We start from the raw sequence: 57,671 nt of genomic DNA on the forward strand, positions 1-57,671 counted from the left end.
TATATAAAAAGTAAATATTTGAGATATTTTTTAGTATAATAACCAAAAGAGGTAAAAGGCTAAAAATGGCTCATGCAATAGGTTATATTCGTGTCAGTACAGACAAGCAAGATTTCCAGAATCAACACCATGCTATTCTTGCGTATGTTAATCAAAAAGGCTTAGGCACAGTTTCATTTGTTGAAGTAAAAATGAGCAGCAAAAAGAGTGAAGAAGATCGAAAGATCGATGAACTATTATCAACCCTACAACCACATGATCATTTAATCGTCTCAGAGTTAAGTAGGATTGGTCGTAGCGTGGTCAATGTCGTCACGATTGTGAATCAGCTTATTGCAAAGAAAGTCAATATTCATATCATCAAAGAACATCTTATGATCGAACCGGATACCCAAAACCCATTTACCGACTTTCAAATCAATATCTTCTCCTCTTTTGCCCAACTAGAGAGAGATTTGATTAGCCAACGTACCAAAGAGGCATTGCAAGCTCGAAAAGCCAAAGGAATCAAACTGGGTAAGCCAAAAGGTACGATTCAAGAGAGTATCTACGATAAAGATCAATCCAAAATCAAAGAGCTTTATGACTTAGGCGTCAGTCTCACGAATATTTCAAAAAAACATTTGGGATATGGCACTATCAAGAGCTTGAGCGAATATGTTAAAAATAAGCTAAATAAAAAGGAGAACCATGCGTAATGATAAAGTCTTAACGGTTATGTCCGATGAATTTAGAGCCTCTTATGATTTTTATGAAGAATATGATGATATGGTTATTCACAAAATATCCAGACAAATTTTCAAACTCAATTTTGTTCACGGTATGGCACAACTTGTTCCCGTATCCAATGATGCTGCTATCACCAAAATAGAGTCTAGTATGCAATCGTTTGTTGACATGCTCAAGAAGCAAGGATTTTAGAGCAGAAGAAAAAATCGTTAAAATATGATCATATACTATGACTGAAAAACTCCTCGATGAGCTTTAATAACCATCGGACTCATAGTCCTTTCAAGCAAAATTAGGACAGTATCTGTTTGTTCAATTAATAGTTGACATTCACTTTCTGTAAAATCACTATCAATAAGTTCTGTAATATCTTGTTTAATTTTTTCTGTAAATGCTGGTTGATTTTTCCAAGAAAATGTTTTGAAATTCTGGATAGTCTCAATAATAAATTGTTTTGCATTTTGGATAGTAGTGTTAGGTTGATTTTTGGCAACTGATATTATTTGAAAAACATAATATAAAAAAAGAAATGGTCGCTGCCTTACATGACTACCTAAGGAAAAAGCATCTAATAGTTTGACAAAAGTACCTTCTTTAATAATACCTTTTACTCTTTTGAGAAGGGCTTCTATTAGAATTTCACGTAATTTTTGTGCTAATTCATCTTGAGAAAACAATGAAGATAAATCATTTAAAAGATAACCAGTTTCAATGGAAACCTGAGGAGTGGCAGATAATAAGTGAGGTTCTTGACCAAAAAAAAGAAAAGTTGGATTTGCGTTAAGCGTTTCACAATACTTTTTAATTACTGATGAAGATGGGGAAATGGACTGAGATTCGTATTTTGCCAATGTCGCTTGTTGAATTTCTAATTTTTCAAAAGCTTCTTTTTGTGAAATTCCAAGTTTATCTCTAAATTCTTTAAAAAACATATGGTAATTCCTTTAAATATGTTTTATGCAACATAATAAGTTAATTGTAACATATTTTAAGCAATATATAAAATTCAAGTTGTATAATATGTCATATATAACATATTATGTATGATTATGGAGTGCAATCACTGTGATGATGAAAAAATACTTTTGGTTAAAATTAAAAAATGATTTTTTTGATCGAGAAGAAATCAAGCTTATTGAAGCCATGCCAAATGGAAAAGACTACATAATTTTTTATATGAAACTTCTTTTAAAAAGTATAGAAAATAATGGAGAACTCTTTTTTAGAAATACTATACCATATAGTGCAGAGATGCTTGCAAATGTGACAAATACAAATATCGATACTGTCAAAGTATCTGTTGACATATTTTTGAAATTTGAATTGATGGAAAAATGGGATGATGGCACACTATTCATGGTAGAAACTCAAAATATGATAGGCAGTGAATCAAAGTGGGCTAGTTATAAGAGGATAGAGCGACAGAAAAAAACAGAAATTGGACATTGTCAAAAAATGTCAAAAAAAAATCCAATAGAGCTAGATATAGAATTAGAGAAAAATATAGAATCCTCTCTCTCCTTCTTCCCTGCAAATGAAATAGAGAGGATAGATTTTAAATCTTTCAAAAAAAAGTTACTCAATTCTTTTCCTAGTTATGAATTTAAATTAAAACAATTAGATGGTGAAAATTTTCTTTGTACTCATCAGGGCTTTTGTTTAAAAAATGGTTATATCTATAATCTTCAAACAAAGAGGCTTTGTGATTCAACTGAGAGTTTTAAAATTTGGGAATATTTATATAGCGTTAGAAGTGCTGTTTTTGAACAAGCATTTATTCAAAATAATCAAAAGAGTGTTTTATGAAAAATCAAATGGAAAAAGAATTTTTTCGCCCAAAAGAAGCAGCACAGTTTCTTTGTATTGGATTGTCAACTCTATGGCTCCATATAAAAAATAATAAAATCAAAACCTTGAAACCATCTCCAAAAACCACTATAATTAGCCGAGAAGAGTTATTGTCTTTTCTAAACAGTCATGTTTTGTAGTAGTAATTATAGTAGTAATTTAGAAGGAAGTAGTTTTATCAAATCCCTTAAATAAAGGGTTCTTATAGTGTTGTTTAAATCCAGCATTCGGAGCCACTCTTTTTATAAATCCCTTCAAAAAAATCATCAAAAATAAATTTTCAAGTCCTTGGATACATTATAATCAATCTAACAATCTTTTGTACTTTTTGGTTAAATTGGTACATCAATAGCTTAACATACAGTATACTATTGCCATTATTTAAGTAGAAATTTTTTAACTAAAAATTAATCATTAGTAAAAATATTAAATTACTTGACATTAAATACCATTTGCGTTACACTTCCATAAATTAATAACCATTATACAGTTCAAGGAGAAAAAATGGCATTGAAACAATGGAAATCCAAATTATCCATTTTGGTTATAGTACTGTTCATTTTTACGGCAAATGCATTTGCAGAGAATAAACATTTAATTATTGGTATATCACCAGGCCCTTACGGTGATCTTTTTAAACAAGCGATTGCACCTAGTCTTGCACAAAAAGGGTATACCATAGAGATTAAAGAATTCAGTGATTATGTACAACCCAATCTTGCCCTTGCCAATAAATCAATTGATGCGAATCTCTTTCAACACCCCATGTATTTGAAAAAGTTTGCAGCGGACAAAGGTCTTAAACTCTCCGCACTGATCAGCGTTCCAACGGCAGGCGTTGGTATTTACTCTAAAAAATATAAATCGATTGCGGAAATTAAAGAGGGCTCTTCCCTTACCCTTGCCAATGACCCCACAAATCTAGCAAGAGCACTTCGTTATTTACAATCAGTAGGCCTTATTAAAATTAAACCAGAGATTGATGCAACGAAAGCTTCAGAGAAAGACATTGTGGAAAATCCAAAAAAACTTAAAATTCATCCGCTTGAGGCAGCTCAAATTCCTCGCACACTGGACAGTGTAGACATTGCTGTTGCTTCTGGAAATTATGCGATTTCTTCAGGTATTTATCCAACTGCGATTGATCGAGAAATTATTCCTGAAGACTATATCAACATCATTGCGGTCAGAACCGATGATTTAGATGCACAATATGTGAAAGATATCAAAGAAGTGGTTGAATCAGAGGCCTTTGCAAATATTATGAGTGATCCTGCTAAAATCTTCAAAGATTTTCAAAAACCTGCGTGGTTAAAAGCAAAAACAAAATAGAGTGTGAAGTACGGTATGTTTGTTGCATACCGTATGGATAGATTATTGGAGATTAGGTCATTATGGTAAATATCGAAAATGTAACGGTTACGTTTCAAACTAAAGAAGCCTCTTTTAAAGCCGTTGATGCTATTAATTTGCAGATTCAAGAGGGTGAAATATTTGGTATTGTGGGCACGAGTGGTGCTGGTAAAAGTACCCTTATTCGTACTATTAACCTTCTTCAAAAACCAACCTCAGGAAAGATATGGATTGCGGGAGAAGATATTACAGAATATACAGGATTAAAACTTAGAACCATCCGTCATACTATTGGGATGATTTTTCAGCATTTTAATCTCATTCATACAAAAACTGTTTTTGACAATGTCGCTTTTCCTATGGTTATTGCAGGAGCTTCTAAAGAGGCGATTTTACAAAGGGTTCCTGCACTTTTAGAGCTTGTCGGGTTATCGGACAAAATGCATGTTTATCCTTCCACCCTTTCAGGCGGGCAAAAACAACGTGTTGGTATTGCTCGGTCTCTTGCAAATAACCCTAGAATTCTTTTATGTGATGAACCTACCTCTGCGCTTGATCTTGAGACAACCAATGCAATTTTAGATCTTCTTAAAGAGATCAACAAAAAATTAGGCATTACGACCATTCTGATTACTCATGAGATGGATGTGATTAAAAAAATTTGTAACAAAGTTGCCGTGATGGATAAAGGTGTCGTGGTTGAAACAGGTAGTGTTTACGATATTTTCTCTCTTCCAAAACACCCTTTTACACAAAAATTAGTCGCACATACGCTTAATCTTGAGTTACCCTCTCGTATTTTGCAAGATGTGCAAGGGCGTCTCATTAAAGTTGTTTATAATGGAGATAGAGCAGAAGAACCCATATTAAGTGACGCGATTCGTACTTTTGGAGTAGACATTAATGTATTACATGGAAAAATTGAGTATATTGATGAAAAACCTCTGGGTGTACTTCTTTTAAATATTAATGCAAGTAGTGCTCAGATTGAACAAATTATAAGTTATCTTAAAGAACGCACTGCATCAGTGGAGGTATTTCATGGATAGTTTTATTGAACTTTTGCCCGATCTTTTAAAAGCATTTTGGGAAACATTACAAATGGTGGGTATCTCTTTTTTCTTCTCCATTATTTTAGGTATTCCTCTGGGGCTTTTTCTTTTCATAACTGACAAAGGGCTTTTTTGGGAAAATAAATTTCTCAATCTATTCAGTGGTTTGCTCATCAATGTTGTGCGTTCAACTCCCTATGTTATATTGTTGGTTTTACTTCTTCCTTTGACACAAATGCTCATTGGCTCAACCATAGGCCCCATTGCTGCTTCTTTTTCACTTTCCGTTGCAGCGATTGCTTTTTATGCGAGATTGGTGCAAGTATCATTGTGTGAAGTTGATAAAGGCGTTATTGAGGCGGCTACTGCTTATGGTGCAACACCGTTCCAAATTATTAAAAATGTTTTGCTCCCTGAAGCACTTCCTGGGCTTATTAGGGGACTCACAGTCACAGGCATCAGCCTTGTAGGATACTCTGCCATGGCAGGTATTGTGGGTGGTGGAGGCGTGGGCGATCTTGCAATTCGTTTTGGATATTATCGTTATGAAACGAACGTAATGATTATTACCGTTGTCATTCTTATTATTTTAGTGCAAATTCTCCAAGTATTTGGAGATAGCATTGCTACGAAAGTCGATAAAAAATAATTGTAGGCTCTAATTGTAGAGCCTTGGAGTAATTTTAGAATACTAAATTAACCCCGAAATAGTGCAGCACTTAAAGAATCATCTTTCTATTAAAGCAAAAAAACCATATTGATTTGGTAAAGTAACATTACTAAAAATTAGGATGATAATCTATGTCTGTACTTTGGGACGCTTTAACAAATGTTGATAATCTTACAATTGCTTTACTTCTTTTATCGCTAGGAATTGCTCTCTTTTATGAAATGATTAATGGTTTTCACGATACTGCCAATGCCGTTGCGATGATTATTTATACGCATTCTATGAAGGCACGTGACTCGGTTATTATGTCAGGTGTCATGAATTTTTTAGGTGTTTTAATGGGTGGAATTGGCGTTGCCTATGCTATTGTTCATCTGCTTCCTGTGGATATTATGGTTGCAACCAACAAAAATGCTTCCCTAGCAATGGTCTACGCACTTCTTATTTCTGCGGTCATATGGAATTTAGGGACATGGTATTTTGCCCTTCCAGTTTCAAGCTCGCATTCACTCATTGGCTCTATCATTGGCGTCAGTGCAACGTTTGGCGTTTTGAATGGGTTTGATATTTCCCAAAGTGTTAACTGGAAAGTCGTTTATGGTGTGCTTGCAGGCTTAGCCATTTCTCCTGTCATCGGCTTTGGTGTTGCATTTTTTATGATGCGGTTAGCTCGAAAATATATCGATAGTCCCAAATTATTTAAATCACCGACACAAGAAGAAAAACGTAAACACCCTAATTTTTGGGCACGTATGGGTATTATTGCCACAGGTGCAGGGGTTAGTTTTGCGCATGGCTCGAATGATGGTCAAAAGGGCATTGGTCTTATTATGATTATTCTCATTGGTATCTTACCTAATTATTATGCCCTCAATATGAACTCACATCAGTATAAAATAACTCAAACAAAAGACGCCGCCAACAATTTAGCGAGGTTTTATGCCGATAATAACGAAACATTGGTTCAAATGGTAAGTGAAAAAAGGCTTACGAGTGCCCTTAAAACAAAAAATACCATTGCAGAGTGTAACGTTGATCAAGTCGGTACATCGGCATCTTTGGTTGCTCAAAAGCTCGATAATTTAAAATCCTACGAAGACCTTATAGCAGAAGATATCTGGAGTGTTCGTACTACGATTTTATGTTCCGATAATTTCTTTGCTCAAGCGGAGAAGATATACCTTATTGGGGACAAAGACAAGTCAGACTACATTGCTACGCAGAGAAAAGCACTTGTTTCTCCCATAGAGTATGCCCCTACGTGGGTCATTATGGCTGTTGCTCTTGCGATTGGTATTGGTACGATGATAGGATATAAAAGAATTGTTGAAACTATTGGTGAAAAAATTGGTGCTAAACCGATTAATTATATGCAGGGAACGATTTCTCAATTGACAACAATGATCACCATTTTATTGGCAAACTTTGTACATGCTCCTGTGAGCACCACACATATTCTCTCCAGTGCCGTAACGGGTTCAATGGTCGCAGAACCTGATGGTGGTATCCAAAGAAGCACGGTGAAAATGATTGTTCTTTCATGGATTTTTACGTTACCCGTTACAGCAGTTCTTGGCTCAGCGATCTATATGCTTTTGAATTTTTTTATGAAATAAAGGAATTTTGATTGCCAAAAGCTTGGATACGTTGAAATGCTTATTTTTTAACATAGCCACTTTTGTAAAGGATGTTATAATTTCGCATTATTTCAAAGGAAATGTATGCGTGTAGGAATTATCGGAGCGGGTGGTGTTGGTGTTGAATTGGTCAGCTATCTTTTGACGTTGGGCAATATGAGTGAGATCGTTTTAGTGAATCGCAATAAAGACAAAGCATGGGCAGAAATAGAAGATTTTTCCTATGTTGCATCTTTTACCTACGCACGAAATACCCACTTGCATCATGGCGATTACACCGATTGTACGGGATGTGATGTGATCGTCATTACCGCTGGAGCAACCCTCAAAGGCAATCAAACCAGAGATGAACTTCTAGACGAAAATGCCACATTGATCAAAACCATCGTTCATGAATTACATACCTATGCCCCCAATGCCATTTTACTTATGGTGACCAATCCCGTAGATATTCTTACTCACATCGCCTTTAAAGAGGGACTTTATCCACGGGAACGTCTTATCAGTGCAGGCACTTTGGTGGATACCGCGCGTTTTATGAAAATTGTCAGCCAGAAAGTAGGCATTGATCCTAAGAATATTAATGGCTATGTTTTGGGTGAACATGGCAAAGGAAGTACGCTTCCATGGAGTATTTGCAATATTTGTGGTCTGGATGTTGACACCTTTTGTGAACTCAATGGCTTGCCGTTGTTAGATAAAGCACAGATCTATCAAGATGTCATTCATGCAGGATTTGAAATTTTTTACAAAAAGGGCAATACGAATCATAGTATTGCGGCCAGTGTTTTTCGCATCATCCGTGCCATTGCGAATGATGAGCACTCTGTCCTCCCTCTAGGGGTTTATCTTGATGGCGAATATGGATTGAGCGATGTTGTTCTTAATGTCCCCGTCGTCGTTACCCGCGAAGGGGCAACTAAAATTCTTCATTACAAACTGCTTCCAGAAGAGCTTGAAGCGTTACATGTAAGCGCACGCGTGATGCAAAAAATGGCGCGTGAAGTGCTTTAGCGCTCCCTCGCCCACTTCCAGTTTAAAATCTCTGGCATATCTTGCCCATACAGCTCAATGTAGGTTTTATGCTCACACAGTTTAGCACGCATTTTTGTTTTAATTACCTCGGCAAAAGGCTTCATTTTAGGCACGCGATCCATCACATCCATGACTAAATGAAATCGGTCCATATCGTTTAAAACGACCATATCAAAGGGTGTGGTAGTCGTTCCTTCTTCTTTATACCCTCTTACATGTAAATGATCATGATTGGCTCTTCGATATGCCAAACGGTGAATTAACCATGGGTAGCCATGATAGGCAAAAATAACCGGTGTATCTTTTGGGAAGAGACAATTAAAGGCTTCATGACTTAAACCATGTTGATGCTCTTCGTGAGGTTCAAGTGTCATTAAATCAACAACGTTGATAAAACGAATTTTAAGTTTTGGTACGACATCATTGAGAATACTCACTGCCGCTAAGGACTCTAGCGTGGGAACATCACCACAACATGCCATCACCACATCAGGCTCGCATCCTTCATCATTACTTGCCCATTCCCAAATACCAATTCCTTTTTCGCAATGTTCGATTGCTGCTTCCATACCAAGCCACTGAAGTTCAGGCTGTTTGCCTGCAACGATGACATTAATGGCATTGAGACTTTTAAGGCAGTGCGCTCCAACCCACAAAAGGGTGTTAGCATCAGGGGGAAAATAGACATTGACAATATGAGCCTTTTTATTGACAACAACATCAATAAATCCGGGGTCTTGGTGCGAAAAACCGTTGTGGTCTTGTCTCCAAACATGTGAGGTTAAAAGATAGTTGAGTGATGCAATGGGTTTACGCCATGGTATTTCACGACTGGTGACCTTCAGCCATTTGGCATGTTGATTAAACATGGAGTCGATGATGTGGATAAAGGCTTCATAACAGGAGAAAAAGCCATGTCTTCCCGTTAGGAGATATCCCTCAAGCCAGCCTTGGCAAGTATGTTCAGAGAGTATTTCCATCACTCTACCATCTTGAGTGAGATGGTCATCGGTTTCGTAGTGCTCTGCCATCCAGACGCGATTCGTCACTTCAAAAAGAGCTCCTAGACGATTGGACGCCGTTTCATCAGGGCCAAATACACGAAAGTTGTGCATGTTCTGGCGCATGACATCTCGTAAAAAATTGCCTAAAATACGGGTAGATTCGGCACTCGTTTTTCCATGATGCTGAACGTCTACTGCATAAGTTTTAAAATCAGGTAAATGCAAAGGTTGAAGGAGCGCTCCACCGTTGGTGTGAGGGTTTGCTCCCATACGTTTCGTGCCTTTGGGTGCGAGCGAAGCGAGTTTAGGGATAAGTTTGCCCTTTTTATCAAAAAGCTCTTCGGGTTGATAGCTTTTCATCCAGTTTTCAAGAATGGTGATGTGTTCAGGTTTTTGATCAAGTGCTGAGAGCGGCACTTGGTGTGAACGCCATGAGCCTTCTGTTTTGAGCCCATCGACCTCTTTAGGACCGCTCCAGCCTTTGGGACTTCGTAGAATAATCATTGGCCAAGAAGGACGCTCTGTACTTCCGTTGACTCTGGATTCATGCCAAATCGTTTTAATTTTGGAGATGATGCTATCCATCGTTTCAGCCATTTTTTGATGCATTGCCATTGGCTCATCGCCTTCAACAAAATAAGGCTCATAACCATATCCGATGAAGAGTTTTTCAAGTTCATCGTGTGAAATACGCGCCAATACCGTTGGATTGGCGATTTTGTAGCCATTAAGATGCAAGATAGGAAGCACTACCCCATCACGTTTGGGGTTTAAAAATTTATTGGAATGCCATGCGGTAGCCAGTGGGCCTGTTTCGGCCTCACCATCGCCTACTACGCAACACGCAATCAAATCAGGATTATCAAAGACTGCACCATACGCATGGGAGAGGGCATAACCCAGTTCACCTCCTTCATGAATAGAACCCGGTGTTTCAGGTGCGGCGTGGCTAGGAATGCCGCCTGGAAAAGAGAACTGTTTAAAGAGCTTTTGAAGTCCCTTCTCATCTTGTGAAATATCAGGATAAATTTCGCTGTATGTTCCTTCTAAATATGTATTGGCAACGACAGCGGGTCCTCCATGTCCAGGTCCTGCGATAAAGAACATATTGAGATCATCTTGAATGATAACACGGTTCATGTGCGCATAGATAAAATTAAGCCCTGGTGTTGTACCCCAATGTCCTAAAAGGCGAGGTTTAATATGCTTTAAACTCAAAGGTTCTTTCAAAAGGGGGTTATCAAGCAAATAAATCTGCCCAACGGAAAGATAATTAGCGGCACGCCAATAAGCATGAATTTTTTGAAGTTCTTGGTGTGAAAGTGGTTGATGTTTCATAACAACTCCTTTAGGATGAGTCATGATTATGCTACTTCAATTTTACTTAAAACATACGTATTATATTTTACATGTAAACGTAAAAAAGCGTTTTATGTTTTGCAAACTATGCTACAATTTGCGCTTAATTTACATATAAAAAGGCTGAATATGGGAATTAGCATTAAAAAGCTTGAAGCATTGGTAGATGATGTTGTTTTACCCTTTGAACAATTTATTATGGAAGATACAAGATTGGCTCGCTATTTATCCAATCCAGATGTTGCAAAAGTACATAACTTAGCCGTTGCAAAACTCACGGTTTACATTTATTCTAATCTTAAACATGCGTATGGCTTAATCCAAGAAGGGGCACAAAAACATAAGCTCAAGGAAATTCCCCTTGAAAATCTTAGAGAGTTTTATTCGCTCTATTTTGTACTTTGCCGTGAATGGAATCAACAGCATTTTGAAGCCGAAGATCGTTTTGGAAAAAACTTGGAGATCATAGAGCAGTTTGTGTATGACTCTTTTGCGAAAGAAAATGAGAGCAAAGAAGAATTTTTTATCTATGATTCACCTGAAATTTCGCAAGATATAGCCAAAATGCACTATAAAGACGATGCTAAAATCAGTGCCGTGAATTTTTGTGCAGAAGGGAGCATTGACGAGCTCGATATTCAAGATATTTTAGAAAGTTGTGATGAGCTGGCTGAAGTGGTACAAGACTATAACATCGCGTATGATGAAGCCTATTTTTTAGGTGTTAAAGAGCGTCTAGATTCGTATGCAACCGTTTTGGAAAAGAATTTAGAATTTCGCGATTTAGGTTATAGCATCGCAAAGCTCTCTTTATCGCTGGAAGAACATCTTGATTTTTTACCCAATCATGCCAATAAAAAGAAAATTCTAGTCATTTTAAATGCTATTGTTGAAGATTTAATTGGTTGGACAAATGCTATTTTAAAAGAAAAAACAGCGATCGATATCCACTATTTAGATGCGTCACTTTTCTCAAGCATTATTCAGTTTGAAATGATGCTCGCACCCGTCGTTGAAGAGGAAGATTCATTAGAATTTTTCTAATTTTGTGTGTTGTATCATAAGGATTGAATATGCTTTTAGCCATTACCCATCTGCCTTCACCTAAACTTCAAAACTGTGAGCTTACCTTTTTGCAAAGCGAGCCCATTTCGATTGAAAAAGCCAACGAACAACATCAACAGTATTGCACCATGTTAGAGCGCTGTGGTGCGAAAGTGATTGTTTTAGAGAATAATGTCGCGTATCCCGATAGTGTTTTTGTGGAAGATCCGATCATTGTTTTTGATGAGGTAGCTGTGCTGACATCTATGGGCGTGGAATCACGCAGGGCTGAGAGTGCGTACATGGAAAAAATCTTTTTGAAGTACCGTAAAATTGAGCGCATAGCTTTACCTGCTAAAATTGAAGGCGGTGATGTTTTAAAAGTAGGCAAAAAAATATTTGTGGGTGAATCTGCTCGTACCAATATGGAGGGTATTCAAGCCCTTGAAGCCATCATAAAACCTTTTGGCTATGCGGTAATCTCAGTCAAAGTTACTGGATGTCTACATCTTAAAACGGGAGTGACTGCATTGGATGATCAGACAATTTTGATTAACGCAAACTGGGTCGATGCTGATGCCTTTGAGGGCTTTAGTAAAGTCGAAGTTCCCGATGATGAGCCGTTTGGTGCGAACGTTCTTCAAATTGGCGACATTGTGTGTATGAATGAAGCATTCCCTAAAACCATGATGCTTGTAAAATCTTTAGGTTATAAAGTGGATTCAGCAAATATCAGTGAGTTTGTCAAAGCCGAAGCAGGACTTACCTGCATGAGTGTGCCGTTTACATGTAAAGAGTAGATGCGGAAGAAAGAGGCAAATTTATCTCTTTACATGTAAAGTTAGAATGCGTTATTTTAAAGCCTTCACATAAACTAAAGGATCGTTTAAAAGAGGCAGATATTCGCCATCATACAACGCGTCTTTTTCATCGATTAATGTCTCAGTAATACCTGCACCTTCGGTTAAAATGGCCTCTTTTTCCACAGGGCGATCGGTGATGATTTCGCCTATCTGATAGGGTCTGCCATCAAGATGCGTGTAGGCTTCTTTGGCATTTCTAAAATAACGAAAGGTAAAAGGCGTTTTGGCAAACACATCTTTTCCTAAAGTAAAGCGTTGGGTCGCAACCACTTTTCGATACCCTATTGCGCCATTCAATGCCTCTCTTTCGGTGGGATAGAGCAAGCTTGGTTGAATAAATCCCTCTGGCGTGAGATACGCTTTGCGGTCCACACATTCGCCCATGAGCTTTACATGTAAACGTTGTTGTGACACTAAAGTCTCAGGGTGCTGTAAATCCAAAGCACGCCAATCATCGCTAAAACCGTGTGCTTTCGTGATCGTTTCCATCAAAAAGGCTTCCATGCTTGCAGGCATCACTCCGTACAAATTCGCCCCCACAACATGCTTTAAAAAATACCCAAATTCGCCTTGCTGTGTTTTGCGGTTGAGCGGATCGCCTCTGTTTGAAGTCGCTTTCCCCTCTTTAAGCGTGTAAGCGAGATAATCCATCTCCGCCCAGCCAAGCTTTTCAGGGAATTTACGTGGAAATGCCCACGTCGAATCAATCGTATTGCTACTGCCCGAAGTAAAGGCGGAAGGTTCAAAGCCGTAATTGTCGCTGTGGCAACCGATGCATTGCATCAACTCTTCGGCTTTTTGAGGGCGTAGATTTCCTTTGGCATCTTCGATAAATCCTGCCAAAAGCCAACCTGCACCGTTGTTGATCCAGCCTTGTTTTTCGTTGAGATAGATAGGCGCATCTTCATCTTTTTCGACCGCTTCTCCTGGGTAAAACATCTTGGTTTTCACCATGTAGCGTATCTCTTTCACGCGAGTTGCACGTGTTCCTTTCGCGCGCAAATCGACATAATGCAATGGGTGAGCAAACTCCGTGTAAAGCGGATAAATCCCACGATGCACTTCTACATCATGTGCTTTGCCATAGTACGTTTGAGGATCGTTCGCTTCAAGCCTGTCGGTAATCACACGCTCTAAAAGATCAAGATTTTGGGCATAAATGGCTTCACTCCATGCTCCTTTTTCATCTTGCATAAACGTTTTAGGCAAACGAATATAAATACCCGAAACACTGCCACTCATCGGTGTGAAAATACCATACGGCATAAAATTAATCGCACGCCAGCCTGTCATGTCACCAAAAATGGCACGTTCTTTACTTTGGGTACGCACAAAACCATCTTCTTTTGCAGGAAGATCGGAAGGCGAAAGGTCGGGGAAAAGCCTCCAAGGAGAGCTGTCTTGTCCATTGTCCCAACCCATTTTTCCACCACGCTTGGCATAAGCATCGCTCCAATTATCGTGTTTAAGATACTCAAGCATTGTGCTTTCATCAAAGCGGTTGGCACTTTTTTGATACGCTGCTTCGAGTCGCTCAGGATAGAGGGTATTTTCCCAAGGGTTGATTGTCGCCGCAATGGTTTGTTGGGTGACAGGAGCAAAGCTATAGGTGGTTTGAAGATTGCCCGTGACAGTAGAAAGTCCCGCTTGGGGGTTGTTGTTTCCCAAATGCGCTCGTGCAGGGGCGTTGGTATGGCAAAACATGCAGGCATTTTGAGTCCCGCCACCGGTTTCGATGTAACATTGTGCGGGAATATTGGCATAAGGATTGTGAAGTGTCGTACGGCTGATAAATTCACCCATCAATGTGCCGCCAAAGCCCACAATGGGGCTAAGGCAGAGCAGAGAGATGAGGCGATTAAAGCCCAGGGATGCCATAGATGTATCCAACTGGCGCTTGAAATTTATCGATCAGTGGTGTCAGTTTTTGTTGAAGCTCTTTACTCGTGGTTTTAGTAAAATCACCAAGATGTTGCGCGTTACTCATGATGTACGCGTAGCCGTTGAGGTTTTCAACGACTTGAAGCCCTGTGGACTCAGCTCCCGCAGGAATGGAGAGGATACGAGAAAGTTTTTTCGTGTCGATGTTATACGCCCATAGGTAGTTGTTGACGTGTGCGCCACTGTCTTCACCAATGAAAAGTGTGCGAGCGCGTGAAGAGTAAAAGAGGTTGTCGGTATTGGCGATTTTATCAACCACGCAGGTATTGCCATCTTTGTCCATTGCCATTTCTTCTCCTAAAAGCATGCTTGGTACATGCATGGAGATGGGAACAAAGTCGCTTGCGATCGGCTCATTGTTACTGTCTTTAATATTGCCTGAAAGGGCTAGCTCATACGTACCACCACAGCGATTTTTGGCGACTTTAATGTCATCGTTGGCAAAGGTACTGTCTTTAGCCATCCCTTTTTCGATGTAGGACATGGCGATGTAGAGTTTTTTATCTTCTGGGTTAAAGGCAACCCCTTCCATTTTGTTAAACTCGGTCGTCGCTCCAAGATACGCGGCGTAACGTCTCGTTTCTAAGAAAGCCGCCACTTTTTCCATGCCCGGTTTGAGTTTGAGGTATTCGATGTCTGAATGGCCTGCTTTGATCGCTTTAAACCCTTCGTGTTTGCTTGCATCAAAGCTTGCAGGTGCATACGCTTCAAAAATATCATTAAACGTATATTTCTCTTTCCACTCCATCACTTCTTTGGTAGAGGCATGCCCTAATTTGATCCATGAAAGCGTTGCTTGACCGCCATCTTTGGCACCGTCTTCACTGGTTTGATGCCATTTTGCCGCGTACATCGACCCATTGTCTAAATCACCTTTGGCGTCGCCTATGTACATGAACAGACCGACATTGGTGCCATCATCGCCGAAAAAAGCGGTTTTACCATCGCTCATAATTTTCGCCATCTCCCATGTGCCTCGACCCATCGCAAAATGTTTGGTGACATTGGTTTTGCCATTTTTATCGACAGCCACTTCGGTGATGTGACCGTAATCGTAAGGATTGGCCTCTTTTTTGCCCTCAAAGTAGAGCTCGCTCATCGCTTTTAAGCCTTTTTGCGCTTTTTTGAACTCTTTGCCACTGGAAGCGGTGAAGAAAAGATCATAATCTTCTTCGGTTCCTAGGTGGGTATTCCAAGGCGTTTGCGAGCCTGCACAGGGAATCCAAATGCCACCCACTTTGGAGAAGTCAATCGGGTATTGATCAACGGCTTTGAGTTTGCCATTTTTAGCATCTTGCTTGATGGAAGTCAGTGTCATACTCATCGGTGCTCGCTCGTGCCACACATCGGTTTTCTCTGCCGAAGAGCCATCGCTTAAAATCCAGTCGTACTCATAGTGTGTGACAAGATAGAGTGAACCGTCCACATTTAAAAGTGAGTTGCTATCAGGAGTTTCAGCAATGAGTGGTTTGCCAAAAGGGTCAAGCAAAGGCTTCATGGAAGCGGTGTAAAGTTGTCCTGCGGGGTTTTTATTGGTTCCGACTTTGTCTTTGACGCCAAAGAGTGTTTGGTACGAGAGATTGCGCTCAATCATTCCGCCACTTGCAGTGTGAATAATTACTTTGGCTTCCGAGTAAGCTTTTGCCATCTGCTCAGGAGTTTTGGGTGCATCCATTCCTATAAATTCGACTGAGCCTGCTGCACATAAGCTTGAAGCAACAAAAGAGAGCGATACACAGAGTGTTGTAAACGATTTCACGAAAGCCTCCAGATAAAAATTTTGATAGTATAATCGTAGGCAAGAAGAGTTACAAAGATGTTACAATCTTAAAAATAAGTGCTAATTTAGACAGCTATGTAGGAGTTGAAGTAAGCTGATTTAGAATAAAATGTCTTAAATTTATAAGGAGGAAAAATGAAAACATTTGTAGCATTTTTTATGCTTTTCATGTGTGCAACCCTCTCGTTCGCCAAAGAGGGATTTGTCACGTATGTTGTTGATGGTAAAACGTATGAAGGGTACTATACTACGCCTTCGGATGAAGCACCGTTAGTTTTTATCGTACACGATTGGGATGGACTGAATGAATACGAAATGACACGTGCGAAGATGCTTAATGCTCTTGGCTATGGTGCTTTTGCCATAGATCTTTTTGGACAGGGCGTGAAACCTGTTACGATTGAAGAAAAAAAAGCTTTAACCAATGCACTTTATAATGACCGTGCAAAAATGCGTAAACTTCTTGATGCAGGTTATCAAGCGGCTAAAAAAGAGGGTGCAAACGTCTCTAATGCCATAGGTATTGGTTACTGTTTTGGTGGTGCGGCGCTTTTGGAGATGGCACGTATGGGAACACCCCTTAAAGGTTTTGCGATTTTTCACGGTGGCTTAGCAACACCAGCAGGTGAAGACTATACACAAACAAAAGGGTTTATTTTGGTTTTACACGGTTCAGCCGATGAGAGTGTGAGTCTGGATGAATTTACAGGCCTTGCGAAAGAGCTTGAAAAAACAGGCATTAAGCATGAAATGATCACGTACAGTGGCGCTCCGCATGCGTTTAGCGTGTTTGGAACTGATCGTTACAGAGAAGATGCAGATAAAAAATCATGGCGAAGATTGGTCGAATTTTTAGGAGAGATGCTTTCAAAATAGAGGTATATTTTTTGCTTGTATCTTTACATGTAAAAGGAGTTAGCCATGGATAGCAGACTATTTCAAATTGATCCGTATGCAGGTATCAGTTATGGGCTTTACAATTCAATTAAAGGTGATAAAGGAAGCTTTGAAGATTTTTTGTTGCACTATGATTCTACAGGTGCTAACAATGAAGACAGTTCGTGGTTAACCAAACTTGTCAAAGACGATAACAACAAAGCACTAAGCTCTCCTGCTGTATGGGAAGCAATGAATACCCTTGGCGTTAATGGACTTGATCTTATGAGCTCAGTAAGTTCATCTGATTTTTTTGATACACAAGCAAGTGCACTCAAACTTCAACTGATGCAAGCGTTTAGCAAACGAGAAGATTATGCTCAGATGAAGCCGTTACTTGAACAACTGATGAGTTAACGGCACACATAGGAAACAATATCTGACTCAATGGTGCCAATTGCTGGTTGGTACCATTCTGTGAGATTATTCGCTGGAATATTCCGTGCAGACTTTGCGTTATAACCAATTTGTCTGAAGTATCGTGAAGGACAATTAATTTCTGCTTTAATATATAAAATCGTGTCAAAGCTTTGACGTCTCAAGACAACATAATTCACCGTTGCTTGTTTACCTACTTCCAGTAGATAGTATTTGTAGATGTCTTTATAGGCAGTCCGTGGAATTTCGATGTCTTGAGATTTTTGCGCACTATAGGCACTAAGAGCCATAATAAGGCTCAAAAATATTCGTATCATCATGTGTTCCTCCATTGTAAATCTTTCAATTTATTGTATCAAAAGCAGCCTCAAACAGATATGAGTAAGAACTTTTTAGATAGAAAAACTATAAAGCAATTTCATAATTTTGTCATCTTTTAGGTACAATAACTTTATAGCACTAGCACAAGTTTGACAAAAGGGCTTTGTATGAGAAATAGTGTGAACAACAATCAAGAACAACAAGATAAGATCAAATTTCTTACACAAGAACTCCTTCGCGTGCAGAAAAATCTTGTTGAACAGTTTTACACAGACTCTCTGACACGCCTTCCCAATCTCTATCAGCTCCGACACGACCTTGAAGAAGGGAGTGACTTTACGCTTATTATTGCAAACATCGACAATTTTAAATTACTGAATGATTTTTATGGCTTTGTTGTGGGTGATTTTATTTTAGAGTCCTTCGCAAAGAGTTTGAAAACAGAACTTGATGAAGTCTCTGTTTACCGCATTGCGGGTGATGAATTTGCTATATTAGTAGGTAAAAGGATGAGTTTTTATCTGCTCAAAAATTATCTGACGCATCTTTCCAAACAACTCACCCATCTCAAATATGCTTATGCGCAGACCGAAATTTATGTAGACTGCACGCTCTCTTCCAGTGCAAGTTTTACCAGTGATGACATCTTTTCTAAAGTCAATATGGCACTCAAATACGCCAAAAAAGAGCAGTTGAAATTTTGGATATACGAAGACACGATGAATTTTTCGCAAGAGTACGAGAGCAATCTCAAATATGCTACAAAAGTGCGTAAAGCCATTGTGGATTTTTCAGGTATTGTGCCTTATTTTCAACCTATTATTGACAACAAGACCAATGAAATTATTAAGTTTGAAGCACTTTCACGCCTGGTGGATGAGGACGGTGCAATTCATTCACCGCACAACTTCATTCCCGTTGCAAAGATGATTAAAGTGTATGATAAAATCACGATGGCTATCATCGATAAGAGCTTTCAGGTTTTTAAATCCCATGCGTTCGATTTTAGCATCAACCTCTCATTTGAGGATATCATTAACCAAGATATTTACGATTTCATTATCTCTAAATTACGTGATTCTAACATGGGACATAGAGTCACATTTGAGCTTTTAGAGTCAGAGAAAGTCAATGACTTTAACAAGGTGATCCATTTTTTTAATGAGATCAAACGCTATGGAGCCAAAGTGGCGATTGACGATTTTGGAAGCGGTTTTTCCAACTTCTCTTACATCACCAAACTTAGTCCTGATTTTATTAAAATAGATGGTAGTCTCATCAAAGACATCGACCAAGACAAAAATGCTCAGATTATTGTAGAGACGATCGTGGACTTTTCCAAAAAACTGGGCATAAAAACCGTTGCAGAGTTTGTTCACTCTAGCACGGTTCTCTCCACCGTTAAACAGCTGGGTATCGACTATTCTCAGGGCTATTTTCGATATGCCTTCTCCTCACATTCTCAAATAAACACTTTACATGTAAAGCTTACGCGACCTCGGTATCCCATAAAATTACTCACCCCGTATTCGGGATCGGGAATGACATATTTGAAATATTCACTCGTTCCTTTTCGCCCATGCAACCGCACCGCAATTTGCCCCTCTTTTAAAAGCTGTTTCATTTCATATTCGCTGAGGCTTCGCTTATTCCAGCGCAAAAAAGTATTCGAGTAAACCCGAAACCGACACGTTGCATCACTGCTAAACACATAATCATCGTTGATGTCCCGCTCTTTTTTCGCATGCTCGCAACTGTAAAGATTGACCTTTTGACCTTGAATGGTAAGCTTTTGCGAGATTACCGCACCTCCACAATACGGGCATTTGCCAAGAACCATCATGCACCTCAGTTTTGATTTATAAAGTTATGATAGCAAAGTGAGAGAAGAGGGGTTTAAAATATTTCAGAATGAAAGATTTTACTCTTTGAGCAAAATGCCACTTTCGACAAAATTACTGATTTTATTCACAACTTCTATATCGTTTTGTGAAAAGTATTTTTTGTGAAAGAAATATTTGTAAATTATAAATAGCATATTTTTGTTTTGTTCAATATATGCAAAATGATAATTTAAAGCTTCCGTTGGGATAGTTTTACTTTCACTGGAAGAGTATCTTTGTTCAACTCGCTTTTTTAGTTCATGTAAAAAAACTTCTATTATTGGTGGATTTTTAGTATCAATGACTTCCAAAGAGTATGAAACTTTTTCAGGAATATTTATATAGAAATCAGGGGATATTTCTTTTTTTGAATCAGAAGAATTTAGTCTTCTTGGAATGTTTACAGATAATCGGATAATGAGATTATATTTTGAAAAAATTACTGTTATTAGTGTCAAAAGATAAATAGCTCTTTCATTAGTATCTTTTATTTTTTCGACATATTCTAAACAATTATTGAGCACTTGAATATAAATACGCGCATTTTTTTCTTCACTGAGTTTAATAGCGTCTAAAATAGTTGTTTTATAAGATTGAAGAGGCGCGTATTTCTCATCTTGATAGATGACCTCGAAAAGCTCTTCAATCGTTGGATTATAGAGTATAAATTTATTTACACTTTTTTCTTTAACGGTATTGAAAACATTTGTATCATGGTCTTGAAAAAACTCTTGATTTAAAATGATGATGGTTTTGGTTTGGAAGTTTTCGGTGAGGTTTGTGATAAAACCAAAAAGATCGTTAAGGTCGATTTTGGAAGATTTTCGCTCAAAATCGTCAAAACAAATAACGCCTCCATTCAAAAGTGCATCGGTACCTTTTTTAAGTTTTTCATTGTTGTTTAATTCTTCGATTTGTTTGCTTGTATTGCTTGCATCAATTCCTACGCCAAATACAGTTATTTTAGGCATAAGACTTGTCATTTTTGTAAAAACAGAATAGGTTTGGCTAATGATATCCGTCTCTCTAGATTGGACGAAACTATATGATTTTTGCAAAATTTCATTTTGAAGTTCTTCGATAGAATCCTTGCCATAAAGACTCACGAAAATATAACTTTTCTTTTTGTCTTTTATTTTTGGAATTAAATCTGTTTCAATGATATTTTTCCAAAAGTGGGTTTTTCCTGAACCCCATACACCTGAGAGCATCAAAATAGTGCCATTATTATCATCGTTATCTAAATACGATTTATTACCTTCAATAAGGTATTTTTTGATGCTCTCAGAATTTGCCATAAATTACAAAAACCTCTCCACAAAACGATCCAAATCTTCATCGCTCAAAGCCCCTGAAACACGCTCTACTTCTTTCCCATTTTTGAAAACGATCAGCGTAGGAATAGAACGAATCTTAAAGCGTGAGGCTAAAAACTGCTCGGCTTCGGTGTCGACTTTGGCGAACAAAACACGCAAAGGGTACGCTCGCGCTGCTTGTTGGAAGGTGGGGGCGAAGCCTTTGCACGGACCACACCACGGCGCCCAAAAGTCTACAATGACGGGAACATCGGTACTCTCAATGACTGCTTCAAGGGTGTCGCTAGTGAGTGCGATGGGGTGTGGGTCGAGTAAGGAAGCTTTACATTTACCACAGTTGACTTTTTTGTAAACTTCCTGTTTAGGGACATTATTGGTTGCAAGGCAAGAGGGACAAATAACTTTCATGGGTTATCCTTTCGTTGCGTAGTCTTTAAGTGCTTGGAGAATCTCGGGCTCTATGGCCCACTCTTTACCATCAACGGACATGACGGACTCTCGTTTGATGCCATCCACTGAGCCTTTGGAAACGATAAAAGCAAGGTACTGCTCTAGCTCTTCAAAACTCGGTAGAACATTTACATGTAAAACTCTTTCAAGTTCGGCGATGAAGCCATACCCACCCCAATTTGAGACCGAAGCGATCATTGGGTAGTCGCAGGGGATGACACAGTAATCGTAAAAAAGTTCTTTATTTTTCAGCACAGCAGCGAAGCTTCCCATGCCGACTTCATTACCACCATCGCCGATACCAAAACTAGGAGCGGTTTGACTGCCCAGTTTGAAAAGCTCGTCCACAGGTGCGGTAAACTCTTTGATATCAACGCCACGTGAGTTGAGGTAAAGTCCTTCGTGATTTTGACCGCAACGCTCGATGGAAAGATGCGCTACGGGTTTGTACGTGTCTAAAAGTATCTTGTACCCTTGATTTTCTAATCCCTCAATCGGAATGTAGAGGGTTTTAATATCAAAAAAATAATCCTCGCAAAAACTATCGGTGATGATAACAGGAGTATAGCCAAGTTTTTCAAAAGCTTTTGCAAGAAAGTAAGCGCCCAAAGGGCCATCAGTCTCAGCGTAACCAGCGACGTAAAAACCTGTATAGATAAAAACAACACCTTTGTCGAGTTTTAAAAAAGCTTGAACGGCATTTTTAGTGTGTTCATTAGGAAAGTGGGCTTGAATTTTGTCCATATTGCGGGTGGAGTGTTGAAGAACGATCTCTTCAATTGTATGAAAATTGCGCATGAAAGCCTTTACATGTAAAAAATTTACTGAAAAAATTGTATCTAAAATTTGATACAATTTAACCAAAAAAAGGGATTAAAATGTATCCAAAAGAATTACGATCTAAAATAGCCAAAGGCGAATTTACTAGACCAACAGCAGGTGAATGTCCTGGGTATATTCAAATGAATATGGTAGCCCTTCCAAGAGAGTACGCCAAACGTTTTGAAGCGTTTGCAAAAGAAAATTCCAAAGCAATTCCTGTATTGGAAATTATTCAGGAAGGACATTTCTCCAAGGTTTTGGCTCCGGGAGCTGACATTTTAAACGAAATTCCAAAGTATAATATTTTAAAAGACGGTGTTGTCGTTGAAACCGTGACGGACATAACACCGTATTACAATCTTGATTTGGTCTTTTTCTTGATTGGGTGTAGTTTTTCGTTTGAAACGGCACTGATTGAAAATGGTATGCCACTGCGCCATGTCGATCAGCAAAAAAATGTTGCAATGTACCGCACGAACATTGCCCTCAAACCTGTTGAAGGTTTTGCGGGTGAGATGGTCGTCAGCATGCGCCCGATTAAAAAAGAGAAAGTGGCAGATGCGTGTGTTGTCACGAGTCATTTTCCACGTATGCACGGCTCACCGATACAAGTGGGTTACCCTGAAATGATCGGTATTCGTGATGTTTCAAAGCCTGATTATGGTGATGCGATTGAGATCAAAGCGGACGAAATTCCACTCTTTTGGCCATGTGGCGTAACACCTCAAAATGTCATAACCGCCATGAAACTTCCCTTTGCAATCACGCATGCGCCGGGGCATATGTTTGTAACCGATAAAAAAGACAGCGAATACTACGAATAAAAGTTACGGCACAAATGCTTCTTGAAGACTGTGGAACTGGTAAGTTTTAACCACTTCAGGAAGCTTCTTCTCTAACATCGTTATCCCTAGAGGCTCATTTTTATTGCCATGAATGAGAATGAAACTTCCTGTTTTAATGGGCTCATTTTTTGCAATCCATGCGTTAGCCGACAAAGGAATTAAAAAATAGGTTTCACGAAGCTCACGCATTAATTTTTCATCAGAGATGAGACCCGGAAATCGAAAAAAGACCGAGGGCGTAATGCCTTCTTCTAGGAGTTTTTTCTCAACACCAAGTATTTCTGTTTTGACATCGGTGTTTACATGTAACATAAAATTTTCACGCTCAGGAAGATGGGAATCGTAAAAATGGGTATGCGTATGGTTTACCCACGTTATCTGTAAAAGAGGATTGTTCACAAGGGCAGTAAACTCTTTTTCGTGGTGGTCTTTCCATGCGGAGCTTATGGCAATAGCAATCGGTGTTTTACCATTTTGCTTGGTTAACTGCTCAATAAAATCACTTTCATACCCTTTTTTAGTGGAAGGACAAAGATCCATCGTTAGATAGATAGCTTTATCCTTTTGCGTGGTCGCATGGGTTGCTCCCCCTTTTGCCGCTAAAGCAGTTGCGTTATTGAGTTGTTGTGCAAAGGGAGTTTTTGAAAAATTTTCATCTAACGGCGTTAATTTTGAAGTATCGAGTGGGAGGACTTTAGTTTGCAGGGTTTGCGTATTGGTAGTGAGGTAAAATGTCACGCCACTCAGTTCAAAACGCCGTGAAACAAGCAAGAGAGTGTCGTTTTCTTGGTATTGTTTGACAAATATTTCATAGTGCTTAATATACTCAATAGCAGACAATGGAAGCCAACACAGCATTAAAAATAAAATGAGTCGCATCATATACATTCCTTTTACGAGAATTTTAGCTCTTTTTTGAAAAAATATGATTATAATTTTGCTAATTATTGTCTAGGCGGTGTTTGAGTTTTCAAACGGATTATTGAGGGCTGTAAAGCCTAAGCGAAATAATGAGAATGAGAGAATGACGGTCAACGAAGCAGTTTTAGAGATGCGTTACAGTGGAATCCCTGAAGAAGATATTGAGGCGATTCTCGAGATTTGCAAGAAGAAGGGTTTAACCCCTCAAAATATCGATAAAGAGCTTGAAGCTAAAGGGTTAGATAAAGTTTTTGAGCTTGAATACGATGCAAGCGAGAGTTGGTTTGAGCGTGGAGCAACCAGTAGTGCTCCTTCCCATAAAGCGCCAGCAAAGCAGGGATTAGAAAAGGAAAAAAAGTAGATGTCAAAACAGATAAAACAGATCATTGAAGAGTATTACGATGTCCTGTGGAATGAGAAAAAGCTCGACCAAGCCAATCGTTTTTTAGACCCTTCCCTCAATTTTAGAGGTTCTTTGGGTATGAGAGTTGATAGCATCAATGGTTTTTGTGACTATGCAAAGATGCTTTTTAGTGCGTTTCCCAATCTTTACCATGTGATTGAAGATATTGTCATTGAAGGCGATAAAGCTGCCGTAAGACTTGTTTATACGGCAACACACTCTGGAAAACTCTTTGGATTTGAACCTACGGGAAATCGAATCCGTTACTCTGGAGCGTGTTTTTTTAAATTTGAAAATGAAAAAATTGTCGATGCATGGGTTTTGGGAGACTTAAACGCATTGTATGGGCAGCTTAATGCCATTGAACATCGTTAATTTTTGCCTCTTTATGGGCCATCATTGAGTGAACGATTAATGTCGTCACGATGATGGCCCCTCCCATCAATGTATTGATATGCGGTTTTTCATCCATTAAAATCCACACCCAAAAAGGTGCAAGAACGGGTTCAATAATCGTCAAAAGTGCCACTTCCACAGAGGGTAAAAATTTTGTTCCTATCCCAATAAATGCACGTGAAAGTGGTGTGAGCAACGCTCCCATAAAGACAATAATCCAAAGTGAATAACTATCAGGAACACTAATCGGTGCTGTAACAGCGGCTAAAAGTGAAGCAATGAGCGCTCCTGTTCCAAAACAGGCAAGTCGGTTAGCCTCTTTGTCTCGCTCTAAAACGGACAACATCGATACAAAGGCAAATACGCATCCAAAAGCGTAAAGATTTCCTTCCATATTTCCAAGTTCTAAGTCATTGAACAAAATAATAGAAAGCCCTATAAAAACAAAGAAGATTGCTCCAAAGGTACGGCGTGGTGTTTTTTGTTTAAACAAGATAAACGCAATCATCGCACTTACCAATGGTCCGGTACTTAAAATAAACACGGCACTGGCAACGCTAGTATGTTTGATGGCGAGAATAAATAAAAGATTGCTCAGTCCTATACAAAATCCACTCCATAAAATAGTAGAGAGATGATTTATATAGATGGAAACGATGTTGTTTTGATGCTTTGAGTACAAGGTGATATTCATCGTTAAAAACATACACAGACCAAAGTAAAAGGTAAAATTTTGAGCAGGCACATGCGTCATTTTAATCAGGGGTGATTCAAAGCTCATAAGAAGCATGCCAAGGGAAGTAATCCCAAAGGCTTTCGTGTAAGTCATAGGATTACTTCGTTTGATTTTTACGGAAATTGATGTAGAGTTTTTCGATTTTTTCGCGTGCCCAAGGGGTTTTGCGGAAAAATTTGAGACATGAGTTAATGCTTGGCTTTTCATGAAAACAGTTCATACGTAGCATTTCATCGAGTTTTTCCCAGCCATAATGTGCTTGGAGTTCCGTGACGAGCTTTTCGAGCGTGACACCATGAAGGGGATTGTTGTTGTGTTCGTTGTTATTCATGTATTCCTCAAAATTAAAAGCACCAAAGGTGCGCGGGCTTTGTGTCGAGCAAAACCCAGTGTTAACTACGTCCTTAGAGCTTTACTTTAAAGACGTAGTAAGAGTTTTGAAAAAACTCTATTTGCTTTTACATGTAAAAAGGTTTAGTTACGCTCTACACTAAGACCTGCATAGCTTTGAACGGTTGGCATAATCTCAATGCGATTGACGTTAATATGCGCTGGAAGTTCTGCCAGTGAGAAGATGGCATTGGCAATATCTTCTTTTGAAAGCGGTGTTGTATTTTGATACACAGAGTCTGCTTTGGCTTTATCTCCTTTAAAACGAACATCGGAAAATTCGGTCAGTGAAAAACCAGGTTCAATATTGGTCACACGAACGTGTGTGCCTTTAAGGTCGGTTCTAAGGTTAAGCGAGAACTGTTTGACAAAGGCTTTGGTCGCACCATACACATTGCCACCCTCATATGGCCAACTGCCTGCGGTTGAACCAATGTTGAAGATATAGCCCGTTTTGCGCTCAACCATAACAGGCAGAACGGCTTTCGTCATGTACAGCAGTCCTTTGATATTCGTGTCGATCATCTTCTCCCAATCATCCAAACTCGCTTCATTGGCATGTTCAAGTCCAAGAGCAAGACCCGCATTATTAACTAAAATATCAATAGATTTATACGCTTCAGGAAGGGAAGCAATCGCACCAAAGACCTCGTCTTTTTTGGTAATATCAAAACAAAGTGTTACTATATCACAGTGTGCTAGACGAGCTTTGAGTGCATCTAAACGCTCTTTTCGACGACCTGTTGCAATCACTTTATAGCCAGCATTTGCAAATTTTTCAGCGGTTGCTTCTCCAAAACCAGAAGTTGCACCTGTAATCAAGACAATTTTTGACATGACACATCCTTTGCATTTTTTGATTTAGAGTTCGATAAGAACTCTGAATACGCTTTTAAAGCAAAGCTTTAAAAACTACGTTAACACTGAGTTTACTTCGGCAGTAAGCCCGCGCACCTTTGGTGCTTTGACTACTTTGAACTTTTGTTATGAAAAAAGTCTATTATACAAGATGGAGGTATAATCATACCTTTTGTTGAAAATTGCATCATATTTTTTTCAACAATGTTGTCAAAATATATTAAGATACCTTGATGTACAAAAGTGTTTTTTTTAGTAATTTTAAATTTTAATAAGGCACAATGTGACACATAAAAAATTAAACAAAGGAGAAAGAGTGAAGAAAATGTTTTCAAAGTTAACGGTTTCTTTGGCAGCCTGCTCAATGCTAGTCAGTGCGAGTGTCGCGGCAACGAATGTGATTAAGATTGGTGTGCAAGCGCCTATTACAGGGCAATATGCTAATGAAGGCCAAAGCATCGATAACGGTGTGAAGCTGATTGTGGATCAGTACAATGCTAAAGGTGGCGTTTTAGGCAAAAAAATCGAAGTCGTCACCTGTGATGACCAAGGTACAGCACAACAAGCAGCCATTTGTGCTAAAAAACTGGTCAATGAAGGTGTCAAAGCGGTTATTGGCTCTTACACATCTGGTGCAACGGAAGCAGCCCAAACCACTTATAACAGAGCAGGGGTACTTCAAACCAGCGATGGCACAAGTGACTCATTGATCGCACATAAATATTGGACATTTTTCAGAAACTCTTTCCCCAACAGTGCTGAGGCAGATTACACAGCTAAATACTTTGTGGATGGCAAACAGTACAAAAAAATCGTTATTCTCTCAGACTACTCCAGCTACTCAACAGACCTAGCCGATGCGACGATCAAAGCACTCAAAGCTAAAAATGCCAATATCATTTATGAAGGCAAAATCAAATCAGGCTCTCAGAACTTCACAGCTACTTTGACAAAAATCAAAGCCATGGAACCCGATGTGATTTATTTTAGTGGCTACTATACCGATGGAGGACTTTTACGCGCACAACAAATGCAGTTAGGCATTAAAGCAGACTTTGTTGGAGGCGACTCTAATGACAATCCTGATTATATGAAACTAGCAGGGGAGAGCGCTCAAGGGACACTTTTGATTAATGTACCGACCCCAGATATTTTACCGTATGATATTGCTAAAACGTTTTTAGTGGATTATAAAGCAAAATTCAATGCGATGCCAGCATCTATTTGGTCATTGATGAACGTAGATGGTCTTCGTGTTATTTTACATGTAATGGAGCAAACCAAATCTGAAGACACCAAAGTGATTGCTGAAGAGATGCATAAACTCAAAGATTTCCCCGGTATTACAGGCCCTGTGACCTTTAGAGAAGATGGTGAACGAACCGGTGGTGGCTATATGACGTATGAAGTTCAAGCGGATAAAAGCTACAAAATCGTTTATCAATAAGCATTTTACTGGTACACTTTCAGCGCACATTGCCAAAGAGAGCTCTCTTTGGCAATCTCACTCTATTAGAATAAGGTTCTCTATGGATATTTTTTTACAACAAATGGTCAACGGCCTTACTATTGGAAGCCTTTATGCACTGGTTGCTTTAGGGTATACAATGGTGTATGGCGTTATGCGGCTTATCAATTTTGCGCATGGTGACCTCGTTGCTTTTTCTGCTTTTATAGGACTCAGTGTTTACGCACAAATTTTTGGGGAGAGTGCAACCTCTTTGGGTGTCATTATCACGGTGTTTGCATTGACAGCTCTGAGTGTTGCTTGTGTGGGTGTACTTCTTGAGCGCCTAGCGTATAGACCTTTACGAACTGCACCACGCCTCAGTGCCGTGGTATCTGCCCTTGGAGCAGGACTTGTCATTCAAAATTCTGTCATGCTGATTTGGGGACCCAATATGAAAATATTTCCCTCTAATCTTTTTCCTTCTACGATTTGGGCTGTTGGTGGCATTGTGATTACCTTTACGCAAGTGATGATCTTGGGCGTTTCATCGGTTTTGATGGTTGGTCTTTATTTTTTCATTCACCAGACCAAAATTGGTACAGCCATTCGCGCCGTTGCGATTGACCAAGATGCTGCAAAACTGATGGGCATTAATGTCAATCGTATTATTATGATTATCTTCATTATCGGCTCCGCACTGGGTGCTGTTGCAGGGCTTTTTATAGGCTCTTACTACCGTGGAATCACCTTTGATATGGGATGGATGTATGGGCTTAATGCCTTTGTCGCCGCCATCATGGGAGGCATCGGCAATATCCCCGGTGCAATGCTTGGAGGGCTTCTTTTAGGGCTTTTCAATGCAATGATTACAGGGTATATTTCAACGCAATGGGCAGAAACTTTTACCTTTGTGCTTTTAATTGCGATTTTAGTCTTGAGACCAACGGGAATTCTTGGCGAAACAGTGGCGGAGAAAGTATGATGAATAAAAGCACACTTATAACCCTTTGTTTACTCGTTTTCATGGGCTTTTTCCCTTTGTTTGTGGATTCGGCATGGTTGGCGATTGGAACAACCTTTTTGGTTTTCTCTGTGGTGGCACTCTCTCAAGACATTATCTTAGGACGAGCAGGTGTTTTTCACATGGGTCATGCGATGTTCTTTGGATTGGGTGCATACACCACTGCTATTCTCAATGTGAATTTTGGGCTTCCCATTCTTGCAACGCTTTTGCCAGCGGTGTTGATTCCAATGTTTTTTGCCTTTTTGTTGGTTGCACCTATTATTCATTTACGAGGGGATTATCTGTTGGTTGCAACGATTGGCTTTAATATCATTTTTATTCAAGTCCTTGAAAATGATGTTTTTGGCTTAACGGGAGGGCCTAATGGCCTTTTTGGCATTGATGTGGTGAAACTCTTTGGTTATGAACTCTCTTCTCAAACCCATATGTACTATATGGCGTTTCTATTATTAGGCATAACCCTTTTGATTATTCGCAATCTTGATCGCAGTAAATTTGGACGTGCGATGTTTTACATCCATAAAGATGAAATTGCCGCACAAAGTATGGGTATTAATATACGCTACTTTAAACTGTATGCTTTTATTTTAGGGGCAGGTATTGCAGGGGCTGCAGGAAGTATGTTTTCCATTCAATATTCTGCGGTGAGCCCAGAGGCGTTTAACGTAACACAGTCCATTATGTTTTTTACGATTGTTTTGGTGGGTGGTTCTGCTTCTTTGCCGGGTATTTTAATTGGAACATTCATTATGTTTGTGCTTCCTGAAATGTTTAGAGAGTTTGAAACGGCGCGTTATTTGGTTTTTGGAATTGCAATGATTTTGACGATGATTTTAAGACCGCGCGGTATTTGGCCTGTTCGTTTTGGTAACATTCCAAGCTTCCTTAAAAAGGAGGTCAAATGAGCGAATATATTTTAGAAATAAGCCATGTCAGCAAGTATTTTCAAGGACTTATTGCTATTAATGACCTCTCTATGAAAGTCAAAAAAGGACAAATCTACGGCATCATTGGACCCAATGGCGCAGGGAAAACAACCTTGTTTAACTGCATTACGGGGATTTATCGACCCGAAATCGGAAAGATTCTTTGGAAAGGTCGCGATATTAAAGGTGCAAGTCCCGATAAAATTGCGGCATTTGGTATTCTTCGAACCTTTCAGACCATTCGCCTCTTTTCAGAGATGAGTGTGGCGGAAAACATTATGTCAGGTCGCCACATTAAGTCTCAACAGCGTTGGTACAATGGCGTTATTCCAACACCTGCGTATTATAAAGATGAGCGAGCTAATTGGGAAAAAGTAGGTGAACTAATGTCGTTTTTCAACCTTTCAGAGTATTCGACAACACCAGCGGGCGATCTCTCTTACGGTATTCAAAGACGTATTGAGATGGCTCGTGCACTTGCCGCTGAGCCAGAGCTTCTCATTTTGGATGAGCCTGCTGCGGGATTAAATGAAAATGAGACGTTGGAATTAACACAAACTATTCGCAAAATTCAAGCGATGGGTGTTACGATTATGATGATTGAGCACGATATGGATATGGTGATGAGTCTTTGTGAATACATTACAGTGATTAATTTTGGGGCGAAAATTAGCGAAGGCATTCCGTCCTTTGTTCAAGATGATCCTATGGTTGTTGAGGCGTATATTGGAAGTGATGAGGATGATGACGATGAATGAGAAATTATTGGACATCAAAAATTTACATGTAAACTATGGCGCCGTTGAAGCGATCAAAGGGATTGATTTACATGTCAACCGAGGCGAAGTCGTTACCATCTTAGGTGCCAATGGCGCTGGTAAAACGACAACCCTTCAAACCATTAGTGGCCTTTTAAAATCCAATGCGGGAAGTATCATATTTGATAATAAGGATATTACTCAAACACCTGCCCATGAGATTGTGAGCCTTGGCATGAGTCATGCTCCTGAAGGGCGTCGTGTTTTTGGAACACTGAGTGTTGAGGAAAATTTGATGATGGGTGCTTACACTTTAAAAAAATACGATGCTTTGACATTGGATTGGATTTATGAGATATTGCCCCGTTTGTATGAGCGTAAACAACAACTTGCAGGTACATTGAGTGGTGGCGAACAGCAGATGCTAGCTATTGGACGAGCCATCATGAGTAAACCAAAATTACTTATTTTAGATGAGCCGAGCCTTGGACTTGCACCTGTTTTAGTCAAAGTGATTTTTAAAGCCATCAAAGAGATTAGCAAAAGTGGCGTTACAGTTCTTTTAGTTGAGCAAAATGCAAAAGCAGCCCTTAAACTAGCCAATCGTGGATATGTTTTAGAACTTGGTAAAATTACGTACTGTGGAAGTAGTGAGGAGTTATTAACTTCTGAAGTGATACAAGAGGCATATTTAGGTAGAAAAAAAGAGGTTTTATAAGAAGTAGCTAGAGGGCATTTAATGCCCCCTAGAATTATTTTAGTTTTTCAATAATCGTTTGATTAAGCTCAAGTTTTTCTTTATTCTTTGCTACACCTTCACTCGCTTTAGCAATTTTTTCACTATTTTTCGCGATGTCTTGTTTGTTCTTATCGATTTCATCACGATTAAGCTCAATAAGCCTTGTGAGTTCATCAACTTTTCGTTCATATTTATTGATAATATAATAGATTGTGTAAACAAGTACGCCAATGACGATCCATTGTAAAATACCCATAAGCTTTTCCTTGACATAAATTTTGATAACATTGTACCTTTTTACAGCAAATCAATCAATAATATCAAAGATGTATTCGCGTTTAAGTTTTTGCTCTTTGATTTCACGAATACGAAGTCCTTCAAAACAAATTTTTCCAAATTCTTTTTCATTAAAGGGTTGATGAATAGCAATTTCACGTAAAGCTTGTCCACGATAAGCTTTTGCAAAATGACTTACTACTTTATCGTTTTTCAAAAATTTCATAGTGATAAAAGGTCGTTTTAGCGTATAAAATTTTTCATAATATCCTGCACGGAGATCCAAAATAGTTTCATCGCCAATCCATGCATCCATTGCATCATTAAAATACTCTTTATAGAAAATTTCGGTTTTAAAACCATTCAGGCTTTCCCCTTGTTGAAGTTTATATTCTGGAATCAGATCTCCTGCTAGAAGAGGGCCAAAAAGATTCGAGAAAATCATGACATGGTTTTCAATATAGGTTTGCGCATTTTTATCTAACGTTTCAAATAGAAGATGATCGTAAGCAATACCACTGTAACGAAGAATGGCTTTACATGTAAATGAGTCAAAAATATTTTTGCTCGATAGAGCTAAAATTTTTTGAGTATCTTTAATACCAAAGAGATTTTGCAAGAGTGTGGTATCATGTGTTTCTAAAAGTGCTTGATACTGCTTTAAAACTTGATGACGTTTTTCATATAAAGAAGGAAAGACTAAACTCTCTTTTTTGAGCAAGCCATGAGTGGTTAATGCGCTTTTTGTCTCGCTGGGTGAGAATAAAATTTTCATCGTATACCTTTAATAGCAAACATAAGAGACTATTTTAGCTAAGAATCACGTAAAATATCTAAAAAGTATTGACTTTGAAAATCTTTTGAGATATAATTTCACCTCACAATCAAGGGTGCTGGTGTAGCTCAGTTGGTAGAGCAACTGCCTTGTAAGCAGTAGGTCGGCGGTTCGATTCCGTTCACCAGCTCCATTTTTGTTTGTGAAAGACAGTGTTTGACCAGCAATAAATATGGTAAAAATACGGTGAGATACTCAAGTGGCCAACGAGGGCAGACTGTAAATCTGCTGACTATGTCTTCGAAGGTTCGAATCCTTCTCTCACCACCATTGCGGGAGTAGCTCAGTTGGCTAGAGCATTAGCCTTCCAAGCTGGGGGTCGCGGGTTCGAGTCCCGTCTCCCGCTCCAAGATTTTATAAGCAAACTGGGAGCTGTTGAATTTCTTCTGCTTTAGGGCACTACAGAACAAGTTCAGTAGTCTTTCCTTTCTTTCCTTAATAAAATCTAATCATTATTGTTGTTGCGATACAATTTGGTCCACCCTTTTGTAGTCGGCTCATATGGCTCAGGGGTAGAGCACTTCCTTGGTAAGGAAGAGGTCGAGGGTTCAAGTCCCTCTATGAGCTCCATCACTCAAAAAGTTTTTAAAACTTTGAAAAATTGAAATGTACTAAAAATAAAACTCATTACGGAGGAAAAAATGGCAAAAGAAAAGTTCTCTAGAACAAAGCCACACGTTAACATTGGAACCATCGGTCACGTTGATCATGGTAAAACTACGCTTACAGCTGCTATCTCTGCAGTTCTAGCGACAAAAGGTCTTTGTGAATTTAAAGATTACGATGGTATTGATAACGCTCCTGAAGAGAGAGAGCGTGGTATTACTATTGCAACTTCTCACATTGAATATGAAACAGAAAATCGCCACTATGCACACGTAGACTGCCCAGGTCACGCGGATTACGTTAAAAACATGATCACAGGTGCTGCTCAAATGGATGGCGCTATTCTTGTTGTTTCTGCAGCAGATGGTCCTATGCCTCAAACGCGTGAACACATCCTTCTTTCTCGCCAAGTTGGTGTTCCTTATATCGTTGTTTTCATGAACAAAGCTGATATGGTTGATGATGAAGAACTTCTTGAACTTGTTGAAATGGAAATTAGAGAACTTCTTAGTTCATATGACTTCCCAGGTGATGATACTCCAATCGTTGCTGGTTCTGCACTTAAAGCACTTGAAGAAGCAAAAGCTGGTACTGTTGGCGCATGGGGTGAAAAAATCCTTGCTCTTATGGCTGCAGTTGACGCTTATATTCCAAATCCAGTTCGTGAAACTGACAAAGACTTCTTGATGCCAATCGAAGACGTCTTCTCAATTTCAGGTCGTGGTACTGTTGTTACAGGTAAAATCGATAGAGGCGCTGTTAAAATTGGTGAGACTATTGAAATCGTAGGTATCAAAGATACAAAAACTACAACGGTAACAGGCGTTGAAATGTTCCGTAAAGAGATGGAACGTGGTGAGGCTGGTGATAACTGTGGTATCTTGCTACGCGGTATTAAAAAAGAAGAAGTTGAGCGTGGTATGGTTCTTTGTAAACCAAAATCAATCACTCCACATACTGACTTTGAAGCTGAAATCTATGTTCTTTCAAAAGAAGAGGGTGGTCGTCATACTCCATTCTTTAACAACTATAGACCACAATTCTATGTTCGTACAACAGACGTAACAGGTTCTATCACATTACCAGAAGGTACTGAGATGGTTATGCCTGGTGATAACGTAAAAATCAAAGTTGCACTTATCGCACCTATCGCCCTTGAAGAGGGTACTCGTTTTGCAATCCGTGAGGGTGGTAGAACAGTTGGTGCGGGTGTTGTTGCTACAATCATCAAGTAATTTTAGCATGTAAGGGGAAACCCTTACATGTAATTAAGTCAAGGAAATCTAATGACCGTTAAAATCGGACTAAAGTGTTCTGAATGTGGTGACATTAATTACACAACAACCAAAAACAGCAAGACAGTTACTGAAAAAGTTGAACTTAGCAAGTATTGTCCAAGACTGAAAAAACACACTGTTCACAAAGAAGTGAAATTAAAAAGTTAAGTCCCTTAAAAGACTTAACTTACATGCAGGGTAGTAGCTCCAACGGTAGAGCGTCGGTCTCCAAAACCGCAGGTTGTGGGTTCGAGTCCCTCCTACCCTGCCACTAGTCGAGGTAATACAATGGAAAAATTAAGAGCTTATTATCATCATTCTAAAGCTGAATTGTCAAAAGTTATATTTCCAACAAAAGAACAGATACGAAATGCTTTCATTTCTGTTTTCGTTGTTGTAACTGTAATTTCGCTCTTCTTAGCGCTGATTGATGCTATTATGTCTTTTTCTTTATCTTCTTTAATTTAAGGAGAAAGAATGGCACATAGATGGTATGCAATTCAAACCTATGCAGGTAGTGAGCAAGCAGTTAAGAAAGGAATTATTACACTTGTCAATGATCATGGTATCGCTGATAAAGTGGAGCAAATTCTTGTTCCAACTGAAGATGTAATTGAAGTTAAGAATGGTAAAAAAAAGATTAGTGAGCGAAGTCTTTATCCTGGTTATGCATTTGCAAAACTGGATTTAGATACAGCACTCTGGCATCTTATCCAGTCATTGCCAAAAGTCGGAAGATTCATCGGTGAAGCAAAAAAACCTACACCTTTGAGTGAAAAAGATATTGCATTGATTTTGGAGAAAGCTGAGAAAAAAGGTGCGCCGAAACCAAAAATCTTCTTTGAAAATGGTGAGAGTGTTAGGATTACAGAAGGTCCTTTCGCAAACTTTACAGGTTCAGTTGAAGAGTATGATATGGTTCATGGCAAACTCACACTCAATGTTTCAATCTTTGGTAGAAGTACTCCAGTTGAGATTCTCTATTCTCAAGTTGAAAAAATAGTCTAAGCTTAAAGGAAAAGAAATGGCAAAAAAGGTCATTGGCGAAATTAAATTGCAAATTGAAGCTGCTAAAGCAAATCCATCACCTCCAGTAGGACCAGCTCTTGGTCAACGTGGTGTAAATATTATGGAATTTTGTAAAGCATTTAATGAAAGAACAAAAGAGTTGGCAGGTTTTAGAATTCCTGTTGTTATCACTGTTTATGCTGATAAAAGTTTTACATTTATCACCAAACAACCACCTGCAACTGATCTTATCAAAAAAGCAGTTGGTCTTAAAAGTGGTTCAAGCAACCCTTTGAAAAATAAAGTTGGTACCCTTAGCAAAGCTCAAATTCTTGAGATTGTTGAGAAAAAAATTGCTGATCTTAATACAACGGATCGTGAAGCAGCTGTGAAAATTATTTCAGGTTCTGCTAGAAGTATCGGTATTAACGTCGTCGATTAATCCTTACCCCTTTACCGTCAGGGTCATAAAGGCGGAAGCAAAATTATGCGGAGATAAAGAATGGCAAAGAAAGTAAATAAACGTTTTCAAGAACTTTTGAAAAAAGTTGATAAAGAAAAAAAGTATTCAGTAGCTGATGCACTTGGCAATATTAAAAACCTAGCGTCTGCAAAATTTGACGAAACAATCGAAATTGCACTTAAACTTAACGTTGACCCAAGACATGCTGACCAAATGGTTAGAGGTTCTGTTGTTCTTCCAGCGGGTACTGGTAAAACAGTTCGTGTTGCGGTTATTGCGAAAGACGAAAAAGCAGATGAAGCAAGAGCAGCGGGTGCTGATATTGTTGGTAGCGATGATTTAATTGAAGAGATTCAAGCAGGTCGCATTAACTTTGACGTTTTGATTGCAACACCAAATATGATGGGTTTAGTAGGTAAAGTTGGACGTATCCTTGGACCAAAAGGTATTATGCCAAACCCAAAAACGGGTACTGTAACAATGGATGTTGCAAAAGCAGTTGAGAATAACAAAGGTGGACAAGTAAACTTCCGTGTTGATAAACAAGGAAATATCCATGCGGGTATTGGTAAAATTAGCTTCTCATCTGAGCAAATTAGAGAGAATTTTGAAGCATTTATCAAAGCAATCAACAAGCATAAACCTGCTTCTTCTAAAGGTAAATATATTAAATGTGCTGCATTGTCACTTACTATGAGCCCATCTATGAATCTTGAAAATCAAGAATTAATCGACCTTAGATAAAATACTCATCTAAAGCTTTTGTCCATTAAATTTGGCTAGAAAGCTTTAGTGCCTTAGAAATTTTTGCCATAGAGAGTTACTTTATGGTGTACTGTATATTTATACTTAATCTTATGATTGGAGAGAGTAGAGGCGAAAGCTTAATTTGAGGTAACTCATCTCTACTTGAAATCACCAGTTGGAAAGGAGAAAAATTGACAAGAACAGAGAAAGCTGAATTTATTAGTTCTCTAACTGAAGAGTTTAAATCTTCCGACGGTTTAATTGTTTGTGACTACAAAGGTCTTAATGTTAAAGCGATCGAAGCATTAAGAAATGCTTCAAGACCAGAAGCTGTTAGTGTTAAAGTTATTAAAAATACTTTAGCATCAATTGCTATGACAAACGCTGGTATCGAAGGACTTGAACTAAAAGACACCAACATTTTTGTTTGGGGTGCTGATCAGTTAGCTGTTACTAAAGTTGTCGCTACATTCGCCAAAACAAACCCAAATTTTGTAATTAAATCTGGTTTTGCTGGTGGTATTGTTGTTGATGCTGCTAAAGTTGAAGCACTTTCTAAAATGCCATCACGTAATGAGCTTATTGGAATGCTTCTATCAACTTGGATGGCACCCATTACAAACTTTACCATTGGTCTTGATGCACTTCGTGCTAAAAAACAAGAGTCTGAATAGAGCGTATTTGTAAAGTTTTGCCTTTACATGTAAAGTCCAAGAGCAAGACTCTTGTAAAATCATTATAACTATAAAATAATCAGGAGATTTGAAATGGCAATTTCAAAACAAGACGTATTAGAGTATATTTCAGGTCTTAGTGTACTTGAATTGAGTGAACTTGTAAAAGATTTCGAAGAGAAATTTGGTGTATCTGCAGCTCCAGTTATGGTAGCAGGTGCTGGCGCAGCTGTTGCAACAGAGGCGGCTGAAGAGAAAACTGAGTTTGATGTTATTCTTAAAGATGGCGGCGAGAAAAAAATCAACGCAATTAAAGTTGTTAGAGAAATCACAGGTCTTGGTCTTAAAGAAGCAAAAGATGCTGTTGAAGGTGCTCCTACAACTGTTAAAGAGGGTGTCTCTAAACAAGTTGCTGAAGAAATCAAAAAGAAACTTGAAGAAGCTGGCGCTGTCGCTGAAATCAAGTAATTTTATTACTTTAAGAGAAGCTTTGCGCTTCTCTTTTAAAACTATATTCTTGGATATTAATTAGTCGTTACAACTTCTATCAAGCGATAGATGAACCTACTGCCCTTTTCAAACAACTACACGAGGTAGACTCATGTTAAATAGCCTAAAATCTGGAAATCGCTTACGAGTCGATTTTTCCAAAGTCCCAAAAAAAATTGATGTACCAAATCTACTCCAACTTCAACAAAAGAGTTACGAACAGTTTTTAGATGTTGAAAATTTCAAAGAAGAGAGTGGCGTAGAGAAGGTTTTTAAATCTATTTTTCCTATTCATGATCCCCAAAATAGACTTACTTTAGAATATGCTGGATCTGAGGTTGGAAAACCTAGATATACTGTCCGCGAATGTATGGAGCGTGGCCTTACTTATTCTGTTAGCTTAAAAATGAATATTCGTCTTATCCTCTGGGATAAAGATGAAAAATCCGGTGAAAAGACTGGTGTAAAAGATATTAAAGAACAAGCAATTTTTATTCGTGAAATTCCATTAATGACCGATAGAACTTCATTTGTTATCAATGGTGTTGAAAGAGTTGTTGTTAATCAGCTTCACAGAAGCCCTGGTGTTATCTTTAAAGAAGAAGAGAGCCCAACGGTTGCTAATAAGCTTATTTATAATGCTCAAATTATTCCAGATCGTGGTTCTTGGCTCTATTTTGAATACGATGCTAAAGATACCCTATTTGTTAGAATTAATAAACGCAGAAAAGTTCCTATTACGATTCTATTTCGTGCACTTGGATACAGCAAACAAGATATTTTAAAACTTTTTTACCCTGTGCTCAATATTATGATTCGTGAAAATAAATTCTTAATTGAGTTCTCAGCTGATAACTTCTTAGGTCGTGTTGATTTCGATCTTAAAGATGAACATGGAAACCTTCTTTTGGCTGCAGGAAAGCGTCTTGCACGTAAAAAAGCTGAAAAATTTATTGAAGATGGTATTAAGTTTATTGAATATCCTGTTGAAATTTTGGTTAATCGTTTTCTCTCTTCTCCAATTATTGATAAAGAGAGTGGTGAAGTCCTTTATGATACATTGGCACAACTTGACGAAGGTAAATTGGCTAAGATTATTGAACAAAAATGTGAAACGATTGAAATTGCCAATGATCTTGCAAGTGGTGTCGATGATGCTATTATTAACTCGTTTATTGCTGATAACGAAACACTGAAATTACTTCGTCAAACAGAGAGCATTGAAGATGAAAATGACTTAGCAGCGATTCGTATTTATAAAGTAATGAGACCAGGCGAGCCTGTTACCAAAGAAGCTGCAAAGACATTTGTCAAAGATCTTTTCTTTAACTCTGAAAGATACGATTTAACCAAAGTTGGTCGTATGAAAATGAATCATAAACTTGGACTTACAGTACCAGAGTATGTGACGATTATGACGAGCGAAGATATTATCAAAACAGCAAAATACTTGATTAAAGTTAAAAATGGTCAAGGGCATATCGACGATCGTGATCACTTGGGCAATAGAAGAATTAGAGCTATCGGTGAATTACTAGCGAACGAGCTTCATGCAGGTTTGATCAAAATGCAAAAAGCAATTCGTGATAAATTCACAGCACTTAGCGGTAGTGTTGAAAAGTTAATGCCTCATGATTTGATTAACTCTAAAATGATTACTTCTGCGATTGCAGAATTTTTCTCAAGTGGACAATTGTCACAATTTATGGATCAAACCAATCCGCTCAGTGAAATTACACATAAAAGAAGATTATCGGCTCTTGGTGAGGGTGGTTTAGTAAAAGAGCGTGCAGGCTTTGAAGTCCGTGACGTTCACCCAACACACTATGGTCGTATTTGTCCAGTAGAAACACCAGAGGGTCAAAATATTGGTTTGATCAATACCCTTTCAATGTATGCAAAAGTTAATGACCTTGGTTTTGTTGAAGCACCTTACCGTAAAGTTGAGAATGCAACCATTACAGATGAGATTATTTACATCACAGCAACACAAGAAGAGGGTTTAGTTATTGCTCCTGCAAGTACCAAGATTAATGAAAACAACGAGATTGTTGAAGATTTAATTGAGGTTAGAGTTGATGGTGAGACTGTACTAATTGAGAAAGAGAAAGTTGATTTGATCGATCTTTCGTCCATGATGATAGCCGGTGTTGCAGCTTCACTTATTCCATTCTTGGAACATGATGATTCGAACCGTGCATTGATGGGTTCAAACATGCAACGTCAAGCTGTACCTTTGGTCAAATCAGACGCACCTATTGTTGGAACAGGCGTTGAAAAAATTGCAGCTCGAGACTCTTGGGAAGCGATTAAAGTCAAACGTGCGGGTATGGTTGAAAAAGTTGATAATAAAAATGTTTATATTTTAGGTGAAGATGAAGGTGGCGCATTTATTGACCATTATGCGCTTCAAAAAAATCTTAGAACCAACCAAAATACAACTTTCACTCAAAAAGTCATTGTAAGAAAAGGTGATATGGTTGAAGCGGGTGGTGTTATCGCTGATGGTCCAAGTATGGATCAAGGTGAACTTGCTATCGGTAAAAACGCAATGGTTGCTTTTATGCCATGGAATGGTTATAACTACGAAGATGCGATTGTTATCTCTGAGCGTATGATTCGTGAAGATGCTTTTACCAGCGTTCATATCTATGAAAAAGAGGTTGAAGCACGTGAGCTTAAAGACGGCGTAGAAGAGATTACTAAAGACATTCCAAATGTCAAAGAAGAAGAGTTAGCCCATCTTGATGATAGTGGTATTGTCAAAGTTGGTACCTATGTCACTCCTGGCATGATTCTTGTTGGTAAAGTATCACCAAAAGGTGAAGTAAAACCAACGCCTGAAGAGCGACTTTTACGTGCTATTTTTGGTGAGAAAGCAGGACATGTTGTCAACAAATCACTTTATGCAACGCCATCATTAGAGGGTATTGTTGTTGATGTTAAAATCTTTACAAAAAAAGGTTATGACAAAGATCCACGTGCTGTCCAAGCATATGAGCAAGAAAAAGAGATTTTAGACCGTGAGCATCATGATAAACTCTTGATGTTAGATCGTGAAGAGATGTTGCGTATTAATGCATTGCTTTTGAAAAACCCACTACAAGAAGATCAAGAGATTAGCAAAACAAGCTATAAAAAAGGTGGCTTTATTAAAGCAGAAGATCTTCATAATGTTAACCGTTTTTCAATTAATTCGATTGTAAAAGCATTCTCAAATGAAGTTCAAGATGACTATAAAGATCTTAAAATGTACTTCCAAAATGAGAAGAAAAAGCTCAAAGAAGAACATGATGAAAAACTAAATATCATTGAAAAAGATGATATTTTACCAAGCGGGGTTGTTAAGCTTGTTAAAGTTTATGTGGCAACCAAACGTAAGCTTAAAGTCGGTGACAAAATGGCGGGACGTCACGGAAATAAAGGTATCGTTTCTAATATCGTTCGTGAAGTCGATATGCCTTACCTTAAAAATGGTGAAATTGTCGACATCGTTTTAAATCCACTGGGCGTTCCAAGTCGTATGAATATTGGACAAATTCTTGAGGTTCATTTAGGTCTTGTTGGTAAACGTTTAGGCGATCAAATTGAAGAGATATTTAAAGAGAAACAAGGTGATTGGATTAAAGCACTTCGTGAAAAAATGATTAGTATTGCTGATGTTGCCAAACTGATGGATGCTAGGAATTTTATTGATAAAGTAAATGATGAACAATTGTTGATTTTTGCTAGAGATTGGAGCAAGGGTGTTAAATTTGCAACTCCAATTTTTGAAGGTGTTAACGTTGAAGAGTTTGAAAAACTCTTTGAAATGGCAAAAATTGATACCGACGGTAAGACTGACTTATACGATGGTATGACAGGTCAAAAGATGCACGAAAGAGTCAATGTGGGTTACATGTACATGTTAAAACTTCACCACTTGGTTGACGAAAAAGTGCATGCAAGAAGTACAGGACCATACTCACTGGTTACGCAACAACCTGTTGGTGGTAAAGCCCTCTTTGGTGGTCAAAGATTCGGTGAGATGGAGGTATGGGCGCTTGAAGCATACGGTGCTGCTCATACACTAAGAGAAATGTTAACAGTCAAATCAGACGACGTTGAAGGACGTATTTTAGCTTATAAAGCACTTACTAGAGGTGAAAATGTCCCTCAAACAGGAATTCCTGAAACATTCTATGTTTTAACGAATGAGTTGAAGTCTTTGGCTTTAGATGTTGAGATTTATGACGAGGTGGAAGAAGATGAAACGACTAGAACCAATTGAGATTCACGAAGAGAGCCGTCCTAGGGACTTTAAAGCATTTCAATTAAGACTTGCAAGTCCTGAAAAGATTCGCTCATGGAGTTATGGAGAGGTTAAAAAACCAGAAACCATTAACTATCGTACGCTCAAACCAGAGCGTGATGGACTTTTCTGCGCGAAAATCTTTGGACCCGTCAGAGATTATGAATGTCTGTGCGGAAAATATAAAAAGATGCGTTACAAAGGCATCAAATGCGAGAAGTGTGGCGTTGAAGTAACGAGCACAAAAGTGAGACGTTCACGTATGGGGCACATTGAGTTAGTAACTCCTGTGGCTCATATATGGTATGTTAACTCACTTCCAAGTCGTGTGGGAACGCTACTTGGTGTTAAGATGAAAGATCTTGAGCGCGTACTTTACTATGAAGCTTACATTGTTGAGCAAGCAGGTGAAGCGTTTTACGATGCTGAAAATAAAAATAAAGTTGCAGTTTATGATGTTCTTAATGAAGAACAATATCAATCATTGCAACAACGTTTTGAAGATACTGGTTTTGTAGCAAAAATGGGTGGCGAGGTTATTCGTGATTTATTAGCGAATATTGATCTTGTCGAAGTTCTTGGTCAACTTAAAGAAGATATTAACCAAACCAGTTCTGAAGCAAAGAAAAAAACCATTGTTAAACGTCTCAAAGTTGTTGAAGCATTCCTCAACAGTGGCAATCGCCCTGAATGGATGATGATTACTATGTTGCCAGTTCTTCCGCCAGATCTTAGACCACTTGTAGCACTTGATGGTGGAAAGTTTGCGGTCAGTGACGTCAATGACTTGTATCGTCGTGTTATCAACAGAAATGCTCGTTTGAAGCGTTTGATGGAACTTGATGCACCAGAAATTATTATTCGTAACGAAAAACGAATGTTACAAGAAGCGGTTGATGCACTTTTTGATAATGGTCGTCGTGCCAATGCCGTAAAAGGCGCTAATAAGCGTCCTTTAAAATCGCTTTCAGAGATCATTAAAGGTAAACAAGGACGTTTCCGTCAAAACCTACTTGGTAAAAGGGTTGACTTTTCAGGTCGTTCTGTTATCGTTGTTGGACCAAACTTGAAAATGGATCAGTGCGGTCTTCCAAAACAGATGGCGTTGGAGCTTTTTAAACCACATTTGTTAGCACGCCTTGAAGAAAAAGGGTATGCAACAACGGTTAAGCAAGCGAAAAAAATGATCGATATGAAAACCAATGAAGTATGGGAATGTTTAGCGGAAGTGGTTAAAGGTCATCCGGTTATGCTTAACCGTGCACCAACACTTCACAAACTCTCAATTCAGGCATTTCATCCTGTTTTGATTGATGGAAAAGCGATTCGTTTGCACCCTCTTGTATGTTCTGCCTTCAACGCGGACTTCGATGGCGATCAAATGGCCGTTCACGTTCCATTATCACAAGAGGCCATTGCTGAATGTAAGATCTTGATGCTGAGTTCAATGAACATCTTGCTTCCAGCTTCAGGTAAAGCGGTAACCGTCCCAACACAAGATATGGTCTTGGGTCTTTACTACTTAACACTCGAAAAACCGCATGCAAAAGGTTCTAATAAGATTTTTGCAAATGTGGATGAAGTCCATATTGCCATTGATGCAGGATTTTTAGATATTCATGCAAAAATTAAAACACGTATCAATGATAGAGTTCTCTTTACAACAGCAGGTCGTTTGATTTTAAAATCAATCTTACCAGATTTTGTGCCTGAAGCACACTGGAACAGAGTATTGAAAAAGAAAAATATCGGTGCTTTAGTTGATTTTGTCTTTAAAGAAGGTGGTATTGGTATTACTGCAGGATTTTTGGATAATATTAAAAGACTCGGCTTTAAATACGCAACTGAATCAGGTATTTCGGTTTCAATTGATGATATCCGTGTTCCTGAAGCAAAAGTGAAAAAAATCAAAGAAGCGAAGAAAAAAGTACGTGAGATCCAAAAACAATTTAGTTCTGGTTTATTAACTGAGCAAGAACGTTACAACAAAATTATTGATATTTGGACGGATACGAACAATGAAGTGGCTTCTGAAATGATGAAGCTTACGGAGAGTCATAAAGGCGGCTTTAACTCTATTTATATGATGGCAGATTCTGGTGCGCGTGGTTCTGCTGCGCAAATTAGGCAGTTAGCAGGTATGAGGGGTCTTATGGCGAAACCAGATGGAAGTATTATTGAAACGCCAATTATTTCAAACTTTCGTGAAGGTCTAAACGTTCTTGAATACTTTATTTCAACGCATGGTGCTCGTAAAGGTCTTGCGGATACTGCTCTTAAAACAGCGAATGCAGGTTACTTGACCAGAAAACTGATCGACGTTGCTCAAAACGTTAAAGTTACGATGGATGATTGTGGTACACATGAAGGTGTTGAGATTACCGAAATCAGTGAGAGCGGTGAGCTTGTAGAGTCATTGTATGAGAGAGCAACAGGTCGTGTTCTTGCAGAAGATGTTATTGACACAATTACCAACGAAGTTCTCTTCACAGAGGGAACATTGATTGATGAGAAGAGCGCTCAAGCCCTTAAAGAGGCAAGCATTAAGTCGGTTGTTATTCGTACACCAATTACATGTAAAGCTAAAAAAGGCGTTTGTGCAAAATGTTATGGTACTAACCTTGCTGAAGGTACATTGGTTCGCCCAGGTGAAGCAGTTGGTATTATTTCAGCACAATCGATTGGTGAACCAGGTACGCAACTAACACTTCGTACATTCCACATCGGTGGTACAGCATCAACGGAATCTCAAGATCGCCAAGTTATTGCACAGAAAGAGGGTTTTATTCGTTATTACAATGTAAAAACGTATGTGACTAAAGAAGGCAAGAATATTGTTGCTAACCGCAGAAATGCAGCTGTTCTTCTTGTCGAGCCAAAAATAAAAGCACCATTTAAAGGTACGATTGAGATTGATACAGCACATGAAGAGACAGCGATTACAATTACCAGTGCTAGTGGTGAAAATATTCGTTATACCCTTCGTAAAAGTGACTTTGCTAAGCCAAATGAGCTAGCGGGTGTTAGTGGTAAAATTGAGGGTAAATTCTATATCCCATATCTTAGTGGCGATATGGTTGAAATCAACGAGAGTATCGTAGAGGTCATTAAAGAGGGTTGGAACGTTCCAAGTCGTATTCCTTATGCGAGTGAGCTTAAAGTAAAAAATGGTGATCCAATTATCCAAAAGATTCATGCTGATGCCAAAGGTGTTGTAAAATACTATAAGCTTCATGGAGACTATTTGGATCGTATCCATGATATTGAAAAAGGTCATGTGGTTAAAGAAAAAGGTATTTTTGCAGTGGTTGCAGACAATGATGATAGAGAAGCAATTCGTCACTATATTCCACGTGATTCCATCATTGATATTAATGATAATAGCATTGTAGAGGGGAAAACGCTCCTTGCATATCCTTCAACCAGTGAGCAAATTACCATTGCTGAGTGGGATCCATACTCTACGCCAATTATCGCAGAAGATGCAGGTATTGTTACATTTGAAGATATTGAACCAGGTATTAGTGCAACAGAGCAATTTGATGATATGACTGGTCAAAGCAGACTGGTCATCAATGAGTATCTACCAAGCGGCATGAAACCAACCATTATTATTGCAAATAAAAATGGTGAGATTGTTAAGTATCAATTAGAGCCAAAAACAGCAATCTTTGTTCAAAATGGTGTAACGGTTGGTCTAGCGGATTTGATTGGTAGAACGCCAAAAGCGATTGCAAAATCGAAAGATATTACCGGGGGTCTTCCACGTATTAGTGAGCTTTTTGAAGCACGTCGTCCTAAAAATGCCACTGTTATTGCGGAGATTGATGGAACGATTCGTTTTGGTAAACCACTACGTTCAAAAGAGCGTATTATCATTGAAGCAGCTGATGGTACAAGTGTCGAGTATTTAGTGGATCGTAATACACAAATTCACGTTCAACCAGGTGAATTTGTCCACGCAGGTGAGCGACTCACCGATGGTGTAATTTCAAGCCATGATATTTTACGTATTATGGGTGAAAAAGCACTTCACTATTATTTGATCAGTGAAATTCAACAAGTCTATCGTGGACAAGGTGTTGCGATTAACGATAAACACATTGAGGTTATCGTTTCTCAAATGCTTCGCCAAGTACGTATTGTTGACAGTGGCGATACAAAGTTTATCATGGGTGATTTGATTAGCCGTAGACGTTTCCGTGAAGAGAATGAAGCGGTTATGAAAATGGGTGGAGAGCCAGCGATTGCTGAGCCAACACTTTTAGGTGTTACCCGTGCAGCGATCGGTAGTGATAGTGTTATATCAGCGGCTTCATTCCAAGAGACAACCAAAGTTCTAACGGAAGCGAGTATCGCAGGTAAGATGGATATGCTCGAGGATCTTAAAGAAAATGTTATCTTAGGACGTATGATTCCAGTAGGAACCGGTCTTTATCAAAACAAACAATTTAATATTGAGTTGAACCCAAGTAGAGGTTAAGTTAAGGTTCCCTTAACTTAACCTTTTTTTAAGCTATTTTTAAATAAAATTAGCACCTATTTTTTACAAAATAAAGGAAATAATGTGCCAACCATTAACCAACTCGTCAGAAATGAGAGAAAAAAGGTGATTAAAAAATCAAAATCACCTGCACTTGATAAGTGCCCTCAAAGAAGAGGCGTTTGTACAAGAGTTTATACGACAACTCCTAAAAAACCAAACTCTGCTTTGAGAAAAGTTGCCAAAGTCAAATTGACCAGCGGTTTTGAAGTCATTAGCTACATCGGTGGCGAGGGACATAACCTACAAGAACACTCCATTGTATTGGTACGTGGCGGTAGGGTAAAAGATTTACCAGGTGTTAAGTACCATATTGTACGTGGTGCGCTTGATACTTCAGGTGTTGCAAAAAGAACGGTGTCTAGAAGTAAATACGGTACAAAAAGACCAAAAGCTAAATAAATTTAACAGCAGGTGATGTCCTTTGTTTTGACATCATTTGAGTAAAATTTTTAAAAAATTTGAAGGAAATAGTATGAGAAGAAGAAAAGCTCCTGTAAGAGAAGTATTACCAGATCCAATCTACAATAGCAAAATTATCACAAAGTTTATCAATGCGTTGATGCTCGATGGAAAAAAGAGTGTTGCTACTAAAGTATTTTATGGTTCATTAGAACTCGCTGAAAAAAGAAGCGGAACACTCAAAGGGATTGAAATTTTCAATACAGCTATCGATAACGTTAAGCCTGTTATGGAAGTAAAAAGCAGACGTGTCGGTGGAGCAACATATCAAGTTCCAGTCGAAGTTAGAACAACTCGTCAACAAGCATTGGCTCTTAGATGGTTAGTCTCTTACGCTCGTAAAAGAAGTGAGAGAACAATGGTCGAGAGGTTGGCCAATGAACTTTTAGATGCGGCTAATAGTAGAGGCGCTACCTTTAAGAAAAAAGAAGATACTTATAAAATGGCAGAAGCAAACAAAGCGTTTGCTCACTATCGCTGGTAAGATGACGCTGGGGATGTTTACATGTAAACATCCCTTTCTTCAGAACTACACTCCTAATATAACAAGGAAATTATAATGGCAAGAAATACCCCTATTGCAATGGTTAGAAACATCGGTATTGCTGCGCACATTGATGCAGGTAAAACCACAACAACTGAAAGAATCCTTTTTTACACCGGTATCTCTCATAAAATTGGTGAGGTACACGATGGTGCTGCGACAATGGACTGGATGGAGCAAGAGAAAGAGCGAGGTATTACCATTACTTCAGCGGCTACTACATGTACATGGAAAGATCATCAAATTAATATCATCGACACTCCAGGCCACGTTGACTTCACGATTGAAGTTGAACGTTCCATGCGTGTTCTCGATGGCGCTGTCGCTGTATTTTGTGCCGTTGGTGGTGTTCAACCACAATCTGAGACGGTTTGGAGACAAGCCAATCGTTATCAAGTTCCAAGAATGGTATTTGTTAACAAAATGGACCGTGTTGGTGCTGACTTTTATAATGTTGAAGCACAAATTAAAAATCGTTTAAAAGCAAACCCAGTACCTATTCAAATTCCTATTGGTGCAGAAGAAAACTTTAAAGGTGTTGTTGATCTCGTTGAGATGAAAGCACTGATTTGGGATGATGATGCTGCAATGGGTTCAAACTACCAAGTAGTTGAAATTCCAGCGGAACTTGCGGATAAAGCTAAAGAATACCATGAGAGAATGGTTGAAGCTGTTTCTGAGACCAGTGATGAGTTGATGGAAAAATACCTTGGTGGTGAAGTGCTTACAAAAGCTGAAATTAAAGCAGGTATCAAAGCAGGATGTCTTGCAATGACATTTATTCCTATGATTTGTGGAACAGCGTTTAAAAACAAAGGTATTCAACCGATGTTAGATGCTGTTATTGATTATATGCCAGCTCCTACTGAAGTACATGCGATTAAAGGTGAATACGAAGATGGACACGAGTGTGTCGTTGATTCAACTGATGATGGCGAATTTGCAGCACTTGCGTTTAAAATTATGACCGATCCATTTGTTGGTCAATTAACCTTCGTGCGTGTTTACCGTGGTTCATTGGAAAGCGGAAGTTATGCTTACAATACAACCAAAGATAAAAAAGAGAGAATTGGTCGACTTCTTAAAATGCATGCGAACAAAAGAGAAGAGATTAAAGTTCTTCATTCTGGTGAAATCGGCGCGGTTGTAGGTCTTAAAGATACACTAACAGGTGATACGCTTGCAAGTGAAAAAGATCCTGTAATTTTAGAGAGAATGGTATTCCCAGATCCTGTTATCTCTGTTGCTGTTGAGCCTAAAACGAAAGCAGATCAAGAGAAAATGGGTATTGCGCTTCAAAAATTGGCGCAAGAAGATCCAAGCTTTAGAGTTGAAACCGATGAAGAAAGTGGTCAAACGATCATTTCTGGTATGGGTGAGCTTCACTTAGAGATTCTTGTTGATCGTATGCTTAGAGAGTTTAAAGTAAGTGCTGAAGTTGGTCAACCTCAAGTTGCTTATCGTGAAACGATCCGTGCATCAGTTAATCAAGAGTACAAATACGCAAAACAATCGGGTGGTCGTGGTCAATACGGTCACGTATTCCTCAAAATCGAACCTCAAGATGCTGGGCAAGGTTATGAGTTTATCAACGACATCAAAGGTGGAGCAATTCCAAAAGAATTTATCCCTGCTGTTGATAAAGGTATTAAAGAAGCTTTGGGTGCTGGTGTACTTGCAGGTTATAAAGTGGAAGACGTTAAAGTTACCCTTTATGATGGAAGTTACCATGATGTTGACTCTTCTGAGATGGCGTTTAAATTGGCTGCTTCTATGGGCTTTAAAGAGGGTTGTAGAAAAGCAAAACCCGTTATTCTTGAGCCAATCATGAAAGTAGAAGTTGAAACTCCAGAAGACTTTATGGGTGATGTTATCGGCGATCTTAACCGTCGTCGTGGACAAATTAACTCTATGGATGATCGAAGTGGTAACAAAATTGTTAACGCATTCTGCCCATTGGCTGAAATGTTCGGTTACTCAACGGATCTTCGTTCTCAAACACAAGGTCGTGCTTCTTACTCAATGGAATTTGACCACTATGATGAAGTTCCTAGAAACGTTGCAGAAGAGATTATCAAAAAACGTAACGGTTAATACGCCATTTTTAGAAGCCGAATGTGTGAAAACGCATTCGGCTTTTTTTTTACTTCAATTTTTCCCTTGCGTCCCCATAGCTCAGCAGGATAGAGCATCAAATTCCTAATTTGAAGGCCGTGCGTTCGAATCGCGCTGGGGACACCATTCATCCTTTTATTTTCAAAAACTAAAAATTATTTTAATGAATCACCTCTATCAAATCTAAGGAAAAGAGAATGAATTTTTTACATGTAAAAGCAAATCTATCTGAAAAATCCAAAAGAACGATTGCCATTGTTATAGCCCTTTTGTCTGTTTATATTATATGGGGAAGCACTTACTTGGGCATTAAAATTGCCATTGAAACGTTTCCTCCTTTGCTTATGGCGGGAATACGTTTTATTCTAGCGGGAGCACTGCTATATAGTTTTGTAGCCTATAAAGAACGAAAGCATCCCAAGCTCATTGAGTGGAGAGACACTACCATCATTGGTACATTACTACTTTTGGGTGGTAATGGATTTGTAGTCATTGCAGAACAACATATTCCTTCTTCGATTGCTGCCATTATTATTTCAACAGTTCCTTTATGGATGATTGTGATTGGTTGGATGATGAAAATTCAAACGAAACCCAATAAAAGTACTCTGATTGGAACAGTGCTTGGTTTTGTAGGTGTTGCAATTTTGATGTACCCTTCTCATCAAGAGAATCTGCATTTTGATACGGGTGGGCTACTCTTTACGCTTTTAGCCGCTATATTATGGTCATTGGGGTCTATTTATTCTCAAAAAGCAATCTTACCTTCTTCCACAATGCTCTCAACTGCAATGCAAATGCTAACAGGAGGCGCTGTTTTAGTCATTGTGGGAACACTGACAGGAGAGTGGAATCACCTTAATCCAGCAGCATTCTCTTCTCGCTCTCTTATGGCGCTGTTGTATTTAATTTTTGTTGGTTCATTATTAGGCTTTAGTGCTTATGTGTGGCTTTTAAAAAATGTATCACCTTATTTAGCCTCAACGTATGCTTTTGTTAATCCTATTGTGGCGCTCTTTTTAGGTTACTTTTTTGCAGATGAAGTGATGAGTATTAAATCATTGATTGCAACCGTACTGATTATTAGCGCAGTGATTATGATCACACTCTTTAAGGCCAAAGGAAGATCAAAAAGATAATTATTGGAGGGTCTTTTAAGTTATTTTTAGCGATTACTGTATTGATATGGGAGTATAATTTCACTTATAAAATCTTTATAAGGAGAAAATGATGGCATGCAAAAAACCAGCAGCTAAAACAGTCAGTGATGATACGAAAGCCGAAAAACCTGCAACGACTAAAACGTGCGGTACAAAAAAACCATGCGCTAAAAAATAGCGTTTAAACCCTTCTTGATAGACGCTTAGAGTAAAGCGTCTATTCTCTCAACATCCTTTTCATCTAATGAGAATTCAAAAATACTTAAATCTTCTTTCATATGCAAAGCTGACGTTGTTCCATTGAGGGGGACGATTCCTTTTTGAATCACGTAACGGTAAAAAATTTGTTCAGCGCTTTTCCCGTAAATATTCACTATCTCCCGCATTGGTGGTGAATGTAAAATATGAGGATTGGCACTCAAAGTCCAAAAACTCTGATAGATAATGCCCTTTTCATTAGCCCATGAACGAAGTGTTTTATCGTAGTGAACATCTGCATAAAAACGATTTTGTACAAGAGATGGTTTAATACGAATATGCTCATAGAACGTTTGTAAAAGTGAGAGATCATAACAGTTACTAATACCTATTTGGCGTACTTCACCTTCTTCAAAGAGTGATTCAAACACATTCCATGCTTTAAGTAAGTTATTATAAGGGAAGAGTGGCGAATGGAGCAAGAGTGAGTCAAGATAGCTTGTTTGTAGATTTTGTTTGGACATTTCGCACGACGTGATGATTTGCTCTTCTAAAGAAGCGTGTGGATCATAAGGTATTTTGAGTGGGTCTTGTCCGTCGTATGGGGTGAATTTAGTTTGGAGATAAAGCTCTTCTCGTGTACCGCCTTTGGCGTAAAAACGTTCACACCCTTCGCCGACCAATGCCTCTTCATAGTGTTTGGGCTGACATGCGGTGTCAATTCCTCTGAAACCACTTTGAAGGGCTAACGCAACTAAGTCTGCTGTGCGTTCTTTTTTCCATGCAGTGCCATACAGCATGCAGGGTATGGAGACGTTTTGATTGCTAGTAACATAGTTCATCGTGACTCCTTTTAAACATTATAGAAAAACAAATTTTTAAAGGTGCTGTTTTTGCATAATTAAACTTTACATGTAAAGCATTCTATATGAATGAGAGTGTAGCATACTGTAAAGGAGAAACCATGTTAGCCTATCATGCTCAAACGGTGCACTCGTACCGCTCTGTACGTACCAAATCTCACAGCATCGACTGGGATCATCCTCCTCAACAGTTTAAAATCTATCCTGAAACATTTACTCGTATTCCTCTTGATAAAAAAAACCCAGACCATCGTTTTTTTTATCTCATTGGAGGTATTACAGCACAGAAAAGTTACCCAGGGGTTACTTATGCTTTGCGTACCAATCCGAGTGCTGGAGCATTGTATCCTACAGAAGTTTATGTTCAAATACGAGACGTGGAGGGCTTTAAGGATGGAATTTACCATCTTTCACCTCGTGAGACGTCACTGGTGTTATTGTATCCTTTATCAGAGCATGAAGGGGTAGAAAGTTTTTTACATGTAAAGAAAATAAAGGGGTTTGTATTCCTCTTTTCAGCGCTGTATTATCGTTCTTCATGGAAATACAAAGATCGTGCATTTCGCTACTGTTTGCACGATACAGGGCATATGATAGGCACGTTAGAAGCTTCGTGTACGCTTAGTGCTGCGGCGTATCATCTTTTATACGGGATTGACAAAAAGGCATTGAATAAACTTTTTGGATTTGGCAAAGAAGAATTTTTTCTCAGTGCCGCCATTGTAGGTGAAGAAGATGAAAGCTTTACATATAAAGAGGTATCAATGCGCCTTCCTTATGTGAATGGTACGGGAACTTTTGAAGTTAATGAATGTGTGGAAAAAGCCTATGATGAAACCTGTGAGCTTATTTTACATGCGCAAACTACACTACCACTGTTTGACCTAGATAAAGAGCGCTTCACTCAAGCCATTTGGAAACGACGTTCCATTCGTGATTTTATGCAAAAACCAATCGCTAAAGATGAGTTTTTAGAGGTCATGGAGTTCATCACCCAACCGATTCCGAGTGACTGCGATGTTGGAATAGAAATCTATGCGATTATCAACCGTGTCGAAGGGATGTGGCAAGGTGTTTGGAAGGAGGGAGTTTATCTGCAAAGTGGTGATTTTACGCGAAAAGCTGGCTATCTCTGTTTGGAGCAAGCATTAGGCGCAGAGAGTGGGGTTACCTTCTTTTTGGTGGGGCATGATGAGCAAAATTATCAAGCGATGGTACAAAAAGCTGGTATTATTGGGCATCGTCTTTATCTGATTAGCACCTATCTTGGCTTTGGATGCAGTGGTATTGGGGCGTATTATGATGAAGAGGTCATGACATTTTTGCAAAGCGACGGTATGGTTCTTTACTCCCTAGCTATTGGTCACTAAAGGAGTCAATTTTATAAAGTACCAACGTATTTGCTACCATATGGATGCACTTTTAAGACCTTAAATAGATAGGGCATACAAGCCACTATTTTCTTTTGAAATCCTATGTTATAATGGTTGAAACTCTGCTAATTCTGTATGCTAAAGGAGCATTTCTCATGGCAAGTATCGCAACCTATCGATGGACAGCATTTCTCCCTATCGTTGTCACACTACTCATTGCACTTTTCCCTACTCCCTCAGGTCTTGAACAACATGCTTGGTACTTTTTTGCTATCTTTGCAGGAACCATCGCAGCATTGGTGATGGAATCGTTTCCTTTTGCCGCTACAGGACTTATGGGTGCTACGATTGTCACTGTTCTTGCTCCTTGGGTGCTGTTTGGAACACAAGAACTCGCAAATCCAAAATTTAAGGCTCCAGAACAAGCTATTAAATGGATGCTAACGGGCTGGAGTAGTACAACCGTATGGCTCGTATTTTCCGCTTTTACCTTTGCCTTAGGCTATGAGAAATCAGGGCTAGGGCGACGTATTGCACTCATACTTGTCAAACTGATGGGACGAAGAACGCTTCTGTTGGGTTATGCCGTGATGCTCTCTGATGCCCTCGTCGCACCTTTTACCTCTTCCAATACCGCACGTAGCGGTGGAATTGTTTTCCCCATTGTTCGCAATTTGCCACCTCTGTATGATTCCAAACCCAATGACCCTTCAGCTCGCAAAATTGGTGGCTATGTTATGTGGGTTGCTTTTGCAACAACAGGGGTTACCAGTTCAATGTTTTTAACGGCATTGGCTCCAAACTTGCTTTGTGTAGAGATCATCAAGAAAATCGCAAAGGTTGACATTTCATGGACAGACTGGTTTTTTGCAGCAGCTCCTTTTGGTATTGTCATGCTCCTTCTGCTACCGCTCCTGATTTATTGGATTTATCCACCTGAAATTAAAGAAGGGGATGCTGTACCAAGGTGGGCAGAGAGTGAGTTGGTAAAGATGGGAAAAATTACTCTGAATGAAATTCTTCTTGCGATTATTGTTTTTACAGCCATTTTATTTTGGATATTGGGTGCAAAAATTATCAATGCGACTACGGTAGCACTTGTTGCAGTTTCATTCATGATGCTCTTCAAAATTGTGAAGTGGGATGACATCGCAGGCAATAAAACAGCGTGGAATACGATTGTATTGCTTGCATTTCTTGTTTCAATGGCGGAAGGTCTTTCACGCACAGGGTTTATCCATTGGTTTGACAACGGTATTGCTGCTTATATGCAAGGATTTTCGCCTATTGTTGCAATGTATGTTCTTGTCGCAACTTACTTCTTTTCTCATTATATGTTCGCCAGTACAACGCCGCATGCGACAGCAATGATGCCAGTGATGCTTGCCGTTGGGATGAGTGTTCCTGGAATGCCAATTAAAGAGTTTGCCTTGCTTCTAGCGATGACGCACGGAATTATGGGCGTTATCACACCGTATGCGACAGGACCAGCTCCTTTGTATTATGGGGCTGGATATATCACAGGTAAAGATTTTTGGAAACTTGGGTTTATCTTCGGTGTGATTTTTATTACAGCACTTTTAGGATTGAGTGCTCCAGTTATGCTCGCTATGCGTTAAAAAAAAGAGTGTGTCTCATGCGGGATACACTCTTTTTTCTTTTACATGTAAAGGTTAGAGTGTTTTGACTTTCAAATAAGTGTAGTATAAAAGAGCGAGTGCAGAGCTGTAAACAATACACCCAAGCCCTATCCACATCCAGATAAATGAAAGTTCAAAATAGCTGACAATGAGCGTGTAGACAATGCTCGGTGCTAAGATTTGGCGAAAGAAGCCAACGTAGAAGATCATTGTTGGTTTTTTGATGCCTTGCAAGGTTGCGACACATGCAAAATGCGTTACATAACCGCAAAAAAGAAAGAGCATGACATAAATGTACGTTGTACCATACGCAATCACATCCGCGCTTGGATCAAATTGTGCTACAAGCCATTTTCCACTAATCCATAAAATTCCCATCCCTATAATACTAAGTGTATAGCCATACGTAAGGGCATAAAAAAGTGTTTGACGTACACGCTCAAATTTACCCGCACCCATATTGTTAGAAACTAGGCTTAGCACGGCGCTACTAATACCAAGTGTAGGCAATAACATCAACTGTTCCACACGGTATCCAATGCCATATCCCGCTACAGCTTGATACCCATAAAGGGTGACAAAATGAAGGGCGATGAGCGAACCAAAGGACATCATCAGCATATTTAAACCAGGCGGTGTCGCTTGGCTTATTAAGTCTTTGTAAATACGCATATCGGGGTAAAAATGCTCTTTACATGTAAAACTAATTAACCCCGTTTGTAAACTTTTGTACAGCAAGTAGCTTGCACCAAATGCTTGTACTAAAACGGTTGAAAGGGCAATACCTCCAATTCCCATAGCCGGTATAAATCCCCAACCATAGATAAAAAGAGGATTGAGCACTATATTGGCAAAAAAGCCAAAGATGAGGGTATTACGGTAACTTTTTGTATCGCCAGTTGCCACAAGAACACTGTTGAGTGCAAAGTTAGCAAAGAAGAGAGCAGCGCCTAGCAAAATAACCTCAATAAAACTCAGCGCTAACGCATGGTAACGCTCTTCCGTCCCTATCCATGTGAGTAATTCTGAAGCAAAATAAAATCCTAAAAGCCCGAAAAACATTCCTACGCCAATAATCAGTGCTACCCCTTTTTTGGCAATGATACCTGCGAGGAAAAAATGCTGCTTTCCATAAGCGTGACCGATGAGCGCGGTTAATGCACTTGTTCCACCATATGCCATGCCGATGACAAAAAAGAAAAGAAAGGAAGAAGCAGAGAGAGCGGCGAGTGCTTCGGTGGAAATAAGTCCTGCATAGTAAGTATCAACGATATTGTAGAGCGTGTTAAAAAGCATGCCAAGACTTGCAGGAATGGAGAGTTGGCGCAAAAGTAATGGAATAGGGTTGTGGGTGAGTGATGTCGAATCCATGCCAGCTCTTTTTGATTTTATCATAACTTCTTCACGCTTTAAAAGAGATCATTTTTAATAACGACTTTTGAAGCAAAGCTTTAAAAGCCTACATTAGCCACTATGGCGCTGAAGCTTGCCTCTTTTGAGGCAGAATTTTAATTATATTTACACGAAATACACTCATTAATTACTCATTTTTTTTCGTTATGCTTCATGCATAAAAATAAAAATTATACATTAAATATAATTTTTATTTAAGATTTGTACGTTTCTCATCTCAAAATTGTTCAATCTAAGGAGAACACAATGACAAAGAAAATGGATAGAAGATCGTTTTTAAAAGTAGGGGGAGGTGTTGCTGCTGTAGCAACAATGAACGCAAATGCAATTCCTTTAGTAGGGGATGGTCTTTTAAATGATTCAGAGGATGGCTTTAGTGCTTCTCACTTTGGTGCAGTCATCACGCATTCACGCAATTCGCGTTTTGAAAGCGCGACCCCATTTGAAGGTGATGCCCACCCTGTGACGCTCATTGAAGGTTTGTACATACGCAACGGATCGCATTATGTATCCCTGTGTACGTGAGAGTTATTTGAAAAATGGATATAAAAGTGATAAAACAAAGCGTGGAAGTGACAAATTTGTGCGTGTTTCATGGGAAAAAGCCTACGATTTGATTGCCAATGAGCTTAAACGTGTTTATAAAGATCACGGCTCAGACGCTGTCTTTGGTGGCAGTTACGGTTGGTTTTGTGTAGGTAGCTTAAACAATCCACAAGCTTTGGTTGGCAGAATGCTAGGTATCGCCGGTGGCTACACTTCACGAACTTGCACCTATTCAACGCATGCTATTCGTCAAATAACGCCGTATATTACAGGCACTGATG

Annotated in this window: 56 protein-coding genes and 6 tRNA genes (1 of these 62 running past the window's edge); 46 read left to right on the top strand and 16 right to left on the bottom strand. The window is 38.9% G+C overall.

Annotation, left to right across the window (positions count from 1 at the left end; all coding sequences use genetic code 11):
* Positions 1-65 precede the first annotated feature (65 nt).
* Both FA584_RS01835 and FA584_RS01840 read left to right on the top strand, forming a co-directional pair.
* Complete coding sequence (locus tag FA584_RS01835; protein ID WP_167750086.1) at positions 66-698, top strand: recombinase family protein; 633 nt, start codon at positions 66-68, stop codon at positions 696-698.
* Positions 691-921 carry a hypothetical protein gene (locus FA584_RS01840; protein WP_096045731.1) on the top strand — a complete coding sequence of 77 codons (231 nt, stop codon included), beginning with the start codon at positions 691-693 and terminating at the stop codon, positions 919-921. Before FA584_RS01835 ends, FA584_RS01840 begins: the two co-directional genes overlap by 8 nt.
* A gap of 35 nt (positions 922-956) precedes the next feature.
* Here FA584_RS01840 and FA584_RS01845 read toward each other — a convergent pair whose 3' ends face one another.
* Entirely contained in the window at positions 957-1,661 is a 705-nt protein-coding gene (locus tag FA584_RS01845) for a helix-turn-helix domain-containing protein (protein WP_096045732.1), read from the bottom strand.
* A 136-nt stretch (positions 1,662-1,797) separates the two neighbouring features.
* On the opposite strand from FA584_RS01845, the gene FA584_RS01850 reads away from it, so the two are divergent.
* The 7 genes from FA584_RS01850 (at position 1,798) to FA584_RS01880 (ending at position 8,303) form a co-directional block, all read left to right on the top strand.
* Positions 1,798-2,535, top strand: coding sequence for a phage replisome organizer N-terminal domain-containing protein (locus FA584_RS01850; protein ID WP_228448191.1), 738 nt, complete (start codon positions 1,798-1,800; stop codon positions 2,533-2,535).
* Positions 2,532-2,717 (top strand): hypothetical protein, encoded by a 186-nt coding sequence (locus FA584_RS01855; protein ID WP_096045733.1) that lies wholly within the window; start codon positions 2,532-2,534, stop codon positions 2,715-2,717. The genes FA584_RS01850 and FA584_RS01855 overlap by 4 nt, the downstream gene beginning before the upstream one ends.
* A gap of 364 nt (positions 2,718-3,081) precedes the next feature.
* Positions 3,082-3,909, top strand: a complete 828-nt coding sequence (locus FA584_RS01860; RefSeq protein WP_167750087.1) for a MetQ/NlpA family ABC transporter substrate-binding protein — start codon at positions 3,082-3,084, stop codon at positions 3,907-3,909.
* A gap of 62 nt (positions 3,910-3,971) precedes the next feature.
* Positions 3,972-4,979 carry a methionine ABC transporter ATP-binding protein gene (locus tag FA584_RS01865; RefSeq protein WP_167750088.1) on the top strand — a complete coding sequence of 336 codons (1,008 nt, stop codon included), beginning with the start codon at positions 3,972-3,974 and terminating at the stop codon, positions 4,977-4,979.
* Entirely contained in the window at positions 4,972-5,631 is a 660-nt protein-coding gene (locus tag FA584_RS01870) for a methionine ABC transporter permease (RefSeq protein ID WP_167750089.1), read from the top strand. Before FA584_RS01865 ends, FA584_RS01870 begins: the two co-directional genes overlap by 8 nt.
* Positions 5,632-5,783: 152 nt before the next feature.
* Entirely contained in the window at positions 5,784-7,268 is a 1,485-nt protein-coding gene (locus tag FA584_RS01875) for an inorganic phosphate transporter (protein ID WP_167750090.1), read from the top strand.
* Positions 7,269-7,373: 105 nt separating this feature from the next.
* Entirely contained in the window at positions 7,374-8,303 is a 930-nt protein-coding gene (locus FA584_RS01880; RefSeq protein WP_167750091.1) for a lactate/malate family dehydrogenase, read from the top strand.
* Here the strand turns inward: FA584_RS01880 and FA584_RS01885 are convergent.
* A complete protein-coding gene (locus FA584_RS01885) occupies positions 8,300-10,666 on the bottom strand; it encodes a phosphoketolase family protein (protein ID WP_167750092.1) in 2,367 nt (788 codons plus the stop codon). The two genes, FA584_RS01880 and FA584_RS01885, sit on opposite strands and share 4 nt — an antisense overlap.
* Positions 10,667-10,816: 150 nt before the next feature.
* Here FA584_RS01885 and FA584_RS01890 point away from each other — a divergent pair, with 150 nt between their 5' ends.
* Positions 10,817-11,731 (top strand): hypothetical protein, encoded by a 915-nt coding sequence (locus FA584_RS01890; RefSeq protein WP_167750093.1) that lies wholly within the window; start codon positions 10,817-10,819, stop codon positions 11,729-11,731.
* Between the two features lie 29 nt (positions 11,732-11,760).
* A complete protein-coding gene (locus tag FA584_RS01895; protein WP_167750094.1) occupies positions 11,761-12,531 on the top strand; it encodes a dimethylarginine dimethylaminohydrolase family protein in 771 nt (256 codons plus the stop codon).
* A 51-nt stretch (positions 12,532-12,582) separates the two neighbouring features.
* Here FA584_RS01895 and FA584_RS01900 read toward each other — a convergent pair whose 3' ends face one another.
* Together FA584_RS01900 and FA584_RS01905 are read right to left on the bottom strand one after the other, a co-directional pair.
* Positions 12,583-14,472: an Aq_1262 family (lipo)protein gene (locus FA584_RS01900; RefSeq protein WP_167750095.1), complete on the bottom strand. Its 1,890-nt coding sequence runs from the start codon at positions 14,470-14,472 to the stop codon at positions 12,583-12,585.
* Positions 14,453-16,294 carry a PhoX family protein gene (locus FA584_RS01905; RefSeq protein WP_167750096.1) on the bottom strand — a complete coding sequence of 614 codons (1,842 nt, stop codon included), beginning with the start codon at positions 16,292-16,294 and terminating at the stop codon, positions 14,453-14,455. The genes FA584_RS01900 and FA584_RS01905 overlap by 20 nt, the downstream gene beginning before the upstream one ends.
* Before the next feature lie 156 nt (positions 16,295-16,450).
* On the opposite strand from FA584_RS01905, the gene FA584_RS01910 reads away from it, so the two are divergent.
* Together FA584_RS01910 and FA584_RS01915 are read left to right on the top strand one after the other, a co-directional pair.
* Positions 16,451-17,191 carry a dienelactone hydrolase family protein gene (locus FA584_RS01910; protein ID WP_096045747.1) on the top strand — a complete coding sequence of 247 codons (741 nt, stop codon included), beginning with the start codon at positions 16,451-16,453 and terminating at the stop codon, positions 17,189-17,191.
* A 45-nt stretch (positions 17,192-17,236) separates the two neighbouring features.
* A complete protein-coding gene (locus FA584_RS01915) occupies positions 17,237-17,608 on the top strand; it encodes a hypothetical protein (protein WP_096045748.1) in 372 nt (123 codons plus the stop codon).
* Here FA584_RS01915 and FA584_RS01920 read toward each other — a convergent pair.
* Positions 17,605-17,949 carry a hypothetical protein gene (locus FA584_RS01920; protein ID WP_096047769.1) on the bottom strand — a complete coding sequence of 115 codons (345 nt, stop codon included), beginning with the start codon at positions 17,947-17,949 and terminating at the stop codon, positions 17,605-17,607. The genes FA584_RS01915 and FA584_RS01920 overlap by 4 nt on opposite strands.
* A gap of 168 nt (positions 17,950-18,117) precedes the next feature.
* Between FA584_RS01920 and FA584_RS01925 the strand changes: the two genes are divergently transcribed.
* Positions 18,118-19,626 carry an EAL domain-containing protein gene (locus FA584_RS01925; RefSeq protein WP_228448580.1) on the top strand — a complete coding sequence of 503 codons (1,509 nt, stop codon included), beginning with the start codon at positions 18,118-18,120 and terminating at the stop codon, positions 19,624-19,626.
* 245 nt (positions 19,627-19,871) lie between these two features.
* On the opposite strand, the gene FA584_RS01930 is transcribed toward FA584_RS01925, so the two are convergent.
* Genes FA584_RS01930 through FA584_RS01940 form a run of 3 tightly spaced genes read right to left on the bottom strand, consistent with a single transcriptional unit; the run spans position 19,872 to position 22,397 of the window.
* Positions 19,872-21,131: a P-loop NTPase fold protein gene (locus FA584_RS01930; protein WP_096045751.1), complete on the bottom strand. Its 1,260-nt coding sequence runs from the start codon at positions 21,129-21,131 to the stop codon at positions 19,872-19,874.
* 3 nt (positions 21,132-21,134) lie between these two features.
* The gene (gene trxC, locus FA584_RS01935) at positions 21,135-21,557 is read right to left on the bottom strand and encodes a thioredoxin TrxC (RefSeq protein ID WP_096045752.1); all 423 of its coding nucleotides are present in this window, start codon (positions 21,555-21,557) and stop codon (positions 21,135-21,137) included.
* A gap of 3 nt (positions 21,558-21,560) precedes the next feature.
* Complete coding sequence (locus FA584_RS01940) at positions 21,561-22,397, bottom strand: DUF4392 domain-containing protein (RefSeq protein ID WP_096045753.1); 837 nt, start codon at positions 22,395-22,397, stop codon at positions 21,561-21,563.
* Positions 22,398-22,477: 80 nt separating this feature from the next.
* Between FA584_RS01940 and FA584_RS01945 the strand changes: the two genes are divergently transcribed.
* Positions 22,478-23,245: a putative hydro-lyase gene (locus tag FA584_RS01945; RefSeq protein WP_096045754.1), complete on the top strand. Its 768-nt coding sequence runs from the start codon at positions 22,478-22,480 to the stop codon at positions 23,243-23,245.
* Positions 23,246-23,248: 3 nt separating this feature from the next.
* Here FA584_RS01945 and FA584_RS01950 read toward each other — a convergent pair whose 3' ends face one another.
* Positions 23,249-24,148, bottom strand: coding sequence for a polysaccharide deacetylase family protein (locus tag FA584_RS01950; protein ID WP_096045755.1), 900 nt, complete (start codon positions 24,146-24,148; stop codon positions 23,249-23,251).
* A gap of 142 nt (positions 24,149-24,290) precedes the next feature.
* On the opposite strand from FA584_RS01950, the gene FA584_RS01955 reads away from it, so the two are divergent.
* Positions 24,291-24,548, top strand: a complete 258-nt coding sequence (locus FA584_RS01955) for a hypothetical protein (RefSeq protein WP_096045756.1) — start codon at positions 24,291-24,293, stop codon at positions 24,546-24,548.
* A complete protein-coding gene (locus FA584_RS01960) occupies positions 24,549-24,965 on the top strand; it encodes an ester cyclase (RefSeq protein WP_087437677.1) in 417 nt (138 codons plus the stop codon).
* Here the strand turns inward: FA584_RS01960 and FA584_RS01965 are convergent.
* From FA584_RS01965 to FA584_RS01975, 3 genes are all read right to left on the bottom strand, one after another.
* Positions 24,943-25,815, bottom strand: a complete 873-nt coding sequence (locus FA584_RS01965) for a DMT family transporter (RefSeq protein ID WP_096045757.1) — start codon at positions 25,813-25,815, stop codon at positions 24,943-24,945. The two genes, FA584_RS01960 and FA584_RS01965, sit on opposite strands and share 23 nt — an antisense overlap.
* Positions 25,816-25,819: 4 nt before the next feature.
* Complete coding sequence (locus FA584_RS01970) at positions 25,820-26,053, bottom strand: VF530 family protein (protein ID WP_096045758.1); 234 nt, start codon at positions 26,051-26,053, stop codon at positions 25,820-25,822.
* A gap of 143 nt (positions 26,054-26,196) precedes the next feature.
* A complete protein-coding gene (locus FA584_RS01975; protein ID WP_167750097.1) occupies positions 26,197-26,949 on the bottom strand; it encodes an SDR family oxidoreductase in 753 nt (250 codons plus the stop codon).
* 346 nt (positions 26,950-27,295) lie between these two features.
* Here FA584_RS01975 and FA584_RS01980 point away from each other — a divergent pair, with 346 nt between their 5' ends.
* From FA584_RS01980 to FA584_RS02000, 5 genes are all read left to right on the top strand, one after another.
* Positions 27,296-28,417, top strand: coding sequence for a branched-chain amino acid ABC transporter substrate-binding protein (locus tag FA584_RS01980; protein WP_096047770.1), 1,122 nt, complete (start codon positions 27,296-27,298; stop codon positions 28,415-28,417).
* Between the two features lie 82 nt (positions 28,418-28,499).
* Entirely contained in the window at positions 28,500-29,402 is a 903-nt protein-coding gene (locus tag FA584_RS01985) for a branched-chain amino acid ABC transporter permease (RefSeq protein ID WP_167750098.1), read from the top strand.
* The gene (locus tag FA584_RS01990; RefSeq protein ID WP_167750099.1) at positions 29,399-30,349 is read left to right on the top strand and encodes a branched-chain amino acid ABC transporter permease; all 951 of its coding nucleotides are present in this window, start codon (positions 29,399-29,401) and stop codon (positions 30,347-30,349) included. Before FA584_RS01985 ends, FA584_RS01990 begins: the two co-directional genes overlap by 4 nt.
* On the top strand, positions 30,346-31,128 hold the full coding sequence (locus tag FA584_RS01995) for an ABC transporter ATP-binding protein (protein WP_096045763.1): 783 nt from the start codon (positions 30,346-30,348) through the stop codon (positions 31,126-31,128). Before FA584_RS01990 ends, FA584_RS01995 begins: the two co-directional genes overlap by 4 nt.
* Positions 31,121-31,846, top strand: coding sequence for an ABC transporter ATP-binding protein (locus FA584_RS02000; protein ID WP_096045764.1), 726 nt, complete (start codon positions 31,121-31,123; stop codon positions 31,844-31,846). The genes FA584_RS01995 and FA584_RS02000 overlap by 8 nt, the downstream gene beginning before the upstream one ends.
* 34 nt (positions 31,847-31,880) lie before the next feature.
* On the opposite strand, the gene FA584_RS02005 is transcribed toward FA584_RS02000, so the two are convergent.
* A complete protein-coding gene (locus FA584_RS02005; RefSeq protein WP_167750100.1) occupies positions 31,881-32,123 on the bottom strand; it encodes a hypothetical protein in 243 nt (80 codons plus the stop codon).
* Between the two features lie 51 nt (positions 32,124-32,174).
* Entirely contained in the window at positions 32,175-32,918 is a 744-nt protein-coding gene (locus tag FA584_RS02010) for a YaaA family protein (protein WP_167750101.1), read from the bottom strand.
* A gap of 117 nt (positions 32,919-33,035) precedes the next feature.
* Between FA584_RS02010 and FA584_RS02015 the strand changes: the two genes are divergently transcribed.
* The 20 genes from FA584_RS02015 (at position 33,036) to yedA (ending at position 51,336) form a co-directional block, all read left to right on the top strand.
* A tRNA-Thr gene (locus FA584_RS02015) sits at positions 33,036-33,111 on the top strand.
* A 52-nt stretch (positions 33,112-33,163) separates the two neighbouring features.
* Positions 33,164-33,248: transfer RNA gene (locus tag FA584_RS02020), tRNA-Tyr, on the top strand.
* Between the two features lie 2 nt (positions 33,249-33,250).
* Positions 33,251-33,327 (top strand) — tRNA-Gly (locus FA584_RS02025).
* A 146-nt stretch (positions 33,328-33,473) separates the two neighbouring features.
* Positions 33,474-33,548, top strand: a tRNA-Thr gene (locus FA584_RS02030).
* 71 nt (positions 33,549-33,619) lie between these two features.
* Entirely contained in the window at positions 33,620-34,819 is a 1,200-nt protein-coding gene (tuf, locus tag FA584_RS02035; protein ID WP_096045766.1) for an elongation factor Tu, read from the top strand.
* Between the two features lie 51 nt (positions 34,820-34,870).
* Entirely contained in the window at positions 34,871-35,029 is a 159-nt protein-coding gene (gene rpmG, locus FA584_RS02040; protein WP_012856149.1) for a 50S ribosomal protein L33, read from the top strand.
* A gap of 27 nt (positions 35,030-35,056) precedes the next feature.
* Positions 35,057-35,132, top strand: a tRNA-Trp gene (locus FA584_RS02045).
* A gap of 17 nt (positions 35,133-35,149) precedes the next feature.
* Positions 35,150-35,329: a preprotein translocase subunit SecE gene (secE, locus tag FA584_RS02050; RefSeq protein ID WP_087437688.1), complete on the top strand. Its 180-nt coding sequence runs from the start codon at positions 35,150-35,152 to the stop codon at positions 35,327-35,329.
* A 9-nt stretch (positions 35,330-35,338) separates the two neighbouring features.
* Positions 35,339-35,869: a transcription termination/antitermination protein NusG gene (gene nusG / locus FA584_RS02055; protein ID WP_087437689.1), complete on the top strand. Its 531-nt coding sequence runs from the start codon at positions 35,339-35,341 to the stop codon at positions 35,867-35,869.
* A 16-nt stretch (positions 35,870-35,885) separates the two neighbouring features.
* Positions 35,886-36,311, top strand: coding sequence for a 50S ribosomal protein L11 (gene rplK, locus FA584_RS02060; protein ID WP_087437690.1), 426 nt, complete (start codon positions 35,886-35,888; stop codon positions 36,309-36,311).
* 60 nt (positions 36,312-36,371) lie between these two features.
* Positions 36,372-37,076: a 50S ribosomal protein L1 gene (gene rplA, locus FA584_RS02065; RefSeq protein ID WP_087437691.1), complete on the top strand. Its 705-nt coding sequence runs from the start codon at positions 36,372-36,374 to the stop codon at positions 37,074-37,076.
* Between the two features lie 194 nt (positions 37,077-37,270).
* On the top strand, positions 37,271-37,753 hold the full coding sequence (gene rplJ, locus FA584_RS02070; protein WP_087437692.1) for a 50S ribosomal protein L10: 483 nt from the start codon (positions 37,271-37,273) through the stop codon (positions 37,751-37,753).
* A 93-nt stretch (positions 37,754-37,846) separates the two neighbouring features.
* Positions 37,847-38,221, top strand: a complete 375-nt coding sequence (gene rplL / locus FA584_RS02075; protein WP_087437693.1) for a 50S ribosomal protein L7/L12 — start codon at positions 37,847-37,849, stop codon at positions 38,219-38,221.
* A gap of 133 nt (positions 38,222-38,354) precedes the next feature.
* Entirely contained in the window at positions 38,355-42,512 is a 4,158-nt protein-coding gene (gene rpoB / locus FA584_RS02080) for a DNA-directed RNA polymerase subunit beta (protein ID WP_167750102.1), read from the top strand.
* On the top strand, positions 42,490-47,016 hold the full coding sequence (gene rpoC, locus FA584_RS02085; protein ID WP_167750103.1) for a DNA-directed RNA polymerase subunit beta': 4,527 nt from the start codon (positions 42,490-42,492) through the stop codon (positions 47,014-47,016). Before rpoB ends, rpoC begins: the two co-directional genes overlap by 23 nt.
* 84 nt (positions 47,017-47,100) lie before the next feature.
* Positions 47,101-47,478, top strand: coding sequence for a 30S ribosomal protein S12 (gene rpsL / locus FA584_RS02090; RefSeq protein WP_012856158.1), 378 nt, complete (start codon positions 47,101-47,103; stop codon positions 47,476-47,478).
* A gap of 73 nt (positions 47,479-47,551) precedes the next feature.
* Positions 47,552-48,022: a 30S ribosomal protein S7 gene (gene rpsG / locus FA584_RS02095; protein WP_096045771.1), complete on the top strand. Its 471-nt coding sequence runs from the start codon at positions 47,552-47,554 to the stop codon at positions 48,020-48,022.
* Positions 48,023-48,097: 75 nt separating this feature from the next.
* On the top strand, positions 48,098-50,176 hold the full coding sequence (gene fusA, locus FA584_RS02100; protein WP_167750104.1) for an elongation factor G: 2,079 nt from the start codon (positions 48,098-48,100) through the stop codon (positions 50,174-50,176).
* Between the two features lie 70 nt (positions 50,177-50,246).
* Positions 50,247-50,323: transfer RNA gene (locus FA584_RS02105), tRNA-Arg, on the top strand.
* Positions 50,324-50,394: 71 nt separating this feature from the next.
* Complete coding sequence (yedA, locus tag FA584_RS02110; protein WP_167750105.1) at positions 50,395-51,336, top strand: drug/metabolite exporter YedA; 942 nt, start codon at positions 50,395-50,397, stop codon at positions 51,334-51,336.
* Between the two features lie 224 nt (positions 51,337-51,560).
* Here the strand turns inward: yedA and FA584_RS02115 are convergent, their stop codons facing one another.
* Entirely contained in the window at positions 51,561-52,397 is an 837-nt protein-coding gene (locus FA584_RS02115; protein WP_167750106.1) for an aldo/keto reductase family protein, read from the bottom strand.
* A 122-nt stretch (positions 52,398-52,519) separates the two neighbouring features.
* On the opposite strand from FA584_RS02115, the gene FA584_RS02120 reads away from it, so the two are divergent.
* Together FA584_RS02120 and FA584_RS02125 are read left to right on the top strand one after the other, a co-directional pair.
* Positions 52,520-53,788, top strand: a complete 1,269-nt coding sequence (locus FA584_RS02120) for a SagB family peptide dehydrogenase (RefSeq protein ID WP_167750107.1) — start codon at positions 52,520-52,522, stop codon at positions 53,786-53,788.
* A gap of 158 nt (positions 53,789-53,946) precedes the next feature.
* On the top strand, positions 53,947-55,410 hold the full coding sequence (locus FA584_RS02125) for an anion permease (protein WP_167750108.1): 1,464 nt from the start codon (positions 53,947-53,949) through the stop codon (positions 55,408-55,410).
* 54 nt (positions 55,411-55,464) lie between these two features.
* On the opposite strand, the gene FA584_RS02130 is transcribed toward FA584_RS02125, so the two are convergent.
* On the bottom strand, positions 55,465-56,802 hold the full coding sequence (locus tag FA584_RS02130; protein ID WP_167750677.1) for an MATE family efflux transporter: 1,338 nt from the start codon (positions 56,800-56,802) through the stop codon (positions 55,465-55,467).
* A gap of 288 nt (positions 56,803-57,090) precedes the next feature.
* Between FA584_RS02130 and FA584_RS14335 the strand changes: the two genes are divergently transcribed.
* Positions 57,091-57,369, top strand: a complete 279-nt coding sequence (locus FA584_RS14335; RefSeq protein WP_226372228.1) for a twin-arginine translocation signal domain-containing protein — start codon at positions 57,091-57,093, stop codon at positions 57,367-57,369.
* A protein-coding gene (locus tag FA584_RS02135) for a molybdopterin-dependent oxidoreductase (RefSeq protein ID WP_228448581.1) crosses the window boundary here: on the top strand, positions 57,350-57,671 show its 5' portion. The gene runs 1,952 nt beyond the window's last position; 322 of the gene's 2,274 nt are visible here — the first part of the coding sequence; the start codon lies at positions 57,350-57,352; the stop codon falls past the right edge of the window. The genes FA584_RS14335 and FA584_RS02135 overlap by 20 nt, the downstream gene beginning before the upstream one ends.

This window comes from Sulfurospirillum diekertiae (assembly GCF_011769985.2).
GTDB classification, from domain to species: domain Bacteria; phylum Campylobacterota; class Campylobacteria; order Campylobacterales; family Sulfurospirillaceae; genus Sulfurospirillum; species Sulfurospirillum diekertiae.

What these genes read in the sequence shown, in the direction of transcription:
- FA584_RS01835 (WP_167750086.1), top strand. Translation starts at nt 66, where the DNA reads ATGGCTCATGCAATAGGTTATATTCGTGTCAGTACAGACAAGCAAGAT.
- FA584_RS01840 (WP_096045731.1), top strand. Translation starts at nt 691, where the DNA reads ATGCGTAATGATAAAGTCTTAACGGTTATGTCCGATGAATTTAGAGCC.
- FA584_RS01845 (WP_096045732.1), bottom strand. Translation starts at nt 1,661, where the DNA reads ATGTTTTTTAAAGAATTTAGAGATAAACTTGGAATTTCACAAAAAGAA.
- FA584_RS01850 (WP_228448191.1), top strand. Translation starts at nt 1,798, where the DNA reads ATGATGAAAAAATACTTTTGGTTAAAATTAAAAAATGATTTTTTTGAT.
- FA584_RS01855 (WP_096045733.1), top strand. Translation starts at nt 2,532, where the DNA reads ATGAAAAATCAAATGGAAAAAGAATTTTTTCGCCCAAAAGAAGCAGCA.
- FA584_RS01860 (WP_167750087.1), top strand. Translation starts at nt 3,082, where the DNA reads ATGGCATTGAAACAATGGAAATCCAAATTATCCATTTTGGTTATAGTA.
- FA584_RS01865 (WP_167750088.1), top strand. Translation starts at nt 3,972, where the DNA reads ATGGTAAATATCGAAAATGTAACGGTTACGTTTCAAACTAAAGAAGCC.
- FA584_RS01870 (WP_167750089.1), top strand. Translation starts at nt 4,972, where the DNA reads ATGGATAGTTTTATTGAACTTTTGCCCGATCTTTTAAAAGCATTTTGG.
- FA584_RS01875 (WP_167750090.1), top strand. Translation starts at nt 5,784, where the DNA reads ATGTCTGTACTTTGGGACGCTTTAACAAATGTTGATAATCTTACAATT.
- FA584_RS01880 (WP_167750091.1), top strand. Translation starts at nt 7,374, where the DNA reads ATGCGTGTAGGAATTATCGGAGCGGGTGGTGTTGGTGTTGAATTGGTC.
- FA584_RS01885 (WP_167750092.1), bottom strand. Translation starts at nt 10,666, where the DNA reads ATGAAACATCAACCACTTTCACACCAAGAACTTCAAAAAATTCATGCT.
- FA584_RS01890 (WP_167750093.1), top strand. Translation starts at nt 10,817, where the DNA reads ATGGGAATTAGCATTAAAAAGCTTGAAGCATTGGTAGATGATGTTGTT.
- FA584_RS01895 (WP_167750094.1), top strand. Translation starts at nt 11,761, where the DNA reads ATGCTTTTAGCCATTACCCATCTGCCTTCACCTAAACTTCAAAACTGT.
- FA584_RS01900 (WP_167750095.1), bottom strand. Translation starts at nt 14,472, where the DNA reads ATGGCATCCCTGGGCTTTAATCGCCTCATCTCTCTGCTCTGCCTTAGC.
- FA584_RS01910 (WP_096045747.1), top strand. Translation starts at nt 16,451, where the DNA reads ATGAAAACATTTGTAGCATTTTTTATGCTTTTCATGTGTGCAACCCTC.
- FA584_RS01915 (WP_096045748.1), top strand. Translation starts at nt 17,237, where the DNA reads ATGGATAGCAGACTATTTCAAATTGATCCGTATGCAGGTATCAGTTAT.
- FA584_RS01920 (WP_096047769.1), bottom strand. Translation starts at nt 17,949, where the DNA reads ATGATGATACGAATATTTTTGAGCCTTATTATGGCTCTTAGTGCCTAT.
- FA584_RS01925 (WP_228448580.1), top strand. Translation starts at nt 18,118, where the DNA reads ATGAGAAATAGTGTGAACAACAATCAAGAACAACAAGATAAGATCAAA.
- FA584_RS01930 (WP_096045751.1), bottom strand. Translation starts at nt 21,131, where the DNA reads ATGGCAAATTCTGAGAGCATCAAAAAATACCTTATTGAAGGTAATAAA.
- trxC (WP_096045752.1), bottom strand. Translation starts at nt 21,557, where the DNA reads ATGAAAGTTATTTGTCCCTCTTGCCTTGCAACCAATAATGTCCCTAAA.
- FA584_RS01940 (WP_096045753.1), bottom strand. Translation starts at nt 22,397, where the DNA reads ATGCGCAATTTTCATACAATTGAAGAGATCGTTCTTCAACACTCCACC.
- FA584_RS01945 (WP_096045754.1), top strand. Translation starts at nt 22,478, where the DNA reads ATGTATCCAAAAGAATTACGATCTAAAATAGCCAAAGGCGAATTTACT.
- FA584_RS01950 (WP_096045755.1), bottom strand. Translation starts at nt 24,148, where the DNA reads ATGATGCGACTCATTTTATTTTTAATGCTGTGTTGGCTTCCATTGTCT.
- FA584_RS01955 (WP_096045756.1), top strand. Translation starts at nt 24,291, where the DNA reads ATGACGGTCAACGAAGCAGTTTTAGAGATGCGTTACAGTGGAATCCCT.
- FA584_RS01960 (WP_087437677.1), top strand. Translation starts at nt 24,549, where the DNA reads ATGTCAAAACAGATAAAACAGATCATTGAAGAGTATTACGATGTCCTG.
- FA584_RS01965 (WP_096045757.1), bottom strand. Translation starts at nt 25,815, where the DNA reads ATGACTTACACGAAAGCCTTTGGGATTACTTCCCTTGGCATGCTTCTT.
- FA584_RS01970 (WP_096045758.1), bottom strand. Translation starts at nt 26,053, where the DNA reads ATGAATAACAACGAACACAACAACAATCCCCTTCATGGTGTCACGCTC.
- FA584_RS01975 (WP_167750097.1), bottom strand. Translation starts at nt 26,949, where the DNA reads ATGTCAAAAATTGTCTTGATTACAGGTGCAACTTCTGGTTTTGGAGAA.
- FA584_RS01980 (WP_096047770.1), top strand. Translation starts at nt 27,296, where the DNA reads ATGTTTTCAAAGTTAACGGTTTCTTTGGCAGCCTGCTCAATGCTAGTC.
- FA584_RS01985 (WP_167750098.1), top strand. Translation starts at nt 28,500, where the DNA reads ATGGATATTTTTTTACAACAAATGGTCAACGGCCTTACTATTGGAAGC.
- FA584_RS01990 (WP_167750099.1), top strand. Translation starts at nt 29,399, where the DNA reads ATGATGAATAAAAGCACACTTATAACCCTTTGTTTACTCGTTTTCATG.
- FA584_RS01995 (WP_096045763.1), top strand. Translation starts at nt 30,346, where the DNA reads ATGAGCGAATATATTTTAGAAATAAGCCATGTCAGCAAGTATTTTCAA.
- FA584_RS02000 (WP_096045764.1), top strand. Translation starts at nt 31,121, where the DNA reads ATGAATGAGAAATTATTGGACATCAAAAATTTACATGTAAACTATGGC.
- FA584_RS02005 (WP_167750100.1), bottom strand. Translation starts at nt 32,123, where the DNA reads ATGGGTATTTTACAATGGATCGTCATTGGCGTACTTGTTTACACAATC.
- FA584_RS02010 (WP_167750101.1), bottom strand. Translation starts at nt 32,918, where the DNA reads ATGAAAATTTTATTCTCACCCAGCGAGACAAAAAGCGCATTAACCACT.
- tuf (WP_096045766.1), top strand. Translation starts at nt 33,620, where the DNA reads ATGGCAAAAGAAAAGTTCTCTAGAACAAAGCCACACGTTAACATTGGA.
- rpmG (WP_012856149.1), top strand. Translation starts at nt 34,871, where the DNA reads ATGACCGTTAAAATCGGACTAAAGTGTTCTGAATGTGGTGACATTAAT.
- secE (WP_087437688.1), top strand. Translation starts at nt 35,150, where the DNA reads ATGGAAAAATTAAGAGCTTATTATCATCATTCTAAAGCTGAATTGTCA.
- nusG (WP_087437689.1), top strand. Translation starts at nt 35,339, where the DNA reads ATGGCACATAGATGGTATGCAATTCAAACCTATGCAGGTAGTGAGCAA.
- rplK (WP_087437690.1), top strand. Translation starts at nt 35,886, where the DNA reads ATGGCAAAAAAGGTCATTGGCGAAATTAAATTGCAAATTGAAGCTGCT.
- rplA (WP_087437691.1), top strand. Translation starts at nt 36,372, where the DNA reads ATGGCAAAGAAAGTAAATAAACGTTTTCAAGAACTTTTGAAAAAAGTT.
- rplL (WP_087437693.1), top strand. Translation starts at nt 37,847, where the DNA reads ATGGCAATTTCAAAACAAGACGTATTAGAGTATATTTCAGGTCTTAGT.
- rpoB (WP_167750102.1), top strand. Translation starts at nt 38,355, where the DNA reads ATGTTAAATAGCCTAAAATCTGGAAATCGCTTACGAGTCGATTTTTCC.
- rpoC (WP_167750103.1), top strand. Translation starts at nt 42,490, where the DNA reads ATGAAACGACTAGAACCAATTGAGATTCACGAAGAGAGCCGTCCTAGG.
- rpsG (WP_096045771.1), top strand. Translation starts at nt 47,552, where the DNA reads ATGAGAAGAAGAAAAGCTCCTGTAAGAGAAGTATTACCAGATCCAATC.
- fusA (WP_167750104.1), top strand. Translation starts at nt 48,098, where the DNA reads ATGGCAAGAAATACCCCTATTGCAATGGTTAGAAACATCGGTATTGCT.
- yedA (WP_167750105.1), top strand. Translation starts at nt 50,395, where the DNA reads ATGAATTTTTTACATGTAAAAGCAAATCTATCTGAAAAATCCAAAAGA.
- FA584_RS02115 (WP_167750106.1), bottom strand. Translation starts at nt 52,397, where the DNA reads ATGAACTATGTTACTAGCAATCAAAACGTCTCCATACCCTGCATGCTG.
- FA584_RS02120 (WP_167750107.1), top strand. Translation starts at nt 52,520, where the DNA reads ATGTTAGCCTATCATGCTCAAACGGTGCACTCGTACCGCTCTGTACGT.
- FA584_RS02125 (WP_167750108.1), top strand. Translation starts at nt 53,947, where the DNA reads ATGGCAAGTATCGCAACCTATCGATGGACAGCATTTCTCCCTATCGTT.
- FA584_RS02130 (WP_167750677.1), bottom strand. Translation starts at nt 56,802, where the DNA reads ATGGATTCGACATCACTCACCCACAACCCTATTCCATTACTTTTGCGC.
- FA584_RS14335 (WP_226372228.1), top strand. Translation starts at nt 57,091, where the DNA reads ATGACAAAGAAAATGGATAGAAGATCGTTTTTAAAAGTAGGGGGAGGT.